50 protein-coding genes, 1 other RNA gene and 1 pseudogene are annotated in these 57,009 nt (G+C 62.5%); 37 read left to right on the top strand and 15 right to left on the bottom strand.

The window, feature by feature from the left end:
- Positions 1–494: 494 nt before the first annotated feature.
- From QTL95_RS22460 to QTL95_RS22445, 4 genes are all read right to left on the bottom strand, one after another.
- Positions 495–1,742 (bottom strand): lytic murein transglycosylase, encoded by a 1,248-nt coding sequence (locus QTL95_RS22460; RefSeq protein WP_289722111.1) that lies wholly within the window; start codon positions 1,740–1,742, stop codon positions 495–497.
- 82 nt (positions 1,743–1,824) lie between these two features.
- A complete protein-coding gene (locus tag QTL95_RS22455) occupies positions 1,825–2,622 on the bottom strand; it encodes a glycoside hydrolase family 25 protein (protein ID WP_037178883.1) in 798 nt (265 codons plus the stop codon).
- Between the two features lie 127 nt (positions 2,623–2,749).
- Positions 2,750–3,421 carry a class I SAM-dependent methyltransferase gene (locus QTL95_RS22450; protein WP_442981332.1) on the bottom strand — a complete coding sequence of 224 codons (672 nt, stop codon included), beginning with the start codon at positions 3,419–3,421 and terminating at the stop codon, positions 2,750–2,752.
- Entirely contained in the window at positions 3,418–4,662 is a 1,245-nt protein-coding gene (locus tag QTL95_RS22445) for a DUF3419 family protein (protein ID WP_289722110.1), read from the bottom strand. The genes QTL95_RS22450 and QTL95_RS22445 overlap by 4 nt, the downstream gene beginning before the upstream one ends.
- A gap of 161 nt (positions 4,663–4,823) precedes the next feature.
- Between QTL95_RS22445 and QTL95_RS22440 the strand changes: the two genes are divergently transcribed.
- The gene (locus QTL95_RS22440; RefSeq protein WP_289722109.1) at positions 4,824–6,206 is read left to right on the top strand and encodes a serine hydrolase domain-containing protein; all 1,383 of its coding nucleotides are present in this window, start codon (positions 4,824–4,826) and stop codon (positions 6,204–6,206) included.
- On the opposite strand, the gene QTL95_RS22435 is transcribed toward QTL95_RS22440, so the two are convergent.
- The 3 genes from QTL95_RS22435 to QTL95_RS22425 form a co-directional block, all read right to left on the bottom strand.
- Positions 6,200–7,135 (bottom strand): transglycosylase SLT domain-containing protein, encoded by a 936-nt coding sequence (locus QTL95_RS22435; RefSeq protein ID WP_289722108.1) that lies wholly within the window; start codon positions 7,133–7,135, stop codon positions 6,200–6,202. The genes QTL95_RS22440 and QTL95_RS22435 overlap by 7 nt on opposite strands.
- A 113-nt stretch (positions 7,136–7,248) precedes the next feature.
- Entirely contained in the window at positions 7,249–7,884 is a 636-nt protein-coding gene (locus QTL95_RS22430) for a LysE family translocator (RefSeq protein WP_289722107.1), read from the bottom strand.
- Positions 7,885–7,941: 57 nt separating this feature from the next.
- The gene (locus QTL95_RS22425) at positions 7,942–9,153 is read right to left on the bottom strand and encodes a pyrophosphate--fructose-6-phosphate 1-phosphotransferase (RefSeq protein WP_289722106.1); all 1,212 of its coding nucleotides are present in this window, start codon (positions 9,151–9,153) and stop codon (positions 7,942–7,944) included.
- 359 nt (positions 9,154–9,512) lie between these two features.
- On the opposite strand from QTL95_RS22425, the gene QTL95_RS22420 reads away from it, so the two are divergent.
- The 19 genes from QTL95_RS22420 to murB all read left to right on the top strand — a co-directional run bounded on the left by QTL95_RS22420 (position 9,513) and on the right by murB (position 29,790).
- On the top strand, positions 9,513–10,220 hold the full coding sequence (locus tag QTL95_RS22420) for a J domain-containing protein (RefSeq protein ID WP_289722105.1): 708 nt from the start codon (positions 9,513–9,515) through the stop codon (positions 10,218–10,220).
- Positions 10,217–10,981 carry an N-acetylmuramoyl-L-alanine amidase gene (locus tag QTL95_RS22415; protein WP_289722104.1) on the top strand — a complete coding sequence of 255 codons (765 nt, stop codon included), beginning with the start codon at positions 10,217–10,219 and terminating at the stop codon, positions 10,979–10,981. Before QTL95_RS22420 ends, QTL95_RS22415 begins: the two co-directional genes overlap by 4 nt.
- 261 nt (positions 10,982–11,242) lie before the next feature.
- On the top strand, positions 11,243–11,767 hold the full coding sequence (locus QTL95_RS22410) for a lytic transglycosylase domain-containing protein (RefSeq protein ID WP_289722103.1): 525 nt from the start codon (positions 11,243–11,245) through the stop codon (positions 11,765–11,767).
- Between the two features lie 157 nt (positions 11,768–11,924).
- The gene (locus tag QTL95_RS22405) at positions 11,925–13,112 is read left to right on the top strand and encodes an FAD-dependent oxidoreductase (RefSeq protein ID WP_289722102.1); all 1,188 of its coding nucleotides are present in this window, start codon (positions 11,925–11,927) and stop codon (positions 13,110–13,112) included.
- A 10-nt stretch (positions 13,113–13,122) separates the two neighbouring features.
- Complete coding sequence (locus QTL95_RS22400; protein ID WP_289722101.1) at positions 13,123–14,313, top strand: FAD-dependent oxidoreductase; 1,191 nt, start codon at positions 13,123–13,125, stop codon at positions 14,311–14,313.
- 54 nt (positions 14,314–14,367) lie between these two features.
- Positions 14,368–14,763, top strand: an RNA gene (rnpB, locus tag QTL95_RS22395) — RNase P RNA component class A.
- 489 nt (positions 14,764–15,252) lie between these two features.
- Complete coding sequence (locus tag QTL95_RS22390; protein ID WP_289722100.1) at positions 15,253–15,585, top strand: hypothetical protein; 333 nt, start codon at positions 15,253–15,255, stop codon at positions 15,583–15,585.
- 402 nt (positions 15,586–15,987) lie between these two features.
- Positions 15,988–16,419 carry a division/cell wall cluster transcriptional repressor MraZ gene (mraZ, locus tag QTL95_RS22385; protein ID WP_289722440.1) on the top strand — a complete coding sequence of 144 codons (432 nt, stop codon included), beginning with the start codon at positions 15,988–15,990 and terminating at the stop codon, positions 16,417–16,419.
- 17 nt (positions 16,420–16,436) lie between these two features.
- The gene (gene rsmH, locus QTL95_RS22380; protein WP_289722099.1) at positions 16,437–17,462 is read left to right on the top strand and encodes a 16S rRNA (cytosine(1402)-N(4))-methyltransferase RsmH; all 1,026 of its coding nucleotides are present in this window, start codon (positions 16,437–16,439) and stop codon (positions 17,460–17,462) included.
- A gap of 1 nt (position 17,463) precedes the next feature.
- Positions 17,464–17,868 carry a cell division protein FtsL gene (gene ftsL / locus QTL95_RS22375; protein WP_289722098.1) on the top strand — a complete coding sequence of 135 codons (405 nt, stop codon included), beginning with the start codon at positions 17,464–17,466 and terminating at the stop codon, positions 17,866–17,868.
- Positions 17,869–17,870: 2 nt separating this feature from the next.
- Positions 17,871–19,622, top strand: a complete 1,752-nt coding sequence (locus tag QTL95_RS22370) for a peptidoglycan D,D-transpeptidase FtsI family protein (RefSeq protein ID WP_289722097.1) — start codon at positions 17,871–17,873, stop codon at positions 19,620–19,622.
- Positions 19,623–19,687: 65 nt separating this feature from the next.
- Positions 19,688–21,148, top strand: coding sequence for a UDP-N-acetylmuramoyl-L-alanyl-D-glutamate--2,6-diaminopimelate ligase (locus QTL95_RS22365; RefSeq protein WP_289722096.1), 1,461 nt, complete (start codon positions 19,688–19,690; stop codon positions 21,146–21,148).
- Entirely contained in the window at positions 21,145–22,578 is a 1,434-nt protein-coding gene (locus QTL95_RS22360; protein WP_289722095.1) for a UDP-N-acetylmuramoylalanyl-D-glutamyl-2,6-diaminopimelate--D-alanyl-D-alanine ligase, read from the top strand. Before QTL95_RS22365 ends, QTL95_RS22360 begins: the two co-directional genes overlap by 4 nt.
- A gap of 22 nt (positions 22,579–22,600) precedes the next feature.
- A complete protein-coding gene (gene mraY / locus QTL95_RS22355; RefSeq protein ID WP_289722094.1) occupies positions 22,601–23,701 on the top strand; it encodes a phospho-N-acetylmuramoyl-pentapeptide-transferase in 1,101 nt (366 codons plus the stop codon).
- 6 nt (positions 23,702–23,707) lie between these two features.
- Positions 23,708–25,120, top strand: a complete 1,413-nt coding sequence (gene murD / locus QTL95_RS22350) for a UDP-N-acetylmuramoyl-L-alanine--D-glutamate ligase (RefSeq protein ID WP_289722093.1) — start codon at positions 23,708–23,710, stop codon at positions 25,118–25,120.
- 1 nt (position 25,121) lies between these two features.
- Positions 25,122–26,276: a putative lipid II flippase FtsW gene (gene ftsW, locus QTL95_RS22345; protein WP_289722092.1), complete on the top strand. Its 1,155-nt coding sequence runs from the start codon at positions 25,122–25,124 to the stop codon at positions 26,274–26,276.
- A gap of 6 nt (positions 26,277–26,282) precedes the next feature.
- Complete coding sequence (gene murG, locus QTL95_RS22340; RefSeq protein ID WP_289722091.1) at positions 26,283–27,407, top strand: undecaprenyldiphospho-muramoylpentapeptide beta-N-acetylglucosaminyltransferase; 1,125 nt, start codon at positions 26,283–26,285, stop codon at positions 27,405–27,407.
- Positions 27,404–28,819, top strand: a complete 1,416-nt coding sequence (gene murC / locus QTL95_RS22335) for a UDP-N-acetylmuramate--L-alanine ligase (protein ID WP_289722090.1) — start codon at positions 27,404–27,406, stop codon at positions 28,817–28,819. Before murG ends, murC begins: the two co-directional genes overlap by 4 nt.
- Complete coding sequence (gene murB, locus QTL95_RS22330) at positions 28,816–29,790, top strand: UDP-N-acetylmuramate dehydrogenase (RefSeq protein ID WP_289722089.1); 975 nt, start codon at positions 28,816–28,818, stop codon at positions 29,788–29,790. The genes murC and murB overlap by 4 nt, the downstream gene beginning before the upstream one ends.
- Before the next feature lie 2 nt (positions 29,791–29,792).
- On the opposite strand, the gene QTL95_RS22325 is transcribed toward murB, so the two are convergent.
- Positions 29,793–30,890 carry a metallophosphoesterase gene (locus QTL95_RS22325; protein ID WP_289722088.1) on the bottom strand — a complete coding sequence of 366 codons (1,098 nt, stop codon included), beginning with the start codon at positions 30,888–30,890 and terminating at the stop codon, positions 29,793–29,795.
- 121 nt (positions 30,891–31,011) lie between these two features.
- Complete coding sequence (locus QTL95_RS22320) at positions 31,012–32,316, bottom strand: MFS transporter (RefSeq protein WP_289722087.1); 1,305 nt, start codon at positions 32,314–32,316, stop codon at positions 31,012–31,014.
- Between the two features lie 505 nt (positions 32,317–32,821).
- Between QTL95_RS22320 and QTL95_RS22315 the strand changes: the two genes are divergently transcribed.
- The 12 genes from QTL95_RS22315 (at position 32,822) to QTL95_RS22260 (ending at position 46,843) form a co-directional block, all read left to right on the top strand.
- On the top strand, positions 32,822–33,748 hold the full coding sequence (locus tag QTL95_RS22315; RefSeq protein ID WP_289722086.1) for a D-alanine--D-alanine ligase: 927 nt from the start codon (positions 32,822–32,824) through the stop codon (positions 33,746–33,748).
- Positions 33,736–34,668 (top strand): cell division protein FtsQ/DivIB, encoded by a 933-nt coding sequence (locus QTL95_RS22310; RefSeq protein WP_289722085.1) that lies wholly within the window; start codon positions 33,736–33,738, stop codon positions 34,666–34,668. The genes QTL95_RS22315 and QTL95_RS22310 overlap by 13 nt, the downstream gene beginning before the upstream one ends.
- On the top strand, positions 34,665–35,996 hold the full coding sequence (gene ftsA, locus QTL95_RS22305; RefSeq protein WP_289722084.1) for a cell division protein FtsA: 1,332 nt from the start codon (positions 34,665–34,667) through the stop codon (positions 35,994–35,996). The genes QTL95_RS22310 and ftsA overlap by 4 nt, the downstream gene beginning before the upstream one ends.
- A gap of 57 nt (positions 35,997–36,053) precedes the next feature.
- A complete protein-coding gene (ftsZ, locus tag QTL95_RS22300; RefSeq protein WP_289722083.1) occupies positions 36,054–37,781 on the top strand; it encodes a cell division protein FtsZ in 1,728 nt (575 codons plus the stop codon).
- A 286-nt stretch (positions 37,782–38,067) separates the two neighbouring features.
- Complete coding sequence (gene lpxC / locus QTL95_RS22295; RefSeq protein WP_289722082.1) at positions 38,068–39,024, top strand: UDP-3-O-acyl-N-acetylglucosamine deacetylase; 957 nt, start codon at positions 38,068–38,070, stop codon at positions 39,022–39,024.
- Positions 39,025–39,298: 274 nt separating this feature from the next.
- Positions 39,299–40,168: an outer membrane protein assembly factor BamD gene (locus QTL95_RS22290; protein ID WP_289722081.1), complete on the top strand. Its 870-nt coding sequence runs from the start codon at positions 39,299–39,301 to the stop codon at positions 40,166–40,168.
- 5 nt (positions 40,169–40,173) lie between these two features.
- Positions 40,174–41,847, top strand: a complete 1,674-nt coding sequence (gene recN / locus QTL95_RS22285) for a DNA repair protein RecN (RefSeq protein ID WP_289722080.1) — start codon at positions 40,174–40,176, stop codon at positions 41,845–41,847.
- Positions 41,848–42,036: 189 nt separating this feature from the next.
- Positions 42,037–44,199: an NAD-dependent DNA ligase LigA gene (ligA, locus tag QTL95_RS22280; RefSeq protein ID WP_289722079.1), complete on the top strand. Its 2,163-nt coding sequence runs from the start codon at positions 42,037–42,039 to the stop codon at positions 44,197–44,199.
- 32 nt (positions 44,200–44,231) lie between these two features.
- Positions 44,232–44,612 (top strand): helix-turn-helix domain-containing protein, encoded by a 381-nt coding sequence (locus tag QTL95_RS22275; RefSeq protein ID WP_289722078.1) that lies wholly within the window; start codon positions 44,232–44,234, stop codon positions 44,610–44,612.
- Positions 44,613–44,704: 92 nt separating this feature from the next.
- Complete coding sequence (locus tag QTL95_RS22270) at positions 44,705–45,295, top strand: 3'-5' exonuclease (protein WP_289722077.1); 591 nt, start codon at positions 44,705–44,707, stop codon at positions 45,293–45,295.
- Between the two features lie 73 nt (positions 45,296–45,368).
- Entirely contained in the window at positions 45,369–45,863 is a 495-nt protein-coding gene (locus QTL95_RS22265) for a CreA family protein (protein WP_289722076.1), read from the top strand.
- Between the two features lie 110 nt (positions 45,864–45,973).
- A complete protein-coding gene (locus QTL95_RS22260; protein WP_289722075.1) occupies positions 45,974–46,843 on the top strand; it encodes an aldose 1-epimerase family protein in 870 nt (289 codons plus the stop codon).
- A gap of 77 nt (positions 46,844–46,920) precedes the next feature.
- Here QTL95_RS22260 and QTL95_RS22255 read toward each other — a convergent pair whose 3' ends face one another.
- Positions 46,921–47,391: a chemotaxis protein CheW gene (locus QTL95_RS22255; protein ID WP_289722074.1), complete on the bottom strand. Its 471-nt coding sequence runs from the start codon at positions 47,389–47,391 to the stop codon at positions 46,921–46,923.
- A 426-nt stretch (positions 47,392–47,817) separates the two neighbouring features.
- Here QTL95_RS22255 and QTL95_RS22250 point away from each other — a divergent pair, with 426 nt between their 5' ends.
- From QTL95_RS22250 to QTL95_RS22240, 3 genes and pseudogenes are all read left to right on the top strand, one after another.
- Positions 47,818–48,420 (top strand): SCO family protein, encoded by a 603-nt coding sequence (locus tag QTL95_RS22250; RefSeq protein WP_289722073.1) that lies wholly within the window; start codon positions 47,818–47,820, stop codon positions 48,418–48,420.
- A gap of 4 nt (positions 48,421–48,424) precedes the next feature.
- Positions 48,425–49,548: pseudogene (locus QTL95_RS22245) on the top strand (FAD-dependent oxidoreductase).
- A 16-nt stretch (positions 49,549–49,564) separates the two neighbouring features.
- On the top strand, positions 49,565–50,443 hold the full coding sequence (locus QTL95_RS22240) for a 50S ribosomal protein L11 methyltransferase (RefSeq protein WP_289722072.1): 879 nt from the start codon (positions 49,565–49,567) through the stop codon (positions 50,441–50,443).
- A 167-nt stretch (positions 50,444–50,610) separates the two neighbouring features.
- Here QTL95_RS22240 and QTL95_RS22235 read toward each other — a convergent pair whose 3' ends face one another.
- A complete protein-coding gene (locus tag QTL95_RS22235) occupies positions 50,611–50,784 on the bottom strand; it encodes a hypothetical protein (RefSeq protein WP_289722071.1) in 174 nt (57 codons plus the stop codon).
- Between the two features lie 277 nt (positions 50,785–51,061).
- Between QTL95_RS22235 and QTL95_RS22230 the strand changes: the two genes are divergently transcribed.
- Entirely contained in the window at positions 51,062–52,897 is a 1,836-nt protein-coding gene (locus QTL95_RS22230) for an aminopeptidase P family protein (RefSeq protein ID WP_289722070.1), read from the top strand.
- A 31-nt stretch (positions 52,898–52,928) separates the two neighbouring features.
- Here the strand turns inward: QTL95_RS22230 and QTL95_RS22225 are convergent, their stop codons facing one another.
- Together QTL95_RS22225 and QTL95_RS22220 are read right to left on the bottom strand one after the other, a co-directional pair.
- A complete protein-coding gene (locus QTL95_RS22225) occupies positions 52,929–53,237 on the bottom strand; it encodes an AzlD family protein (protein WP_289722069.1) in 309 nt (102 codons plus the stop codon).
- Positions 53,238–53,239: 2 nt separating this feature from the next.
- Positions 53,240–53,956 carry an AzlC family ABC transporter permease gene (locus QTL95_RS22220; protein ID WP_289722068.1) on the bottom strand — a complete coding sequence of 239 codons (717 nt, stop codon included), beginning with the start codon at positions 53,954–53,956 and terminating at the stop codon, positions 53,240–53,242.
- A gap of 131 nt (positions 53,957–54,087) precedes the next feature.
- Between QTL95_RS22220 and QTL95_RS22215 the strand changes: the two genes are divergently transcribed.
- Positions 54,088–54,336, top strand: a complete 249-nt coding sequence (locus QTL95_RS22215; protein ID WP_289722067.1) for a DUF2164 domain-containing protein — start codon at positions 54,088–54,090, stop codon at positions 54,334–54,336.
- On the opposite strand, the gene pncA is transcribed toward QTL95_RS22215, so the two are convergent.
- Positions 54,337–54,963, bottom strand: coding sequence for a bifunctional nicotinamidase/pyrazinamidase (pncA, locus tag QTL95_RS22210; RefSeq protein ID WP_289722066.1), 627 nt, complete (start codon positions 54,961–54,963; stop codon positions 54,337–54,339). It abuts the gene before it with no gap.
- Positions 54,964–55,172: 209 nt separating this feature from the next.
- Positions 55,173–56,453: a sugar MFS transporter gene (locus QTL95_RS22205; protein WP_442981331.1), complete on the bottom strand. Its 1,281-nt coding sequence runs from the start codon at positions 56,451–56,453 to the stop codon at positions 55,173–55,175.
- Positions 56,454–57,009: the final 556 nt, after the last annotated feature.

The following is a 57,009-nucleotide window of genomic DNA, read 5'->3' as shown; positions in this document are numbered from 1 at the left end:
ATCGGCTGATAAAGAGAAAGCGCATCTCTCCTCCAGAGATGCGCTTTTTCAATTCACCCGCTTCGTTCGTTACTCAGGACCTCTGGCCGGTCTTGAAAGACCCCCACTGCTCAGATGAAGAGCATTGTCAAAACGAACGCAAATGCCGCACTGACCAACAGGACATTCAAGGATTGCGTTAGTCCCATGTCTGTCTCCTTGCGTTAACAAGGCGATACTATGTCGGAAATGCGTCGGTTGGAAAGCGTATTTTTTGCTGCGCTGCGGCGGAAATGTCACATGAAGACGGGCTTTGGCAGCGTAAATCGCTGAAAACTAAGGCGAAGAGTGGCCTGAATCTTATTCACACTTTTTAACGCGCGGTTAAAGTGGGCGATCCGTATGTTAAGGCCCGCGGCGGCGCCTCGGTCCGCCGCAATCGCCTGAACCGCAAGGAAAATCCAAGGAAAAGCCGGGCGCGATGGCCCGGCTTGGATGATTCGCCGTCGAATGGCTCAGAGAGCGCCGAGGAGCTTCGGTGTCGCCCAGCCGTCGGCCGGCATGCCGAGGCGCTGCTGCTGCTTCTGGATGGCGACGCGGGTGCCGGAGCCGAGGATGCCATCGATGGCGCCGACGTCGTGGCCCATCGTGTCGAGCTTGGTCTGCAGTTCCTTCATCTGGTCATTGGTCAGGCCCTGCTCAGGCGTGCCCTTCAGGTAGGGCTCCGAGCCGGAGAGGCGGGTCGCGAAATAGGCGGCCGAGGTCGTGTAGATGAAGGACTTGTTCCACTCGAGGTAGATGCCGAAGTTCGGGTAGGCGATGAAGGCTGGTCCGAGGCGGCCCTGCGGCAGGACGAGATCGCCGCGCAGCGTGCCGAAGCTGGTGTCGCCGTTGCGCGGCTTGACGCCGAGCGCGAACCATTCGCCTGCGGTCATCGTGCCGCCGAGGCCCGACTTCTCGAAGGGCAGATCCTGCGGGATGGTGACTTCCTGCAGCCAGGGCTGGCCCTTCTGGAAGCCGAGGTGCTGGATGAACTTGGCGGCCGTCAGGATGGCGTCCGGGCCGCTCTGCTTGAGACGCACATGGCCATCGCCATCGCCATCCATGCCGTAGGCGACGATATCGCGCGGCAGCATCTGTACCTGGCCGATTTCGCCGGCCCAGGCGCCGGTGTTGGTCGCCGGGTCGAGGTCGCCATGCTGGACCATCTCGATAAGAGCGATCAGCTGCGGCCGGAAGAGCTCGGGACGGCGGCAGTCGTGGGCGAGCGTGACGAGGGCGTTGCGGGTGTTGAAATCACCCTGCACGGCGCCGAAATCAGTCTCCATGGCCCAGAAGGCGGTGATGACGCCCGAGGGCACGCCGAATTCCTGCTCTGCGCGGGAAAAGACATCGGCATACTGCTTCATCTTCTGACGGCCGATATCGAGACGGGCCTGGCTGACGGTGCGTTGCGAGAATTCGAGGAAGGTCTGCTTGAAGACGCCCTGCGCGCGGTCGCGGCTCAGCACTTTCGGGTCGATTTCGGCGCCTGCGAGCGCTTTGTCGGCTGCTTCCGCGGAGGCGCCGGCCGCGATGGCCTCGGCCTTCACGCCGGCCAGGAATTCGCCGAGGTCGCCGTCGCATGCGGGAGCAGCGGCTGCCGGGGCGGTTGCCGCCGGCGCTGCCGGTGCCGGGCTCTGTGTCTGGGCCGTCGCACCGCCGGCCAAGGCGGCGGCAAACAGGAGTGCAAGTGCAGAGCGGCTTGCGAGCGAGCGGTGCATGATCTTCTTCCTCGTGATCAATGAATAAGCCGTCGCTTTCACAGATGAATGTGACGGAAGCAAGAGCGATGACGAGACGTTACTAAGAATTCGTGTCCTTGGAAACAGAGGCGACCCAGTTGTTCCAGTTCTTTGCCGAACCAGCGAACACATTGATGTCAGTCGGCCCCTTGATGCCGGGAATGACGCCCGTCGAGGTGTACTGCCAGAAGGCCCAGCGGCGATCGGCATAGGTGACTTCGGGATGCTTGGCGACCGAGCGGACCCAGAAGTGATAATCCTGGAAGTAACCCACCAGGTTGTCGCGGTGGAAATCGACCGAGGTATAAATGATCGGGCGCTTGCCGTAATAGGCTTCGAGGCGGTCCATGAAGCGCTGCAGCTGGGCGCGCACGGTGGCCGGATCCGGACGCAGGCGGCAGGTCTTCGATTCGGAATTCCATTCGACGTCGAGCACCGGCGGCAGGCGCATGGATTCCTTCGGCACGTTGCTGATGAACCAATCGGCCTGTTCGTCCGGCGTCGAGCAGAAATAATAGAAATGGTACGGGGCATGCGGAATGCCGACGGCGCGGGCGCGCTGCCAGTATTCGTTGAAGCGCGGATCGACGCGGTCCTTGCCCTCGGTCGCCTTGATGAAGGCGAAGGCGACGCCGGAGCTCTTGACCGTCTGCCAGTCGATATCACCCTGCCATTTGGAGATGTCGATGCCGTGCACGGCGTTCTGCGCCGGGTGCTTCGCGCCGAAGTCCTGCGGATCGGTATCCTGGAAACGGGTCTTGGGTTTTACGGACGCGGTCTCGAGGAGGTCGTACCCGGAAGAGGTGCAACCAGCCAGCATGGCGACCAACGGCAGAACGCAAAACAGAAGCCGGCGCATATGTAGTCCGTGAAACGAATGATCTTGTTGCCCCACAGCCTGACCTTCGAAAAACACGTGTCCAGCAGAGGAATGCCCCTCTTTTATTCATATCAACGTAAAAAATCGGTTAGTTTCAAGCGAAATATCAGCGCTTGCTGATAATCGTGGCGCGCCATGCGTAGCCGCCGCCGATGGTCTCGAAGGTCAGTTTCGCGCCGTTTTCAATGACTTGGGCTTCGAGAACCTGCCTCAGATCGGCGCGGGGCGTGACATGAAAACGTGCGAGCCAGGCCTTCAGAAATCTTGCGAACCAGCGCGGCAGCTTCTCCTGCTGGCCGAAATCGACGATGTGGAGCTCGCCACCGGGATTGAGTGCCGCGATCGCCGAGGCCACGGCGCGCTGCCAGTCGGGAATCATCGAGAGCGCGTAGGAGATGAGGATGCGGTCGAAACCGGCGACGCCGAACTCGGCCGGCGAGAAGGCGGTCGCGTCGGCGACGCGGAAATCAGGCGTGACGCCGCTACCGGCAAAGGTCTTGCGGGCGGAGATCAGCATCTCCTGCGAGATGTCGAGGCCGAAGAGCCTTGCCTGCGGGTAGCGCCTGTGGGCGAGCGCCAGGTTGCGGCCGGTGCCGCAGCCGACTTCGAGCAGCGTGCCTCCTTGTGGCACGTCGAGGTTCCGGATCGTGTGATCGCGGCCGAGCAGGTAGTATTTGCGGGTGAGGTCGTAGATGTGCCGCTGGTAGCGGTACATGCCGTCCATCAGGCCGGCATGATCCTCGGTGCCGGCGGCAGCGCTCGTCTCGACCTTGCTCACGCGTTCTTCCCGTAAATGTGGAAGGCGCCGTAGATCGCCGAGCGGTCGAGTACGGTGAGTTCGCGCGAGCGGTCTTCCATGTAGGTCCACTGGTCGCGGATCGCGGGCGAGAGACGGCCCTCGATGATGCTCTTTTCGGCTGCGGTGCGGAAGATGACGCGGGCGCCGGGGCGGGCGGTGCGGCTGATTTCGGCCCACAGGTCGTTCAGCTGATCGTCCGTCATCCAGTCCTGGGCGTCGAGCAGCACGTAGCGGTCGCGCGAGGCGGCCGGTTCGCGGGCGAGCAGTTCGGTAAAGCTCGCGTGATGGACGCTGACGCGATCGACATTGCCGCGGATCGCTTCGTAGTGCTCGGGCTTGAGATAGGTGGGCAGCGGGCCTTCGCCTTCGGGGGCATAGCGACGGCCGAAGGCCTGCCATGCGAAGTAGTTTTCCCGCATCGGGAAATGGCAGGCGAGCTTTTCCAGGCGGTGGCGCAGGACCGGGGCGATCGAATGATCGGCGGCGAGGCTCGCCAGTTCGTCATATTGCTGCGGCGGAATGCCGAGGCCGAAGAGCGAGCTCTTGCGGCTGGTGATCCAGCGCACCAGCGGCTTTTCGAACAGCGGCGCGATGCGCTCGTCGAAGAACTGGCGCTGTTCGCGTAGCGAGCGCGTCTCGGTCATCTCGGTCAGATCGACACCGTGCAGGCGGCCGAGCAGGTGGGCGGCGCCGATGAAGCGGCCGAGCAGGCCGGTCTTGTAGATGTTGCGGTCGAAGACGGTGATGCGGCGGCGGCCGAAGCGGCGACCATTCCAGTAGTTGCGGGTCGCGGCATCCAGGCCATCGGACAGGAACTGGTCGAAGGCGCGGCTGTTGGACGTTTCGCGCGGCGTCGCCAGGAAGCGGACGAGATCGGCATGACCAGGGAGATCGCGGAAGGCTGCGAGCTTCAAGCGGTTGAGCGCGATGTGGTGCGGGTTGAGATCGACGACATCGATCGATGCCGGGCTCTGCGAGAGGTAGGCGAGCATGTTGCAGCCGCCGGAACCGATGGTGACGATCCGGTGATGCGGCTCGAGTTCCATTGCCTGCATGTCGAGATCGGGATCCTCCCAGATCTGCGGATAGACCAAGCCGGAAAACAGCAGTCCGAAGAGACGCTCGGAAAGCCCTTCTTTCGAGAAGGCCTTGTGGCGGAGAAGAGCTGCCTTGAGTTTCCGGTTCTTGCGGAAGCCGGCATCCGGTGCAAATTCCGTCATGTGTGTTTTTCACCCTTTTTCGGTTTCAGGGCGTTTAGCGCGCGGGCGCTACAGTTTGATGACGCAGCCTGTGGGTAGCGCTTCGTGCTACAGCGGACGTTTGGGCTATCGGGGCTATCGCGGCCCGCCGTTTTTTGCTTCTCTGTGCGGGGAGGTCGTCGATGCCGGGGTTGTTGCGTGTCCTGAAGATGTTTGCGCTGCTGCTGCTTGCCGGCATTGTCGGCGGCGGGGCCTGGCTCTATCACAGCCCGCCCGAGCTGCTGCGGATCGGCGACGGCTATGCCGCCAAGATCGTCTGCTCGAATGTCTTCATTGCCGGCCGCGACGAGACCGAAGTCCTTGAAAACGATGTGCAAGCGCCGGGAAATCCCCTGCTAAGGCTGATCCGGGTTAAGGTGGACAGGGAACGGAAACGGGTCACCGCGCGCATCCTCGGCCTGTTCGCGCCCGGCTATGCCATGTATCGCGGCGCCTTCGGCTGCACCGCGGTTCCAGGTGGCGATTTTGAGGAAGCCGAGCGCTTCGTTCCCGATGCTCCCGAGGTTGCCGTTGCGAGGAGCGATGCACCGTGGCCGGATGGCGAGCGGGTGGATTCCAGCGATGAGAAGGTCACTAAAATCCTCGATGATCCGGCGCTCACCGGCGGCCAGATGCGGGCCGTCGTGGTCGTTCATGACGGGCGAATCATCGCCGAGCGCTACAGCGAGGGTTTCGATGCCACGACGCCGCTGATCGGCTGGTCGATGACCAAGACCGTCAATGCGGCCCTTGTCGGGCGGCTGATGCAGGAGGGGCGGATCAGCCTCACGGACGATCACCTGCTGCCGCGGTGGGGCAATAGCGACTATGCGCAGATCAGGTTGAGCGACCTGATGGGCATGGAGAGCGGGCTTGAATTCAACGAGGATTACGGCGCCGTGGCCGATGTGACCCGCATGCTCTATCTCGATCCTGACATGACTGATTTGCCGGCCTCGCGTCCGCTTGCGCACAGGCCGGGAACGGTCTTCGACTATTCGAGCGGCTCATCGGTGCTGATCTCGCGCATATGGATGGACCGGGCGGGCGATGCCGCCACCGCGCTGGCCTATCCGGCAAAGGCGCTATTTCAGCCGCTCGGCATGGAGAGCGCCGTCTTCGAGGTCGATGCGCGCGGAACCTTCGCGGGCAGTTCCTATCTCTACGCCACTGGGCGCGACTGGGCGAGGTTCGGGCTGTTCCTGCTACAGGATGGTGTGTGGAATGGAGACAGGCTGCTTCCGGAGAGCTTTATGGCGGCCGTCAGGGCGCCGACGGAGGCGTCGGGCGGCAAATACACGAAGGGGCAGGCGTGGCTGGCGGCGCCGGGCGGCGATACGAGCGCGAAGGCGGGACTTCCCGCCGATACGTTCTGGATGGAGGGACATGACGGCCAGAGCGTGGCGATTGTGCCCTCCGCCGGGCTGGTCGTCGTCAGGCTGGGGCTGACGCCCAGCCGGTTGGGTTACCGGCCTCAGGAACTGGTGAAGGCGATCCTGACGGCTTTACTGGCCAAGTCTCAGTAATTGCCCTGGGCGATGTCGTCCAAACCCTTGCGCTTGGCATCGTAGTAATAGCCGCGCGCATAGAGGCGAACGGCGTCGTCTTCCTTGTTGTCGGAGACGACCCAGGCACCGCGGAGATATTTCGCGGCGTATTTGATGTTGGTTTCGGCGTCGAAGAGGCCGGCGGGCTCGCCCTCGTAGCCCATGGACTTGGCGGTGTTGTACTTGATCTGCATGAGACCGAAGTAGCCGCGCTTGTTGTAGGCCTTGGGATTATAGCGGCTTTCGCGGTGTACGACGCGGTGCAGCAGCGAGGCCGGAACCTTATACATCGCCGAATACTTGTCGATGATCTTGGTGATCGCGCTTTTTTCGACCGTCGGCGCGCCATCGTCGGTGTCGTCGTCGCTGAACATCGGCGGAGCGGTCGGTGGATCCATCGGGCCGGATGTGTCGAAGCCGTAGTCGCTCATCGAGCGCGGCGTCGTGTCGATTGCGGAGAGCGCCGCCACGGCGCCGTTCTGCGGCATGGTCGCGGCAAAGGCGAGCTGCGTGGCGTTGGCAGGCGTACCCGGACGCGGCGTTGGCACGACCGATTGGATCGCGGTCATCTCGGGCGTCAGCGGAATCTCGGTGCTGTAGCCCGTTGCGGTGGGCTGCACCTGCGCGGTCTGCTGCGCGGGATCGGTGGAGGGCATCGCAGCTGCGGCAAGCGAAGGATTGGCGTCGGTCGCCTGCGCGAACATTGCCGTCGGCTCTACGCCTTCCGCCGCCGGAACGGCCGCGAACATGGCGTCTTCGCCCGGCTTGGGAGTCGGAAGGACGGTCTGTTCCGCCATCAATTCCGCCTGGGATGTGTATTCGACGCTAGAGCATCCGGCCACGACACCGCACAGCATCGTGGACACGATGAGACTGCGTTTCAGCCCGGAAAAACCGATCGCTACCATTCTCTCACTTTCGTGAAATGCGCCGCCCGGCAGCATTCAAAAGTTACCAAGACCTTACGTCTTGATTTCCCCATTAACGTATTCGTTGCAGACGGGCAACCCGCCGAAAATATTTACGCGGCGATGCGCCGGTAGCCGGCCGTCACGGCGCCGGCCGCGATCAGCAGCGTGCCGCCCGTGCGGTTGACGGCGCGCTGGACGCTTGCCTTGCGGATCAGGCCACGCGCCGCGTGTGCGGCAAGGGCGTAGACCGAGGCGTTAATGGTCGCCAGAACAAGAAAAGTGGCTTCCATGATCAGCATCTGGCCCATGAAGGGAAGGGCTGGATTGAGGAACTGGGGAACGAAGGCGATAAAGAAGACGATGCTCTTGGGATTGAGCGCCGTTACCACATAGGCGTGCAGGAAGATCTTCAGCGATTTCTCTTCCGGCAGGTTGTCGTTGTCGGCCACCCGCTCGGAGATGATGGGCGCGCGCCAGAGCTTGATGCCGAGCCAGATCAGGTAGGCGCCGCCGATCCACTTCAATACGGTGAAGAGCGTGGCTGATGCAGCGAGGATGGCGCCCAGTCCGAAGAGGGACGCCGTCATCGCGGTGAAGTCGCCCAGCGCCACGCCGCTTACCGTCGCAAACGCCGTCTTGCGGCCATGGCCGAGCGCATAGGAGACGACGAGGAGAATCGTCGGCCCCGGGATCGCCAGCATGATGGCGGATGCGGCGGCGAAAGCGAGCCAGGCTTCGAGCGACATGGAATCTCCTCCTAATTCTTAAAAATTAGCAAAGACACCATATAAGCGTCCAGTCAATTACGCCGATTTGTATTTCTGCCCGATCGTGTTCATCACTTCGCCGAACCACGCGGTCGAGATGTCGAAGGCCTTGCCACCCTTGATGCGCGGGAACTCGATGGTGCGCAGCTTGCCGTTCTGGCCCTCGTCGTGACCGGTCACGCCCGAGGTTCCATTGAGCGCGCTTTCGACCGCAAGGTCGGTCATGCTCTGGATCAGGCGCAGGTCGTCGCTGTTGGCCGCGGCCGAGCGGGCAAAATAGCCGGACTTCTGGACGAGCGAGCGTTCGGCACCGATGAGGCCGGCGAACTGTTTCTGGAACCAGCCGCCGACATTGATCGTGTCGATCTTGACGTGGCCGAAGGCATCGCGCTTGACCGTTTCGCCTGATGCCTCGCGTTCAGCGACGATGGCGTCCAGGCAAGCGCCTTCCGAGACGAAGACTGTAGCGTGGCCGGTGCGGTCCATCACCTCCTTCAGGCGCGCCGCTTCCTGGTCGAGATCGAAGGCGAGCTCGGGCAGGTAGACCGCGTCGATGCTCTTCATCTGAGCATTGGTCATGAGGCCAGGCGTATAGTCGTAGCTTGCCGTGCGCTTCAGATAGGCGCGCGCGGTCGCAGCCGTCAGCCAGCCGCAGTGGCGGCCCATCACCTCGTGGATGATCAGCGTGCGGGGAGCAGCGGTCTGCTCGTTGCTGACATTGTCGAAGAAATGCGCGCCGACTTCGGCGGCCGTCCAGGCGCCGAGCGATTGGCGGATCGGCACGACGTCGTTGTCGACCGTCTTCGGCAGGCCTACGACCGTCAGGTTATAGCCGTTGGCCGAGAGGTAAGCCGCCAGATCGGCCGCGGTGGTGTTGGTGTCGTCGCCACCGATGGTGTGGAGTATGGTGACGCCGTCATTGGCGAGCCGTTCGGCCGCCACGCGCAGCGGGTTCTCGCCTTCCTTCACCAGGCCGCGCTTCACGCAATCGGCGGCGTTGGTCAGTTTGACGCGGCTGTTGCCGATCGGCGAGCCGCCAAAGCGGTGGAGCAGCGGCGCCTTCTCGCGCATCTCGGGGGTGATCCCGACGCTGTCGCCGAGGAGCACGCCCTGATAGCCGGAGCGGTATGCGATGAGCTCGATATCAGGCGCTACGTCGCTGTAGCGCTCGATGAGGCCGCCGACCGCGGACGAGAGACAGGGGGCCAGGCCTCCGGCCGTGAGCATTGCGACTTTCTGTTTGGCCATGATCCCTCCGTGGACAATCCGTGCTTCTCGCTGCGCTTAGGTAACGCATGGATGCGGCAGGGAAAGGGGAGTGTAAAGTGTAGTTTTGATGAAAAGCGCAGCGGCTTTCCAAGCCGAAGCGTGAACTGTATCGGAAGCGATGATATAATCGTTTCAAGCGCGGCTTAAGATTTACATGCCGCTGTGGAAATCGCATCGCCTCATATCGCTGCAAAGAGGCAAACGTCCGCGGAGCCGTATCGACGACGCAATCATTACAGAATCGTGAAAAGTGTTTTCACCCCTGCGGGAAATCGTCGCCTTGCAAAAGCAACTATTATTTGTTCAAGGTGTTTCCTCTTTTGAACTAGGGAATCCGCATGTCTTTCTGGGAAAAACTGTTGAATGCCATCGGCACCACGGCGGGCAATGCCCTGTCGGCGGTGGTGGAGGCCATTCGTACCGTTTTCGAGGGAGACCCGGAGACCCGGCGCAAGGTCGCTTTCTCGGTCGCGATCATCGCTTTGTCGGCAAAGATGGCGAAGGCCGATGGCGTCGTCAGCGAAAAGGAAGTGCAGGCCTTCCGCGAAATCTTCGAATTTCCGCCGGAGCAGGCGACAAACGTCGCCCGGCTCTATAATCTCGCCCGCCAGGATGTGGCCGGGTACGAGGCCTATGCCGAGCGGCTGTCGTCGCTGTGCACGACCTGTGCCGCGAACTGCCCGGTGCTGGAAGAGGTCCTCGATGGTCTGTTTCATATTGCCAAAGCCGATGGCCTGATCCACGAAAACGAAATGTCGTTCCTGCGGCGCATAGGCGAAATCTTCCAGATGAGCGACGAGCGATTCGATCGGATCGCGGCGCGCCACGTCTCCATGGGCCGCGATCCCTACAAGGTGCTCGGCGTATCGCCGGCCGACGATTTCCCGACGATCCGCCGCCGTTATCACGGGCTCGTCACCGAGCATCATCCGGACCGGCTTATCTCGCGCGGCGTGCCCGCCGAGTTTCACGCGATCGCAAACGAACGTATGGCTGCGTTGAACGCCGCCTATGAAGCGATTGAGAAGGAACGCTGTGCCGCATGACCTCGTTCGAGGCTGACTACAAGCGGGCAAGGGTGCAGGCCTCGCCGAACCATGGTGAGCGCGCGGACGTGCGCAAGCCGGATATGATCATTCTCCATTATACCGGAATGCCGACGGCCGAAGGCGCGCTCGACTGGCTATGTCGCGAGGAGAGCCAGGTCTCCAGCCACTACTTCGTTCATGAAAATGGTGACGTCGTGCAGCTCGTTCCGGAGGCGCGCCGGGCATGGCATGCGGGCAAGAGCAGCTGGCATGGAGAGGGGGATATCAACTCGCTTTCCATTGGTATCGAGATCGCCAATGCCGGTCATCCGGGCGGCTTGCCGGACTATCCTGCGGAGCAGATCGCGGCGGTTGTCGAATTGTGCCGCGATTGCGGCCATCGTTGGGCGATCCCGCCGGAGAGAGTCCTCGGGCACTCGGATATCGCCCCCGTCCGCAAGGTCGATCCGGGCGAAAAGTTTCCCTGGGATATGCTGCATCGGGCAGGCGTCGGGCACTGGGTGGAGCCGGCGCCGATCGCGGGCGGACGCTTCTTCCAGCGGGGAGATCGAGGGCAGCCCGTCGAGGCCCTGCAATCGATGTTGTCGCTCTATGGTTATTCGACTGAAATCACGAGCGAATTCTGCGACAGGACGGCCGGCGACGTCGAGGCGTTCCAGCGGCATTTCCGGCAGGCCCGCGTGGACGGGATCGCCGATTTTTCGACCATCGACACTTTGCATCGCCTGCTTGCATCTCTCCCGCGCTATTGCGCATAGGCTGCAGCTTTCTCAAGCGCTGATATGTCAGGAATTCACCGTCACGCTGCGGTGCCACATGTTTTCCCTATTATCTCCTCATTACGATGGTCTAACCCCGATCGCTGAACGGCGCCGGATGTCCTGTTTCGATTTTTATTCCGTCGTCAAACGAAAACAAAAAGAATAGCCGCGACCCGCACTCTGCGGGCGTCGGTATCGTATCGGTCCGTTTCTTCCATGCTGGGCCGATATTTCTTTGGGTCGGAGTAACTAGACTAAATGAGAAATATGATTGCTACTGTGGTGTGCGCGAGCGCACTGCTGACGGGATTTAATTGCGCCTTCGCAGGCGATTGGGGCAATAGGGCACAGACAATTCCTTTGAAGACTGTCGACCGCACCAGCGGTTACGCAATGCCTGATTTCTCAGCCACCACCTCCAACAAGTATTCCGCTATCATCGTCAAGTATGCCAAGCAGTACGACGTTCCTGTCGAGCTGGCGCAGGCGGTCGTGCGCGTCGAGAGCAACTTCAATCCGAACGCACGCGGCAGCGCCGGTGAAATCGGCCTTATGCAGATCAAGCCGGCAACGGCGAAGATGATGGGCTATGCCGGCTCCAAGAAGGGCCTGTTCGATCCGGAAACCAACATCAAGTACGGCATGAAGTACCTCGCGGCCGCACATGAACTTGGCGGCGGCGAAACCTGCAACACCATCCTCAAGTACAATGCCGGCCATGGCGCCAAGCGCATGAACCCGGTCTCCAAGGCCTATTGCGGCAAAGTGCTGGCAATGCTCTGACATGACGTTGCAGGCGGCGTGACGGTCGCTCGAATCTCTCCGGTTCGAACGACGGCTTCGCCTGGAAATGTGTTGCGCGAGAATCGCTTCGCGCCCGCACTTAACAATGTGATTCAACGCGATGGCTATGCTATCTGACCTCAAAGCGAGGTGGTTCATGGCAGTCGATTTCAAGGTGATCATAGTTGGGTGCGGAATGATGGGCGCGGCTGCGGCCCGCCATCTCTCCGGCATGATCGATGGGGTCTGCGTCATCGGCTCGAGCGAGCCGGTCGAACGCAAGACCCATCACGGGGTCTTTGCCAGCCACTACGACGAGGCGCGGATCACGCGAACGTTCGACGACAACATCGTCTGGGGAACGTTCGCCGCGCGCTCGCTCGACCGCTACGCCGAGATCGAGGCGAAGAGCGGAATCTCCTTCTATACCGAAGCCGGCTGCCTCTTCGCGGGGCCGACGGCGGTGCCCGGGCAGGGCTATCTCGGGCGTGCTCTTGAACTCAGTGCGCGCTTTAAGCTCGATGTCGAAACGCTCGACGCCTCGGCGCTACGGGACCGCTTTCCGCAGTTTTCGCTCAATCCGAAATTCTCCGGCTATTATGAGAAGCGACGTGCGGGCCATATCAATCCGCGCGCGCTTGTGCGGGCGCAGGCCAAGCTCGCGGCAGCGGGCGGCGCCACGCTTGTCGACGCCACCGTCACGTCCGTCCGCGACGAGGGCGACCACGTCGCGGTGAGTGCAGGCGGGCGGACCTACACGGCCGAGAAGGTTTTGGTTTCTGCCGGCGGATTCAGCAATTTCAACGCACTGCTACCGGCGCCCGTCGATATTCGCGTGGCGGCGCGCACCGTGGCCTTCTTCGAGCTCGGCGATCGCGAGATGGCGTTGTTCGGCGATATGCCGTCGACGATTGTCTTCGGCGATCGCGACGAGGATCACGTCTACATCCTGCCGCCGGTGCGTTACCCGGATGGCAAGATTTATCTGAAGCTTGGTGGCGATCTGGAAGCGCGCAGCTTCGCCACGCTCGACGACGCCGGTGCATGGTTCCGGTCCGACGGCGATATCGCGGAGCGCAATCAATTGGCGGCGGTGGCGGTGCAGGCGATGCCGGGGCTTTCGGGTTGCCCGGTGACGAGCGCGCCATGCGTGGCGACCTTTACGGCGACGTCCTATCCCTATGCCGGCTTCACCGATTCGCCGCGTATCGCGGTCCTCACCGGTGGCAATTTCGTCGCCGCCAAGTCGTCCGACGAACTCGGCCGCCTGGGCGCGGTGCTGATGACGCAGGGATGGCTTGGGGAAGAGGATTTCGGGCGTGAGCTGACGCCGGTGTTTCTGTAGGGGGCGGCGGATGAGCGGGCATTTCAGATATATCGTCGTCGGCAGGGGGATGATGGGGGCTGCGGCAACCAGGCACCTGGCGCTGGCAACCGATGGCGTCGCGGCAATCGGGCCGGATGAGCCCGCCGACCGGAAGAACCACGACGGCGTGTTCGCGAGCCATTACGACGAGGGCCGGATTACCCGGACGATCGATCCCGATCGCGACTGGGCGCTGCTCGCCAATCGCTCGATCGCACGTTACCGCGAAATCGAGCGCGACAGCGGCGTTTCCTTCTACACGCCGGCGGGTTGCCTGGTCGTCGGCCCGACGCGTAGCAGCGGCAACGGATATGTGGCGCGAACGGAGAGTGCTGCTCGGTCGCTCGGCGTCGAGACGTCGCTGCTCGACGACGCGGGACTGAAGGAGCGTTTCGGCTACTTCCGCTTTCCCGAGGGGAGCGAAGGCGTCCACGAGGCAACGGGTGCAGGCTATATCAGCCCGCGCAACCTGGTGCGGGCGCAGTCGGTGTCGGCCGCGAAGGCCGGTGCGGAGATGATCGACGACATCGCGGTTTCTATCCGCGAGGAGGGCGGGCTTGTCTCCGTCGAGACGGCGAGCGGAAGGAGCTATCGCGCCGAGAAGGTCCTTCTGGCCGCGGGCGGTTTTTCCATTGCGGAGAATCTGTTGCCGCAGCCTGTTGATCTGAAGGTTTATGCGCGCACCATCGCCTTCTTCGAGGTGAGCGAGGCGGCGGCCGAAGCCTTCGCCGGGATGCCGTCGCTGATCGCGCAGGGGGCGGATGGTGCCGACGGCATCTACATGCTGCCGCCGATCCGCTATCCCGACGGCAGGCTCTACATGAAGATCGGCGGCGATCCCGACGACGTCACCCTGCAGCGTGAACCGGAGCTGCGCTCGTGGTTCAGGCAGGACGGTCGCGAAAGCGTGCAGGCGCATCTGGCAAAGGTGATCTCTGGGCTGGTGCCGGAGCTCAAGCCGGTTTCGACGTCGACTGGTTCCTGCGTCGTGTCGTTTACGCCGAGCGGATATCCGATGATCGGCTACGGCGCCTCGACAAAGATCGGCGTGCTCACCGGGGGCTGCGGCACCGCGGCCAAGAGTTCGGACGAGATTGGCCGCCTCGGCGCGGAGCTGCTGCTCGAAGGCAAAATCAAGGAGCAGGGCTACACGACGGATTTCAAACCCTATTTCCGTTAGCCACACCCCATATTTCGGTGGCATTCCTCGGCGCTCTCGGTTAAGGGAGCCATGCCAGTTGGCCGGGCAGCCGCGCTTTACCAATGTCGAAAGACGGTAGGGTGAGGAAAGTCCGGGCTCCACGGAAACACGGTGCCGGATAACGTCCGGCGAGGGCGACCTCAGGGAAAGTGCCACAGAAAGCAAACCGCCTGCCTCGGCAGGTAAGGGTGAAAGGGTGGGGTAAGAGCCCACCGCATTTCCGGTAACGGCGATGGCAAGGTAAACCCCACCGGGAGCAAGACCGAATAGGGATGACGCGGACGGCGCAAGCCGTCCGGCTGGTTTCCAGGCCAGTCATCCGGGTGGGTTGCGAGAGGCAGCGTGCGAACGTTGTCCCAGAGGAATGGCTGCCACGTTCCGGTTTCGGCCGGAGCCATACAGAACCCGGCTTACAGGCCAACTGGCGATTGTCTTCCCTGAAGACATCAGGTGCCCTGATCGCGTCAATGCGCGGTCGGCGCCTGCTTCAGGCACTCGTCGCAGGTCGTGCTGCTGCGCGCCAGAATGGACCATCGCTTAAATATAGCGCCACACTGATCACAACGGATTTCCGTTGTCATGCCCTTTTTCGCGAGTGAAAGCGGGGCTTGAGTTGAGGATCTTCCATATAGAAGGCCCTTGAATGTGAAGTTTGTCATCGCATTACTCCACTTTTATTGTTTTAGAATGTAATAATATGTGTCCGGCAGCGGTTAAATCAATTCTCCCGGCCCGCATTATTTAGCTTGATCCCCGTTCATCCGAAGGTGGTGCGCCATCTTGTCCCGCGTTCATCGGTGCGCCGATCAATGCGCTTCATGGTTGCGGCTATGTCTATTGTCGACGTCGCGGGCTCTCTTCGATTGCAAATATCACCGGTTTCGCCTAGGCCTTGCGATAGTGGGTTGGGAGAGATCCGTGCGCAGTTTGATGGCGGTTTTGGGTTTGCTGATTTTGAGTGGCTGTTCCTCGTATGCTTCCGAATACGATGCCGTCGCCTATTACCTCCGTGGCGGAAGTGCCGCGCGCAGCGCGGTGGAGCAGAAGTGCATCGAGAGGCGCACGTCGGAGAAGGCGCGGCGGGAGATCGCGGCGGAACTGAATATCCCGGAAAAGCGGGTTCCCACGGTCGTCTGCGGCCGGATCATCAAGGGTATCGCTTCGGGACGAGTCACGCGCGAGGATTACGCCGCTCTCTATGGCGAAGACAAGGTTACGCCTAACATGCAGAGCGTCCTGCTAGGCAACTAGCGTCAATGCTCCCGCTTTCGGCTAGCGATCTGTTTTCGCAAACGTATTCTTCTGTTTCATCAGCCAACCTCGCCGCATTCGATCGGTCAGAGGAGGCGATTTTGCGTGCTCTCGAATGCGTGATCATAACCCTTTGTTAAACTTAACAGCTTATGAATATTCGATACTGCGCTCATCGTGAGACGGGCGTTTCCCATTGACGCCCATACGGTCCCATGTTATCCCATTCTTGCACTGCGCCAGGGCAATCAGCTGCCCATTCTTCGCAAAGCCAAGATGTCTTCCGATCCGGAAGCGTCGGGTGGGTTCATGCCCGTCCGGCTGGCGACGCCGTGCCTGAGCTTCAGGGTCAAGGGTGCGAGTTTTTCGCCCGGGCTCTTTCGGGAACGGATGTTTCGTGTCATGAGCCGCTTCCTTTCAAGTGCGACCAACAGGATCGATTCCAAGGGCAGGGTCTCCGTGCCCGCGGCGTTTCGTTCCGTGCTGGCGCAACGCAATATCCAGGAGCTTTATTGCTTCCAGGATTTTGTGTTTCCGGCGATCAGCATCGGCGGTTCGGACCTTCTCGAAAGGTTCGAGCGGCAGATCGCTGCGGAGGATCCGTTTTCGCCGGAAGCGAACGCGATGTCGCTTCTCATCCATGGGGGCGGGGTCTTCATGAAGCTCGACGCCGAGGGGCGGCTGATGGTCACGGATTTCATTCGCGACTTCACCGGAATCTCGGACGAAGTGACCTTCGTCGGTCGGGCGGATCATTTTCAGCTGTGGCAGCCGAATGCATTTCAGGCGGCGCAGATGCAGGCACGAGGGGAGCGCGCGGGCAAGCGTTCCTGAACAAGCGAGGGAACGGAATGGCGGCGAATCCTGGCGAAGGTTCAACTGAAGCCGGTGGCGGACCGGTTCGCCACATTCCGGTTCTTCTCAAGGAAGTGCTCGTGGCGCTGGAGCCCGGCGCTGGCAAGGTCGTCCTCGACGGCACCTTCGGGGCGGGCGGATATACTTCCGCCATTCTGGCTGCCGGTGCCGATGTCATCGCGCTCGACCGCGATCCGACGGCGATCGCTGCCGGCCAGGCGCTCGTTGCGGCGAACGGCGGCCGCCTCAAGCTCATTCACTCACAGTTTTCGCATCTCGCGGATCACGCGCCAGAAAGTGGCCTCGATGGTGTCGTTCTGGATATCGGCGTCTCGTCCATGCAGATCGACGAAGCCGATCGCGGCTTCTCCTTCCAGAAGAACGGTCCGCTCGACATGCGCATGTCGGCGGCGGGCGTCTCGGCTGCCGATGTCGTCAACCGCGCCAAGGTCGCCGATCTGATCCGCATCTTCCATTATCTCGGCGAGGAGAGCCAGTCGCCGCGCATCGCGCACGCGATCGAGAAGCGGCGCGCCGAAAAGCCGTTCGAGACGACGCGCGATCTGGCCGGTCTTATCGAGGTCGTCACCCCGCGCAAGATGAAGGACAAGATCCACCCGGCGACGCGGGTCTTCCAGGCGCTGCGCATCTTCGTCAACGATGAGCTCGGCGAGCTGGCGCAGGCGCTGTTTGCCGCCGAGCGCGCGCTGAAGCCGGGCGGACGCCTCGTGGTCGTCACCTTCCATTCGCTGGAAGACCGCATCGTCAAGACGTTCTTCTCGGACCGTGCCGGCAAGGCCGTCGGTTCGCGCCACATGCCCGTCGCCCATGAGCGGGCGGCGACCTTCGACAGGATAGGCAAGCCGATGGTCTCGGCGAGCGACGCGGAAGCAGAACTCAATCCGCGGGCGCGTTCGGCCAAGCTGCGCGCCGGTCTCAGGACTTCCGCGCCAGCCGAAGCCGCCGACATGTCGATCTTTGGATTGCCCAATCTTGCCAGCCTCGGAAAGCTCGGAGCCTGATATGCTGAGAACCTTCGATCTCATTCTTGTCGGCGTGATGGTGGCGGCCGCCGCCGTAACCTACACGATCAAGCACCAGTCCGAGCTGAAGCTCGAGGAAGTTCATCGCCTCGAAGCCGAGATCAAGCTGGAGAAGGACACGATCGATCTCCTGAATGCCGATTGGGCGCTGCAGTCGCAGCCCAACCGGCTGGAGCGCCTCGTCAACAACTTCAACGGCGAACTGCAGCTGCAGGCGACCCCCTCGACATCGCTGGTGCATGCGCGGGAACTGCCGATGCTGAAGTCGCAGGTTCCGGTGCCCGACATCGCCGAAGCGAAGCCGGGCAGCAAGCCCAAGGCGAAGCCGGTTCCGGCAGTTCCTGCCGAAGTCGAAGACGACATGGCAACCGGATCCGTGGAGTAGAGATGTCCTTCCTTTCCCGCATCATGGTGCTGAAGAGCCAGGCGCATTTTTCCGCCGGCGCCTATAACCGCTTCGGCGCCCCTGAAGGCAGCGTGCCGATCGAGGGATCGCGCAAGAAGCGGTCCAGCCAGGCGAAGAGCCGCGTCGGCCTGCTGATCTGCGGCTTTGTCGCGGTCTACTGCGTCATCGGCGCGCGCCTCGTGGAATATGCGGTGAAGGATCCCGAAACCGTCTCGAGCATCCTGCCGCCCGATCGCCTGCTGGCATCGCGCCCCGACATCATCGACCGCAACGGCGAGGTGCTTGCGACCGACATCCGAACCGTTTCGCTGTTCGCCGAGCCGAACAAGGTGGTGGATGCCGACGATGCCGTCGAGAAGCTTTTCACTGTCTTGCCCGACCTCGACATGAAGGGCACATACAAGAAGCTCGCCAACCGCAATTCGCATTTCGCCTGGCTGCGCCGGCAGTTGACGCCGAAGCAGCAGAGCCAAATCCTGGCGCTCGGCATTCCCGGCATCGGCTTCCGGCCGGAGAAGCGCCGCTTCTATCCCGGTGGCGCGACCGCCGCCCATATTCTCGGTTATGTCAACATCGACAACCGCGGCGTCGCCGGCATGGAGAAGTATATCGACGACCAGGGGCTCGCCGATCTCGCCTCCGTCGGCATGACCAGCGACCAGCCCCTGGAGCCGGTGAAGCTCTCGATCGATATCCGCGTGCAGAATATCGTGCGCGATGTCGTTGCCAATGCGGTGACGAACTACGAGGCCAAGGGCGCGGGCGCCGTCATTCTCGATATTCATACCGGCGAAGTGCTGGCCATGGCCTCGGCTCCCGATTTCGACCCGAATAACCCGCTGGAGGGGGCCAAGGAAGGCTGGCTGAACCGCATGTCGAACGGCACGTTCGAGATGGGCTCCACCTTCAAGACCTTTTCGCTCGCCATGGCGCTCGACACCGGCAAGGTCAACCTCAACTCCAGCTTCGACGCGACGCAGCCGCTGCGCATCGGTGGCTTCACCATCCACGACTTCCACGGCCAGCGCCGCTGGCTGACGCTGCCTGAAGTCTTCCAGTATTCGTCCAACGTCGGCACGGCCCGCATCATCGACATCGTCGGCATCGATGCGCAGAAGGACTACCTGACGAAGCTCGGCCTGCTCACCAAGATGAAGACCGAGCTGCCCGAGGTGAAGATGCCGAGCCAGCCGAAGGTCTGGAAGAAGATCAACTCGGTGACGATTTCCTTCGGTCACGGTGTATCGACCACGCCGCTGCAGACGGCGGTTGCCGGCGCGGCTCTGGTCAACGGTGGCAAGATGATCGAGCCGACCTTCCTGCCGCGGAGCCGCGAACAGGCGGACGAGGTCGCCGAGGTCGTCGTCAAGAAGAGCACCAGCGACGACGTGCGCTATCTCTTCAAGCTCAACGGCATCAAGGGTTCAGGCCGCAACGCCGATGTTCCCGGTTTCAACGTCGGTGGCAAGACGGGTACGGCCGACAAGGTCGTCAACGGCCGATATGCCACCAACCTCAATTTCAACGCCTTTCTGGCGGCATTTCCGATCGACGATCCACAATACGTCGTGCTGACCTTCTGCGACGAGCCGCATAACGGCGAGAAGGGCCAGAATATCGCGGCATATACCGCCGCGCCCATGGTAAAGAACATTATCGCCCGTGCAGCGCCAATCCTCGGTGTGGAACCGAAGTTCGGTGACGACGGATCGGCCATGTTGGTGTCTTATTGAGTCTGAATGAATACCGCAGTCGATTCGCCACGGGGGCGCGACGGCTGGAGAGAGAAGTACACTCGATGAAGTTGCGAGACATCGCCGGACATGCGTTTCCGGAGCTGAAGGAACAATTGGACGGGCCGGTTGGAGCGCTGGAGATAACAGGGCTTTCATCCGACAGCAGGAAGATCGCGCCCGGCATGGCCTTCGTGGCGGTGGCCGGCACCAAGGCCGACGGCGCCGGCTTCATTACCGACGCCGCCGCGCATGGGGCGGCCGTTGCCGTCGCCTCGCACCCGCTCGAAGCCTCCATTCCCGTTCTCGTCGTTAACGAGCCGCGCCGTTTCCTGTCCATCGCAGCCGCCAATTTCTTCGGCGAGCAGCCGGAGACGATGGTGGCCGTCACCGGAACCGCGGGCAAGACTTCGGTCGCATCGTTCACGCGGCAGATCTGGGCGCATGCCGGCCATGCGGCCGCGATGATCGGCACCACGGGCGTGGTCTCGCCGACGCGCAACGAATACGGGTCGCTGACAACGCCGGATCCGGTCTCGCTGCATCAGTTGCTGGCCGAGCTCTCGGACGAGGGCGTCACGCATGCGTCGATGGAAGCGTCGAGCCACGGCCTCGACCAATCCCGCCTCGACGGCGTGAAGCTTTCGGCGGCTGCCTTCACCAATCTTGGCCGCGACCACATGGATTATCATCCGACCATCGAGGATTACATGGCCGCCAAGATGCGGCTCTTCGATACGCTGCTGCCGAAGGGCGCGCCGGCCGTGATCTTCGCCGATGACGAATGGTCCTCTCAGGCGATCAAGGCGGCGATCGATGCCGGCCATGACGTGCGCACCGTCGGCCGCAAGGGCGATTATCTGACGCTGAAGCGCGTCGAGCATTTTCGCCACAAGCAGGTTGCCGAGATCCATGCCGAAGGGCAGATCTTCGAGGTCCATATTCCGCTTGCCGGCGACTTCCAGATCGCCAACGCGCTCGTCGCGGCGGGCCTTGCCATGTCGACCGGCGTTCCCGCCAAGGTGGCGATGGCGGCGCTCGAAAAGCTGCAGGGTGCTTCCGGTCGTCTCGAATTGGTCGGCCATACCAAGGACGGCGCGCTCGCTTATGTCGATTACGCCCACAAGCCGGAGGCGCTCGCCAACGTGCTGGCCTCCGTTCGTCCGTTTACCACCGGCCGCGTCATCGTCGTCTTCGGATGCGGCGGCGACCGCGACAAGGGCAAGCGCCCGATCATGGGAGAGATCGCCTGCCGGCTCGCCGATGTGGTTGTCGTCACCGACGACAACCCGCGCTCGGAGGAGCCCGCGACCATTCGCGCCGAGATCATGACAGCGGCGACCTGCGCATCCGAAATCGGCGACCGCGCGACGGCGATCCGTGAGGCGGTGGCGATGCTTTCCTCCGGCGATACGCTGATCGTCGCCGGCAAAGGGCACGAGGAAGGGCAGACGATCGCCGGTGTTACACTGCCGTTTTCGGATCATGCCGAACTGCGAAAGGCTTTGGAGGAGCTGAAATCGTGAGCTTGCTTTGGACGACGAGGGATATGATTGCCGCCATGGCAGGGCGGCCTCTCGGAACGCTGCCCGAGGGCATCACCGGCATTTCGATCGACAGCCGGTCCATTCAGCCCGGCGAAGCCTTTTTCGCGATCAAGGGCGACCGGGTCGACGGTCATGACTATGCGTCGATGGCGATGGCCAATGGCGCGGCCCTGCTCGTCGTCAGCGAGGCGCGCCTGCCTGCCATGGGCCGCCTGACCGTGCCGATGATCGTCGTCGAGGACGTGCTGGCGGCGCTGGTCAAGCTCGGCATGGCGGCGCGTGCGCGCTCGCGGGCGCAGATCATCGCGGTGACAGGCTCGGTCGGCAAGACCACGACCAAGGAGATGCTCCGACAGGTGCTGGCGCCATCGGGCAAGGTGCACGCCTCCGTCGCGTCCTTCAACAATCACTGGGGCGTGCCGCTGACGCTCGCCCGCATGCCGCTCGACACCTATTTCGGCGTCTTCGAAGTCGGCATGAACCACCCCGACGAGATCCGTCCACTGGTGAAGATGATCCAGCCGCACGTCGCCGTGATCACCACCATCGCGCCCGCGCATCTCGGCAATTTCAAGAGCATCAAGGAAATCGCCACCGCCAAGGCCGAGATCTTCGAAGGACTGGTTCCAGGCGGCGACGTCGTGCTCAACCGCGACAACGACCAGTACAATTACCTGGAGCGCACCGCGCAGGCGCTCGGGATCGAGCACATCCATTCGTTCGGCCAGCATGCCAAGGCGGAATTCCGCCTGGCCGAGTTCAACGGCTCCGACCAGAGTTCGACGCTGTGGATCACCATCGACGGCGAGACCAAGGAAGTGGCCATCGGCGCGCCCGGTCGGCACATCGCCGAGAACGCGCTGGCAGCACTCGGCGTCGTCAAGATCGTCGGCGCCGATCTCGATCAGGCGGTCGCCGCGCTCGCGAGGCTGCAGCCGGAAAAGGGCAGGGGCAAGCGGCACAAGCTTTCGACCGGCCACGGCGTCTTCACCGTTATCGACGAAAGCTACAACGCCAATCCGACCTCCATGCGGGCGGCGATCGCCGTGCTTGCGAGTTCCGCGCCGACAGGCGCCGGCCGCCGCATCGCGGTGCTCGGTGACATGCTGGAGATGGGCGATTACTCCGAGAAGGTCCATGCCGATCTCGCCGGTCCGCTGCTCGCGGCCGGGATCGAGCATGTCTGGCTCGTCGGGCCGGAGATGATCGCGCTCAAGGATTCGCTGCCCGACAGCGTGCGGGTCACGCACCGGGCCACCACCACTGAACTCATCGAATATGTACTGAACTCGGTCGCGGCCGGCGACGTGCTGATGGTAAAATCGTCACTGGGCATCGGTTTCGGCAAGATCGTCGCCGCGCTCCTTGACAAATTCCCGCCAGTTGCCGACACGCAACGCGAATTTTGACCGGGTAAACAAGGGGCCCTGAATGCTGATTTGGCTAGTCGAACTGTCGGAACACCTGAAGTTTCTAAACTTGTTCAGGTACATCACGTTCCGCACGGGCGCCTCCCTGTTCACCTCCGCGCTGATCGTCTTCCTGTTCGGACCGATGATCATCAACTCGCTGCGCATCCGCCAGGGCAAGGGCCAGCCGATCCGCGCCGACGGACCGCAGACGCACTTCAAGAAGGCCGGCACGCCGACCATGGGCGGTCTGATGATTCTTGCCGGCATCGTCGGCTCATCGCTGCTTTGGGCGGATCTCTCGAACGTCTACGTCGTCGCGACGCTGCTCGTCACGCTCGGCTTCGGCGCCATCGGCTTCTATGACGACTATCTCAAGGTCAGCAAGCAGAGCCACAAGGGCTTCTCCGGCAAGGCGCGCCTCGGCATCGAGTTCGTGATCGCCGGCATCGCCGTCTATTTCATGATGCGCACCTCGCTCGCCTCGGGGCCCGCCGGCTCGACCTTCGGCTCGTCGGTTGCCTTTCCTTTCTTCAAGGACTTCATGCTGAACCTCGGCATCATGTTCGTGGTGTTCGGCGGCTTCGTCATCGTCAGCGCCGGCAATGCCGTCAACCTGACTGATGGCCTCGATGGTCTCGCCATCGTGCCTGTCATGATCGCCGCCGCTTCGTTCGGCGTGATTGCCTATCTTGCCGGTAACGCCGTCTTCGCGAACTATCTGCAGATCAATTTCGTGCCCGGCACCGGCGAGCTGTCCGTCGTCCTCGGCGCGGTCATCGGCGCCGGCCTCGGCTTCCTCTGGTTCAATGCCCCGCCCGCCGCCATCTTCATGGGCGACACTGGTTCGCTGGCGCTCGGCGGCACGATCGGCACGGTTGCCGTCGCCACCAAGCACGAGATCGTCATGGCGATCATCGGCGGCCTGTTCGTCATGGAAACGCTGTCGGTCATCATCCAGGTCGGTTTCTTCAAGTTGACCGGACGCCGCGTGTTCCTGATGGCGCCGATCCACCATCATTTCGAGAAGAAGGGCTGGACGGAAAGCCAGGTCGTGATCCGCTTCTGGATCATCGCCGTCGGCCTCGCCATGCTCGGCCTCTCGACACTCAAGCTGCGGTAACAGACCATGATCCCCGTCACCACGCTCGCTGGAAAGAAGGTCGCGCTGTTCGGGCTCGGCGGTTCCGGTTTTGCCACCGCCCGGGCGCTCGTTCTCGGCGGCGCCGAGGTGACGGCATGGGACGACAATCCCGACAGCGTGACCAAGGCCGCGGCCGAGGGGATCCACACAGCTGATCTCAGACTGATCGACTGGCACGCCCAGTCGATCTTCGTGCTTTCGCCGGGCGTGCCGCTGACGCATCCGAAGCCGCACTGGACGGTGGACCTGGCGCGCGCCGCCGGCGTCGATATCGTCGGCGACGTCGAGCTGTTCGTGCGCGAGCGTCGTGCACATGCGCCCGACAGCCCGTTCATCGCCATCACCGGCACCAACGGCAAATCGACCACCACGGCTCTCATCGCCCATATCCTGAAGTCAAGCGGGCGTGACACGCAGCTCGGCGGCAATATCGGCACGGCGGTTCTGACGCTCGAGCCGCCGAAGGCGGGGCGCTTCCATGTCGTGGAATGCTCGTCCTACCAGATCGACCTTGCGCCGACGCTCAACCCCTCCGCCGGCATCCTGCTCAACCTGACGCCCGATCATCTCGACCGGCACGGCACGATGCAGCATTACGCCGACGTCAAGGAACGGCTTGTGGCGGGCAGCGGTGTCGCGGTCGTCGGCGTCGATGATAGCCATTGCGAGATGATCGCCGATCGCATCGAGCGCGCCGGCGGCAAGGTCGTCAGGATTTCGCGGCGCCATGCGCTGGTCGACGGTATCTACGCGGAAGGCACCAAGCTCATCCAGGCGCAATCGGGTGCTGCTATCCCGATCGCCGATCTCGACGGCATCCAGACGCTACGCGGCAGCCACAACGCCCAGAATGCGGCGGCGGCCGTCGCCGCCTGCCTCGCCGTCGGGGTTTCCGCGGACGAGATCAGGGCAGGGCTTGCGTCCTTCCCGGGGCTGAAGCACCGCATGCAGCCCGTCGGACGGCGCGGCGGCACGGTTTTCGTCAACGATTCCAAGGCGACCAACGCGGATGCGGCGGCCCCGGCGCTGTCGAGCTACGACCATATCTACTGGATCGCCGGCGGTTTGCCCAAGGCAGGCGGCATCACGAGCCTGTCGCCGTTCTTTCCGCGCATCGCCAAGGCTTATTTGATCGGCGAGGCGGCGGCGGAGTTCGCGGCTACGCTCGGCGAGGCCGTACCCTACGAGATTTCAGGCACGCTGGAGCGTGCCGTGGCGCATGCCGCCGAAGATGCGGACAAGGATGAAAGCGGCGCTGCGGCGGTTCTGCTGTCACCGGCTTGCGCAAGCTTCGACCAGTATAAGAACTTCGAAGTCAGGGGCGATGCATTTGTAAGCCATGTGGCAGCGCTCGACGGAATCACCATGCTGATCGGTTCGGCAACAGGAGATAAATGACATGGTAAGTCGCGCGGAACGTGGCGCTCTGGCCGATTGGTTCTGGACCATCGACCGCTTTTTCCTGGCAATGTTCGTCTTCCTGATGGGCATCGGCTTCATGCTGTCCTTCGCCGCGTCGCCGGCGGTGGCCGAGCGCATCGGGCTGGAGCCGTTCCACTTCGTCAAGCGCCACGCGGCCTTCATGATCCCGTCGCTTTGCGTGATGATCGGCCTGTCGTTCCTGACGCCGCGGCAGGTGCGGCGTACCGCGATCATCCTGCTCATCGTCGCTCTCAGCATGATGCTGCTGGCGCTGTTCTTCGGCGTCGAGGTCAAGGGGTCCCGTCGCTGGGTGACGCTCGCCGGTATCTCGATCCAGCCATCCGAATTCATGAAGCCCGCCTTCGTTGTGGTCTGCGCCTGGCTGTTCGCCGAGCATGCGCGCCAGCCGGAGATTCCGGGCAATCTCTTCGCCATCATCCTCTTCGGCATCGTGGCGGCGCTTCTCGTCGCACAGCCTGACCTCGGGCAGACGATCCTGACCACCGCGGTCTGGGGCGGCATGTTCTTCATGGCCGGCATGCCGTGGTTGTGGATCATCGTGCTCGGCGCCGGCGGCGTCGGCGGTTTGGTCAGCGCCTACTACGTCTTCCCGCACGTGGCGCTGCGTATCGACAAGTTCATGACGGGCGAGGGCGACACGTTCCAGATCGATACGGCGCGCGAGGCCATCATCCGCGGCGACTGGTTCGGCCAAGGGCCGGGCGAGGGGATCGTCAAGCGCATCATCCCGGACGCGCATACCGACTTCATCTTCTCGGTCGCGGCCGAGGAATTCGGCATCATCTTCTGCATCGCGCTGGTGCTGCTGTTCTCCGTGCTGGTGCTGCGCGGCCTGTCGCACGCCTACAAGGAGCGCAACGACTTCAATCGCTTCGCCGTCGCCGGCCTCGTGCTGCAGATCGGCATCCAGTCCATCATCAACGTGGGCGTCAATCTTGAGCTGCTGCCGGCGAAGGGCATGACCCTGCCGCTGATTTCCTACGGCGGTTCGTCGATGGTCGCCATCTGCGTCACGGCCGGGTTCATTCTCGCGCTGACGCGTCACAGGCCGGAAAAGCGTGCGCAGGAACGGAGCCTGTTCCGCGTCGCGCATGGCATGCCGGCGGAGTAAGAGTATATGAGCAAAGGCATCGTTCTGCTTGCCGCCGGGGGAACCGGCGGTCACGTGTTTCCGGCGGAGGCTCTGGCCTACAAGCTGAAGGAACGCGGCTATTCTGTGCATCTCGTCACGGACAGCCGCGCGGAACGCTATGCCGGCAAGTTCCCGGCCGACGAAGTCCATGTCGTGCCGTCGGCCACGATCGCCTCCAAGAACCCGGTCGCGGTCATGCGGTCTCTGTGGACGCTGTGGAGCGGGATGCGGGCGGCCAAGGCCTTGATTACACGGCTGAAGCCCTTGGTCGTCGTCGGTTTCGGCGGCTATCCCACGGTGCCGCCGCTGCTCGCTGCCACCCGTCTCGGCGTGCCGGCGATGCTCCATGAGCAGAACGCGGTGATGGGCCGCGCCAACAAGGCGCTGGCATCGCGCGTGCAGGCAATCGCCGGCGGCTTCCTTCCTGAAGGCGGCGGTCAGTTCGCCGAAAAGACGGTGGCGACCGGCAATCCTGTTCGCCCCGCGATCATCGAGGCCGCGCAAACGCCTTACACGCCGTCTCATTCGGGCGAGCCTTTCAATCTCGTCGTCTTCGGTGGCAGCCAGGGCGCGCAATATTTCTCCAAGGCCATGCCGACGGCGATCAGTCTGCTCGACGACGATCTGCGCGCGCGGCTCCGGATCACCCAGCAGGTGCGGCCCGAGGACATGGAGATGGTCGGCGGCTGTGTGGCGCAATTGAAGATGGGCGCGGATATCGCGCCGTTCTTCACCGACATGGCCGAGCGACTGGCCAAGGCGCATCTCGTCATCTGCCGCTCCGGCGCCTCGACGGTTTCGGAGATCTCTGTGATCGGTCGTCCGGCCATCCTCGTGCCCTATCCGCATGCGCTCGACCACGACCAGGCGGCGAACGCGGCGGCCCTCGCCGCGACCGGCGGCGCCAAGGTGATCGTGCAGGCGGAGCTCTCGTCGGAGAAGATCGCTTCCATCCTGACACATGTGATGAACGACCCGGAAAAGCTTGCGCGCATGGCCGCCGCCGCAAAGCAGGCCGGGAAACCTGACGCCGCGAACTTGCTTGCTGACATGGTAGAGGCTATTGCGGCTCGACAGACAATTGCAGAGTTCAAGGGGAAACGCGCATGAAAATGCCGAAGGCCATCGGCCTCGTCCATTTCATCGGCATCGGCGGCATCGGCATGAGTGGCATCGCCGAGGTGCTGCACAATCTCGGCCATCGCGTCCAGGGATCGGACCAGGCCGAGAGCGCCAACGTGCAGCGCCTGCGCGACAAGGGCATCGAGGTGTTCGTTGGCCACAAGGCCGAGAACCTTGGCGACGCCGAAGTCGTGGTCGTTTCCACCGCGATCAAGAAGGACAATCCCGAGCTCGTTGCCGCGCGCGAGAAGCTTCTGCCGGTCGTGCGCCGCGCCGAAATGCTGGCCGAGCTGATGCGCTTCCGCAATGCCATCGCCATCGGCGGCACGCACGGCAAGACGACCACCACGTCTATGGTCGCGACGCTGCTCGAAGCCGGCGGGCTCGACCCGACCGTCATCAACGGCGGCATCATCAATGCCTACGGCACCAATGCCCGCATGGGCGAGGGCGAGTGGATGGTGGTCGAGGCCGACGAATCCGATGGTACCTTCCTGAAGCTTCCGGCAGACGTTGCCGTCGTCACCAATATCGATCCCGAGCATCTCGACCATTACGGCAATTTCGACGCCGTGCGCGCCGCGTTCCGCCAGTTCGTCGAGAACGTGCCTTTCTACGGCTTCGGCGTCATGTGCCTCGATCACCCGGAAGTGCAGGCGCTGGTCGGCCGCATCGAGGACCGCAAGGTCATCACCTATGGCGAAAACCCGCAGGCCGACGTGCGCTTCATGAATGTGCGGATCGACGGCCCGCGCTCGATCTTCGACGTCGAGATCCGCCGGCGCCGGACCGGCCAGGTCATCAAGCTCGACAATCTCGTTCTGCCGATGCCCGGTCGCCACAATGTTTCGAATGCGACCGCCGCGATCGCAGTCGCCAATCGCCTGGGCATGTCGAGCGAGGACATCGCCAAGGGGCTTGCCTCCTTCGGCGGCGTGAAGCGTCGCTTCACGCTGACGGGCGAATGGAACGGTGTTCAGATCTTCGATGATTACGGCCATCACCCCGTAGAGATCAAGGCCGTGCTGAAGGCCGCGCGCGAGGCCTGCAAGGGCCGTGTCATCGCCGTGCACCAGCCGCACCGTTATTCGCGCCTTGCCAGCCTGTTCGAGGAGTTCGCGGCCTGCTTCAACGATGCGGACAGCATTTTCCTTGCACCGGTCTACGCCGCGGGGGAAGATCCCATCCAGGGGGCGAATGCCGAAGCGCTGGTTTCGCGCATCAAATCGGGCGGACATCGCGATGCGCGCTTCCTCGCTTCACCCGAGCTTCTGCCTGAAATGGTCGCGGAGATTGCAAAGCCAGGCGATTTTGTGGTTCTGTTGGGGGCTGGGAGTATTACGTACTGGGCGGCGGCGCTGCCCAAGCAACTTGAAGGGCTTTCGGGAATATCTGCATGAAACAGGTAAATGGGGAAAAGCTTCTTGCGTCGCTCGGCGACGGCGTGAAGGATGTTCGCGGGCGTATCTCGGTCGATGCGCCGATGGATCGCGTCACGTGGTTCCACGCCGGTGGCCTGGCGGAACTGATGTTCCAGCCGCATGACGAGGACGACCTCATCACCTTCCTGAAACTTCTTCCCGAGGAAGTGCCGCTCACCGTCGTCGGCGTCGGCTCGAATATCCTGGTCCGCGACGGCGGCATTCCGGGTGTTGTTCTGCGCCTTTCGGCCAAGGGCTTCGGCTCGGTCGAGCTCGCTGGAGAAAACCGCATTCGTGCCGGCGCGATCTGCCCTGACAAGCATGTCGCGGCGATGGCGATGGACAACGGCATCGGCGGCTTCCATTTCTATTACGGCATCCCGGGCAGCATCGGCGGCGCGGCGCGCATGAATGCCGGCGCCAACGGCGGCGAGACGCGCGAGCGCCTGATCGAGGTGACCGCGATCGATCGCAAGGGCAACAGGCACGTGCTGTCGAACGAGCAGATGGGCTATTCCTATCGCCATTCGTCGGTTCCGGCCGACCTGATCTTCACCTCGGTGCTGTTCGAAGGCTATGCCGAGGATCGCGCCAAGATCCGCGCCGACATGGACGCCGTGCGCAACCACCGCGAAACCGTGCAGCCGATCCGCGAGAAGACCGGCGGCTCCACCTTCAAGAACCCGGAGGGCCACTCGGCCTGGAAGCTGATCGACGAAGCGGGTTGCCGTGGTCTCGTCATCGGCGGCGCTCAGATGTCGTCGCTTCACTGCAACTTCATGATCAACATGGGGCAGGCGACGGGCTACGATCTCGAATATCTCGGCGAGCAGGTTCGCCGCGAAGTCTTCGAGAATTCGGGCATCAAGCTCGAATGGGAAATCAAGCGTCTCGGCGTGTTCATGCCCGGCCGCGAGGTTCGCCCGTTCCAGGGCGTCACGACCGAGTAATCTCAGCTCAGCTTCTTGGTGAAGGCGGTGGTGAATGTCACGCCGCCCTTGTCATCGCTGGCGTCGCCGATCGCGACATCCATTTCCGCGTTCGTTACCCGCACCAGGCAGAAGCCGCCCATGAAGGCGGCTCTGGCCTTGAAGACGTCTATCCCGCCAACATTGTAGGCCATGGGGGTGTCGTGCTCGTGGCCGTGGAAAATGCCGATTACATTGTAGCCGCTGAGGGTTGCAATGAGTTCCTGACGTTCTGATTCACCCCACCAGTGCGGCGCGCCACTGCCTTCCACGGTGAAGGTGCTCTTTTCCGGATCCCAGCGCTCGAGCGAAAACTTGTCCCAGCCATAGTGCTGGAAGATCACCACCGGCCGGCCATCTGCGGCATAGGTGGCGAGGTCGCGTTTCATCCACTCCAGGCTGTTGGCCGTTCCCTTGGTGCTGTCGCCGCCGTAGCGCTGCGCCTGGATCAGATGCAGCCCGCCCCAGTTCCAGGAGTAATTGTCGGAGGCTTCGTCGTAATTGTCGACCGGCACCAGCGGCTTGAAGAAGACGCTCGGCTTGTGGTTCATCTGGACGTAGTCGCGCAGCTCGTCGCGATACCAGTCGACCTGCGGCGGGCGGCCGTCCTGGTCCAGATCATGATTGCCGAGGCCGACATAGACGGGGAAGTGGACGTGGTCGGCGCCAGGGCCCTGCTGGTAGCGGTGCGAGAACTGCAGGAGCTGCGAGCCCTCGGCGAACTCCGCCATCTGGCCGCCGCCGTCGTCGGTGACGTCGCCGCAGACGATGATGCCCTGCGGCTTGGCGATCGGCTGGCCCGCGAGGCCAAAGCCCGTCGGTTTACCCGCGATCTCAGTCGGCCAGGTCTGGTGATGGATGTTGTTCAGCGCCAGAATGTGGCGGAGCAGGTTCTGATCCGTCTTGCCTTCGTCCTGGCAGTTTGGGCTCAACCCGTCGCCGAAGCGGCAGGCGTGGACGTCGTTGATGACGAGGAAGGTAACGTCGACGGGCGTGGCGGCGGCAGCGCGCGGCATGGATGGGAGCGTCATCGAGAGGCCGGCGCCCAGCCCGTGGCCGATCAGCGATCGTCTTGTCAGCATGCCCATCCCCGTCTTCCCTGCCGCATCTGGCTAGAGACTAGGGTGAAGGCGTTAACAGACAACAACGAAAAAGGCCGCGGCGGTTTCCCGTCGCGGCCTTGCATGTTCGATGATGGTCCGATCAGACTTCGTCGCGGCGGGATGCCAGGATGCAGATCAGCGTGATCACGGCGGAGAGGCCGAGATAGTAGCCGACGTAGAGCATGCCGTAGTTGGCCTGCAGCCAGGTGGCGATGTAGGGCGCCAGCGAGGCGCCGAATATGCCGGCGAGGTTGAAGGTGATCGATGAGCCGGTGTAGCGCACGGCCGTTGGGAAGGGGGCTGCCAACGCCGTGCCGATGAGGCCGTAGGTCATGCCCATCAGCGCCATGGCGACGATCGCGAAGACCAGGATGCTGCCTTCGCCGCCGGACATCAGGCCGGGCAGGAGGAAGGAGAACAGGCCGATCAGGACAGTGGTCAGGATCAGCATTTCGCGACGGCCGTAACGCTCGGCGAGCTTGCCGATGATCGGGATGAAGATGCCGAAGGAGATCGAGCCGACGATCTGGATCTCGAGCGCGTCGAGGAACGGGATCTTCAGGACCTTGACGTTGTAGGAGAGCAGGTAGGCCGAGCCGATGTAGAACAGCACGAAGGTGGCGAGCGCCACGAAGGTGCCGAGGAACAGGCTGCGCTTGTGCTTGCGGAAGAGTTCGGCAACCGGAACGGCGACGCGCTCGTGCTTGTCGATGGCCTTCTGAAACGCTGGCGTTTCGGTGATCGACAGACGAACCCACAGGCCGATGACGATCAGCACGATCGAGGCGATGAAGGGAACGCGCCAGCCCCAGGCCAGCAGCTGTTCCTGCGGCATGAACTGCAACAGCACCCAGAAGATGCCGGACGACAGGAAAAGGCCGACCGGCGCGCCGAGCTGCGGGAACATGCCGTACCAGCTGCGCTTGCCCTCGGGCGCGTTTTCGGTCGCCAGCAGCACCGCGCCGCCCCATTCGCCGCCGAGGCCGAAGCCCTGGCCGAAACGGCAAAGCGCCAGGAGCAGCGGTGCGAGAACGCCGATCGATTCGTAGGAGGGCAGCAGGCCGATGATGACCGTCGAGATGCCCATGGTCAGCAGTGCCGCGACCAGCGTCGTCTTGCGGCCGATCCTGTCGCCGAAGTGGCCGAAGACCACGGCGCCGAGCGGACGGGCGAAGAAGGCGATCGAGAAGGTGGCGAAGGAGGCGAGCAGCGCGGTGGTCGGATCGCTGTTCGGGAAGAACAGGGTCGGGAAGACCAGCACGGCGGCCGTTGCGTAAACGTAAAAATCGAAGAATTCGATCGTGGTGCCGACGAGGCTCGCGATCAGAACGCGTGCCGGCGAGTTGAGCGGTGCACTGTTCGATGAAGCGGGCGTCGGCGATACTCTTGATATCGCGTCAGACATTGTCATTCCATTCGGGATTTCGTTGATTGCCCTTGGGAGGCAAGGGGCTCTTAGCGCAATTTTAATTCGGAGCAAATCCAAAACGCGCAATAAATCGACAAAAAGTAGCGCGCTTTCTTTTCTGTCCGGAAACGGGCCGGGACGACTCCCGAAACGTATCGTTGGTAGCTCATGGGGCGTGCGAGGCGTTCGCGACCTCTCGCGTCATTTGCGTTTCGGCAAATCCGCGGCGGAACGAGGGGGCGTTTACCCGTATTGGCTAAACTTTTTGTTTCGCTTTGACATAGGCCCTGTAACGCTTGGTTCTGCGGTGCTTTCGCGGCTCACGGAGCCCGGAAGGCCGTGCCGCTGCTGGTCAGCCGCGTGTCGGAAGTTAACGAAAGTAAACGCTTCGTTAACCATAATGACGCTCTAATGAACCTGTCCGAAGCAGATCAGATTCGGGTCGGATGCAAGCTTCGGGCAAGCGCCGGAACGCACAGTAGAAGTTATTTTGGGGGTATCCATGAGTCGCAAGCATGTCGCTGTCCTGATGGGCGGTTTTTCCTCGGAGAGGCCCGTAAGCCTTTCGTCGGGGACGGCTTGCGCTGCTGCTCTCGAGGCTGAAGGTTTCCAGGTCACGACCATCGACGTCGATCGCGATGTCTCCGCGCGGCTTTCGGCGCTGCGCCCCGATGTGGTGTTCAACGCGCTGCATGGGCCGTTCGGCGAGGATGGCCTGATCCAGGGCGTCCTCGAATATCTCGAAATTCCCTACACCCATTCCGGCGTGCTCGCTTCGGCGCTCGCCATGGACAAGAGCAAGGCCAAGGGCGTGGCTGCCGCCGCCGGCATTCCAGTGGCGCAGTCCGAGGTCATCAATCGATTCGCCTTCCCGTCCGAGCATCCGATGAAGCCGCCCTATGTGGTGAAGCCGGTCCGCGAGGGCTCGAGCTTCGGCGTCGTCATCGTTCAGGAAGATCAGTCCAGGCCGCCGCAGATCATCGGTTCGCCCGAATGGCGCTACGGCGAGGAGGTTCTGGTCGAGCGCTACGTGCATGGCCGCGAGTTGACCTGTGGCGTCATGGGCGACCAGGTACTTGGCGTGACCGAGATCGTACCGCAGGGCCACAGCTTCTACGACTACGATTCCAAGTATGTCGCGGGTGGCTCAAAACACGTCATTCCGGCAAAAATTTCACCGAATATTTACCAAAAAATACAATCATTGGCGTTAAGGGCGCATCAAGCAATTGGTTGCCGTGGCGTTAGTCGCTCCGACTTTCGCTATGACGATCGCTTCTCCGAAGATGGTGAAATCATCTGGCTGGAAATCAATACCCAGCCTGGCATGACTCCAACCTCGCTGGTGCCCGAAATGGCCGGACATGCCGGTTATTCGTTTGGTGAATTCCTTCGGTGGATGGTGGAGGACGCTTCTTGTTCTCGGTAACGGTCAAAAAGATAGGGCGCCCCAGCCATCGTTCCGAGCCTTCGTATGCCGAGGCCGACGGTCGCATGGTTCTGCCGCGGCCCCTGCGTCGCGTCGTGCGCTTCCTGGTGAGTCTCGGCAGTGGTCGCATCCATATTCCGGCTCACGTCGGCACCGTTTCGGCGCTGGCTTTCTTCGCTGCGACCGGTCTCTACGGCATGTCGCTCGGTGGTCACACGGAAGCCGTCGCTCAGGCGACGACAACGGCTGCCGGCTTTGCCATCGATGACGTGAAGGTTTCCGGCAATGCCGAGACGTCCGAAATCGAAATCCTGCAGTTGATCGGCCTCGACGGCACGACCTCGCTGGTCGCGCTCGATGTCGATGCCGCCCGTCAGAAGATTGCCAAGCTGCCCTGGGTCGAGAATGTCGAGGTCCGCAAAATCTATCCGAAGACCATCGAGGTAAAGCTCAAGGAGCGCGAGGCCTACGCGATCTGGCAGCACGGGCAGGAGCTTTCGCTGGTCGAGAAGGGCGGGGCGATCATCGCGCCGCTGCGCGACAACAAGTTTTCTCATCTGCCGCTGGTCGTTGGTCGAGGCGCCGAAACGGCTGCCACCGCGCTAGAATCCGAATTCGCCAACTGGGCCGATATCAAGGCGGGCGTGAAGGCCTATGTCTGGGTCTCCGGTCGGCGCTGGGATCTGCACATGGACAATGGCGTGGTCGTAAAGCTGCCGGAAGACGATGTCGATCTGGCGCTGGCGCGGCTTTCGAAATTCATGAAGGAGCAGGATTTGCTGGATCGCGATATCGCGGCGGTCGATCTGCGTCTCTCCGATCGTACGGCAATCCAGCTGACGCCCGAGGCCATGGAGCGCCGGCAGTTGGTGCTCGATCAGCGTACCAAGGACCTGAAGAAGGCGGGGCAAAATATATGAGCTTGTTCGGTTCGTCCCATTTCGGCCTGCCGCGCCTGAAGCCGCTTTCATCGAAGCGGTCCCACGTCGTTTCCGTTCTCGATATCGGATCGACCAAGGTCGTCTGCATGATCGGCCGGTTGACGCCGCGCGAGGAAAGCCAAGTGCTTCCCGGTCGCACGCACAATATCGAGATTATCGGTATCGGCCATCAGCGGTCGCGCGGCATCAAGACCGGGGTCATCGCCGACCTCGATGCGCTGGAAAGCGTCATTCGTCTGGCGGTTGACGCCGCCGAGCGCATGGCGGGCCTCACGGTCGAAAGCCTGATCGTCAATCTGACTGCCGGCCGCCTGGCGAGCGATATCTACACCGCGACCATCGATCTCGGCGGTCAGGAAGTCGAACTCAACGATCTGAAGAAGGTCCTGTCGGCTGCCTGCCAGCAGTCGCTGCGCCAGGATCGCTTCGTACTGCATTCTCTGGCCACCGGCTTCTCGCTCGACGGCGAGCGCGGCATTCGCGATCCGTTGTCCATGTACGGTGACGTTCTCGGCGTCGACATGCATGTCGTGACCGCCGAGCGTACCGCGCTGAAGAATCTCGAGCTCAGCGTCAACCGCGCGCATCTCTCCGTAGAAGGCATCGTCGCGACGCCGTACGCATCCGGCCTTGCTGCTCTGGTCGACGACGAAGTCGAACTCGGCTGTGCCGCCATCGACATGGGCGGTGGCGCCACGACAATCTCCGTCTTCGCCGAAGGCAAGCTGGTTCACACCGATGCCGTCAGCCTCGGTGGTCACCATGTGACGACCGACCTCGCGCGTGGTCTGTCCACCCGCATCGAGGACGCCGAGCGCCTCAAGGTGGTTCACGCTTCGGCCATGGCGAACTCGTCCGACGAGCGTGAAATGATCTCGATCCCGCCGATCGGCGAGGACGACCGCGATCTGCCGACGCAGGTGCCGCGTGCGCTGGTCTCGCGCATCGTCAGCGCCCGCATCGAGGAGACGATGGAACTCATTCGCGACCGCATTCAGCGCTCGGGCTTCAGCCCGATCGTCGGCAAGCGCGTCGTGCTGACAGGCGGCGCAAGCCAGCTGACCGGCCTTGCCGATGTTGCCCGCAAGATCCTTGCCCGCAACGTTCGCATTGGCCGCCCGATGGGCGTCTCGGGTCTGCCGACGGCGGCCAAGGGCCCGGCCTTTTCAACGGCTGTCGGCCTGATGATCTACCCGCAAGTCGCGGACCAGGAAACACATGCGTCACAGAGCGGCCTGCTCATGTCGCTTGGCGGAAATAGCAGCCGCTTCGCCCGGATGGGCCAGTGGCTGAAGGAAAGCTTCTAGAAATTAAGTGAATTGGCCGGCGTGGCGATGCGGCCATAAAGAGAAGGAACAGGTACCATGACGATCAAGCTGCATAAGCCAGATATCACTGAGCTGAAGCCGCGCATCACCGTATTCGGTGTTGGCGGTGGCGGTGGCAACGCTGTCAACAACATGATCTCCGCAGGCCTCCAGGGCGTCGACTTCGTCGTCGCCAACACGGATGCCCAGGCACTGACGATGACCAAGGCAGAGCGGATCATCCAGCTCGGCGCCAGCGTCACCGAAGGTCTCGGTGCGGGTTCGCAGCCGGAAGTCGGCCGTGCAGCTGCCGAAGAATGCATCGACGAGATCGTTGATCACCTGAACGGCACCCACATGTGCTTCGTCACCGCCGGCATGGGCGGCGGTACCGGCACCGGTGCTGCTCCCGTGGTCGCACAGGCCGCCCGCAACAAGGGCATCCTGACGGTCGGCGTCGTGACCAAGCCGTTCCACTTCGAAGGCGGCCGCCGTATGCGTCTGGCCGAATCGGGCATTCAGGAACTGCAGAAGTCGGTCGATACCCTGATCGTCATCCCGAACCAGAATCTCTTCCGTATCGCAAACGACAAGACGACCTTCGCTGATGCCTTCGCGATGGCCGACCAGGTTCTCTACTCGGGCGTTGCCTGCATCACCGACCTGATGGTGAAGGAAGGTCTCATCAACCTCGACTTCGCCGACGTCCGTTCGGTCATGCGCGAAATGGGCCGCGCGATGATGGGTACCGGCGAGGCTTCCGGCCAGGGCCGCGCAATGCAGGCTGCGGAAGCCGCTATCGCCAACCCGCTGCTCGACGAAACCTCGATGAAGGGCGCGCAGGGCCTGCTGATCTCCATCACCGGCGGTCGCGACCTTACCCTGTTCGAAGTCGACGAAGCCGCCACCCGTATTCGCGAAGAAGTCGATCCGGATGCGAACATCATCCTCGGCGCGACCTTCGACGAATCGCTTGAAGGCATCATCCGCGTCTCGGTCGTCGCCACCGGCATCGACCGCGCGATGAACGAAGCTGCCGGCAAGAACTTCCAGCCGGTCCAGAAGCCGATTATCCGTCCTTCCGCGGCCGTTGCTCCGGCTCCGGCCGCAGTCCAGCCTGCACCCGTCATGCAGCAGGCACCGAAGGCCGATCCGATCGCCCAGACCATCCGTATGGCCGAGGCCGAAATGGAACGCGAACTGGATATCGTCGCTCCGCGCGCGCCTGCTCCGGTTCAGCAGCAGCCTGTCCAGCAGGAAGCTTTCCGTCCGCAGAGCAAGATCTTCGCTGCTCCCGAAGCCGCTCCGGTCATCCGTCCGGCTCCGGTCCAGCAGGCCCCGGTTCATGCACCCGTCATGAGCCAGCCTGCTCCGCAGCCTGTCATGCAGCAGCCCGTGATGCAGCAGCCGGCACCGGTGATGCAGCAGCCGATGTCCGCCCGCATGCCGAAGGTCGAGGATTTCCCGCCGGTCGTTCAGGCGGAAATCGATCACCGCTCGCAGCCGGCACCGGTCTCGCAGGCTCACGAAGAGCGCGGCCCGATGGGTCTTCTGAAGCGGATCACCAACTCGCTGGCCCGCCGCGAAGAGGAAGTCGTTCCCGAGATGACGTCGGCTCCGGCCGCCGCATCGCAGCAGCGCCGCCCGCTTTCTCCGGAAGCGAGCCTCTATGCTCCGCGCCGCGGAAACCTCGACGACCAGGGCCGCAGCGTGCCGCAGGCCCGCATGATGCAGGAAGACGACCAGCTCGAAATTCCCGCATTCCTGCGCCGCCAGTCGAACTAAGACCGGCAGAGAATCGCCACGAACAGGCCCGGGAGGAAACTCCCGGGCATTCGTGTTTCAACAGATAAAATTTGAGCTGAATTCATCAGTCATTTCAAACGCATGGTTTCGTAACAAAGCGAAAGAAACAGTGATTTGGATTGGACAGCGGGCGCACGTATGTATGGGTTCAAAGAACCGTCCCGACGGCCCTTGTGGCAAGACGTGGCCGGAGCGTAATGAACCTGGCAGATGACTTTCGGCATTTTTCGCCTCCGTCGACTCCAGGATAATAAAGGCAGAATTTATGGTTATTGGCATGTTGGGTTTTCAGACGACGGTATCGCGCCCGGTCTCGCTTTCGGGGATCGGCGTTCATTCCGGTGCTGACGTTTCGATCACCTTCAACCCCGCTGAAGCCGACACTGGTGTCGTATTCAATCGCATGCACGAGAATGGCGAAGTCTCCGAGTATCGTGCGGTTTCCTCGCAGGTCGGCAACACCGATCTGTGCACCGTCCTCGGTTTCTCGCCGGCGCGCTCCGTCGCGACGATCGAGCATGTGATGGCGGCCGTTTACGCGCTTGGCCTGGACAATGTCCTCATCGAAGTTGACGGCGCCGAGATGCCGATCATGGATGGCAGCTCGATGCCTTTCATCGAGGCGATCGAGCAGGTCGGTCTCGTATCGCTGGGTGTAAAGCGCCGCTACATCCGTATCACCAAGCCGGTTCGTATCGAGCATGGCGGTTCGTGGAGCGAGTTTCGTCCGTATGACGGCACGCGCTTCGAAGTCGAGATCGATTTCGAGTGCCCGCTGATCGGACGTCAGAAGTGGGAAGGGGACCTGACGGCCGCGACCTTCAAGGCGGAACTTTCGCGTGCGCGTACCTTCGGCTTCATGCGTGATGTCGAGCGTCTGTGGGCTTCAGGCCACGCGCTTGGTTCCTCGCTCGAGAATTCCGTCGTCATCTCCGACGACAACACGGTCATCAATGTCGAGGGCCTGCGTTACGCCAAGGACGAGTTTGTCCGTCACAAGACGCTCGATGCCGTTGGCGACCTTGCGCTTGCGGGCGCTCCGTTTATCGGCTGCTACCGGTCTTATCGCGGCGGCCACAAGATGAATGCCAATGCCCTTAAGGCGTTGCTCAGCGATCCCACGGCCTATGAAGTCGTCGAGACGTCCGCGCCGCGCCAACGTGTTGCTCCCCGCGATTTCATCCGGGTCAACGCACCGGAATTTGCTCCCTGGTCGGCATGACCTCCATCGCATCACTTAGGCCAGGCCGCCTCCTTCGGGGGGCGGTTTCTTTATGAGGGTATCGCTGCCGGTGATTCCCAATCCGTGTTTACGTGCAGGTGCTTAGCGGCAACATTTGAGTTCTTTGCGGGAGAAAAGCCGGTGAATATCGGCCGCATCGCCACAAAAATGCGTTAATGCGTCATCATTGCGTTGCTCTGGTCGCCGATTTGTGGCTAGAAACGCCAGCAAGGCGTGGCTGGCGTTGAGGGGACGGCGGCAATTGGGATTTCCGATGGGTTATGCAGGGTCTGAAAGTATGATGAAGACAACGCGCGCTTTGTTCGCATCGTTGCTGGTACTGAGCGCAGGTGCCATGATTTCCGGATGCCAGTCGGACCCAGATATCGATATTACCAAGCTCGGCCTGGACAATGATCCGCCGGATGTTCTCTACGCCCAGGGTCTTGCCAACATGAAGGCAGGCAACATGGCGGAAGCCTCCCGCAAGTTCGATGCCATCGACCGAGAGAACCCGTTCTCCGAATGGGCCCGCAAGGCGCTCGTCATGAGCACCTTCGTCAAGTACCGCCAAAACCGTCTTGACGATGCGCTGGCTTCCGGAAACCGCTACATGGCGCAATATCCGAAGTCGAAGGATGCACCTTACGTGCAGTACCTTGTCGGCCTCAGCTATTCCAAGCAGATCGTCGACGTGACGCAGGACCAGCGTGCCGCGCAGAAGACCGTCGAGGCGATGCAGGCCGTCATCGATAATTATCCCGATTCCGAATATGTCGACGACGCGCAGGCGAAGATCCGCTACGCGCGTGACCAGCTGGCCGGCAAGGAAATGCAGATTGGCCGCTACTATATGGAGCGCAAGGAATACCTTGCCGCCATCTCGCGTTTCCGCACTGTCGTCGAGAAGTATCCGAACACGAACCAGATCGAGGAAGCGCTGGCGCGTCTCACCGAAGCCTATTTCGCGATGGGCCTCGTCGAGGAGGCGCAGACGGCCGCCGCGGTTCTCGGCCACAACTATCCTGATAGCCAGTGGTATGCCGATTCCTTCAAGCTGCTGAAGAGCGGCGGTACAGAGCCGCGTGAAAACACGGGCTCGTGGATCTCGGCTGCCGGCAAGAAACTCCTGCTCGGTTCCTGAGGCTCATGCTGATCCAGCTTTCGATCCGCGATATCGTCCTGATCGAGCGGCTGGATCTTGCCTTCGAGGCAGGGCTGTCGGTTCTGACCGGTGAGACCGGCGCGGGCAAATCCATCCTTCTCGACAGTCTGTCGCTCGCCCTTGGCGGGCGCGGCGACGGCGGCCTTGTGCGCCACGGCGAGGACAAGGGGCAGGTCACCGCAGTCTTCGACGTTGGTCCCGACCATCGTATCCGCACGCTTCTGCGCGACAACGGCATTGATGACGAAGGCGATCTGATCTTCCGCCGCGTGCAGAATGCCGACGGACGCACCAAGGCCTATGTCAATGATCAGCCGCTCAGCGTGCAGCTGATGCGCCAGGCCGGCCAGATGCTGGTGGAAATCCATGGACAGCACGACGACCGGGCGCTGGTCGATACCCATGCCCACCGCATTCTGCTCGACGCCTTCGCAGGCATAGGTGACGAGGTCGCTGGTGTCTCGCAGCTCTACCGCGACTGGCGCGAGACGGAGCGAACGCTGAAGACGCATCGCGCGAAAGTCGAGAACGCGGCGCGCGAGGCCGATTACATCCGTTCCTCGGTCGAGGAGCTGGAAAAGCTCTCGCCGCAGGATGGCGAGGAGGACGAGCTCGCCGAACGCCGTCAGAAGATGATGAAGGCGGAGCGGATAGCCGGCGACATCGCCGAGGCTTCCGAATTCCTGAACGGCAATGCCTCTCCCGTGCCGCATATCGCCTCTCTCGTGCGCCGCCTCGAGCGCAAGAGCCACGAGGCGCCGGGTCTTCTCGAAGACACCGTGACGCTGCTCGACGCCGCACTGGACCAGCTGTCCAACGCCCAGATGGAAGTCGAGGCCGCGCTGCGCAAGACGGAATATGATCCGAAGGAACTCGAGCGCGTCGAGGAGCGGCTGTTTGCGCTGCGCGGCGCCTCGCGCAAATATTCGGTGCCTGTCACCGAGCTGCCGGCGCTTGCCGTCAGAATGATCAACGATCTTGCCGATCTCGATGCCGGCGAGGAGAAGCTTGCGAGGCTGGAAGCCGAGGTCGGCGTGACCAAGGCCGCCTATGACGCCGCCGCCCGCTCGCTGTCGGAGAAGCGCCACCATGCGGGCGAGGCGCTTGCAGCCGCCGTCATGGCCGAGCTGCCGGCGCTGAAGCTGGAGCGGGCGCGCTTCATGGTCGAGATCACCACAGATCCGGAAGCGGCGGCCGCCGAAGGCATCGACGTCGTCGAATTTCATGTGCAGACCAATCCGGGCACGCGCCCCGGCTCGATCATGAAGGTGGCGTCGGGCGGTGAACTCTCGCGCTTCCTGCTGGCGCTCAAGGTGGCGCTCGCCGACCGCGGCTCGGCGCCGACGCTGGTCTTCGACGAAATCGACACGGGCGTCGGTGGCGCGGTGGCCGATGCGATCGGCCAGCGGTTGAAGCGGCTGTCCGCCAAGGTGCAGGTGCTCTCGGTGACGCATGCACCGCAGGTGGCTGCACGTGCCGCGACGCATCTTCTGATCTCCAAGGGGCCGGCTGGCGAAGGCTCGGAGAAGATCGCGACCCGCGTTGCGACGATGGAGCCGAAGGATCGTACCGAGGAAATCGCCCGCATGCTGGCCGGCGCTTCGGTGACGGAAGAGGCGAGGGCGGCAGCCGCGCGGCTGCTGGCGGCTGGCGAGTAGGCGCGTCTGCCTTGTCCACAAGGATGGGCGATCGTCGCGCAACCTTGCAGCTTTGCTCGCGTCAACAGTGCCGATCCGTCCAGGCGATCATTGGACCGATCCGTAACCAGTTGCTGACAACCGGAAAGCGGCGCTTTTTCCCCGACAAGAATTGCTCTAGAAAACGACTCCTCAAAGGGAGTCCCTGCCATGTCCGTCGCCAACCAAACGCCCGTCGAAACCCTGAGCGAAGAACAGGCCGCGGCCGAGCTTGCCTTCCTGGCAGCGGAGATCGCCAGCAATGACGAGCTTTACCACGGCAAGGACCAGCCGGCGATTTCGGATGCCGAGTACGATGCGCTGAAGCGGCGCAATGATGCGATCGAGCAGCGCTTTCCCGAACTCATCCGCGACGACAGCCCGTCGCGCCGAGTCGGCGCCGCACCGCTTCCGACGTTCGCGCCGATCACCCATTCGCGGCCGATGCTGTCGCTCGACAATACGTTCTCCGACGAGGACGTGCAGGACTTCATCGGCTCGGTCTACCGCTTCCTCGGGCAGCTGCCCGACGGCTCCATCGCTTTCACCGCCGAGCCGAAGATCGACGGCCTGTCGATGTCGATCCGCTACGAGAACCGCAAGCTGGTGAGCGCCGCCACGCGCGGCGACGGCACGACGGGCGAGAACGTCACGGCGAACGTGAAGACGATCAAGGAGATTCCGAACACGCTGCCTTCGGACGCGCCCGATATCGTCGAAGTGCGCGGCGAGGTCTACATGGCCAAGAGCGACTTCCTTGCGCTCAACGCGCAGATGGAGGCCGAGGGCAAGCAGACCTATGTCAACCCGCGCAACACGGCGGCGGGATCGCTGCGCCAGCTCGACGCCAAGGTGACGGAGAGCCGCAAGCTGCGCTTCTTCGCCTATGCCTGGGGCGAGATTTCAGAGATGCCGTCGGACACGCAGATGGGCATGGTCGAGACCTTCGGTAAATGGGGCTTCCCGATCAATCCGCTGATGAAGCGGCTGTCCGATATCGAGGCCATTCTCGGCCACTACCGCGAGATCGGGCTGAAGCGCCCTGATCTCGACTACGATATCGACGGCGTCGTCTACAAGGTCGACCGTCTCGACCTGCAGCAGCGCCTCGGCTTCCGCTCGCGCAGCCCGCGCTGGGCGACCGCGCACAAGTTCCCGGCCGAGCAGGCGTTCACGACGGTCGAGAACATCGACATCCAGGTCGGCCGCACCGGCGCGCTGACACCGGTGGCGCGGCTCACGCCCGTCACCGTCGGCGGCGTCGTCGTCACCAATGCGACACTGCACAACGAGGACTACATCAAGGGCATCGGCAATTCTGGCGAGCGCATCCGCGAGGACGAGCACGATATCCGCATCGGCGACACCGTCATCGTGCAGCGGGCAGGGGATGTCATCCCGCAGGTGCTTGACGTGGTGATGGAGAAGCGGCCCGCAGGGGCTGAGGCCTATGTGTTTCCAAGGACGTGTCCAGTTTGCGGGTCGCATGCGGTGCGGGAGCGCAACGAGAAGACCGGCAAGCTCGACAGCGTCACCCGCTGCACCGGCGGCTTCGTCTGTCGCGCCCAGGCGACCGAGCATCTGAAGCATTTCGTCTCGCGCAACGCCTTCGATATCGAGGGTTTCGGCACCAAGCAGGTCGATTTCTTCTTCGAGAGCGAGGACGACGCGCTGAAGATCCGCACGGCGCCGGATATCTTCACGCTGAAGAAGCGGCAGGCGGCCTCGACGCTCACCAAGCTCGAGAATATCGACGGCTTTGGCAAGGTGAGCGTCAAGAAACTGTTCGACGCCATCGACGAGCGCCGCTCGATCGCGCTCAACCGCTTCATCTATGCGCTCGGCATCCGCCATGTCGGCGAGACCACCGCCAAGCTGCTGGCGCGCCATTACGGCACTTACGAGTCTTTCGAGACCGCGATGAAAGAGGCTTCGTCACTTAGCGGTGACACCTGGCAGGACCTGAACAATGTCGAGGGCATCGGCGAGATCGTCGCCCGCGCCATTGTCGAGTTCTACAAGGAGCCGCGCAATCTCGACGTCGTCGGCCGCTTGCTGCAGGAGGTGACACCCGAGGCAGCGGAACAGATCGCCGCTTCCGACAGCCCGGTCGCCGGCAAGACCGTTGTGTTCACCGGCAGCCTGGAAAAATTCACCCGCGACGAGGCCAAGGCGCGCGCTGAAAGCCTCGGCGCCAAGGTCGCGGGCTCGGTGTCGAAGAAGACCGACATCCTGGTGGCAGGCCCCGGCGCCGGATCGAAGCTCGACAAGGCGAAGGAACTCGGCGTCCAGACGATGGACGAGGATGAGTGGCTGGCGTTGATTGGGGGGTGAGGTTAGAATCGATCTGATCCGGAGACGATACGATGAACGCTATCAGACCCATCAGAAACGAGGCGGACCTCGCCTGGGCGACGGCCGAGATCGAACCTTATTTCGACAATCCGCCCGCCACAGGAACGCCGGAGGCGGATCGCTTCGACATTCTGGCCGACCTCATCGGGGCCTATGAGAACCGGAATTTTCCAGTGCTGGATCTTGCGCCGATCGACTTTCTCCAGGCGTTCATGGAGATGACGGGGCGGGATCAGGCTGATCTTGCGGATGTTCTCGGCTCTCGTTCCCGGGCGTCGGAGATTCTCAATCGCAAGCGTGCGCTGACTGTCGAGATGATCTTCAAGCTCAATCAGTCTTGGGGCGTGCCGTCTGAAAATCTCGCTCGGCCGTATGCTCTCGCGGTCGCCTGACCGGGACGTTGTGGGCGAATAGCCGCTGTCATTTGCCTCGTCGGCCGGCTGCCGGTATGTCTGGGAGATACCAAAGAATCGGATCCACCCCCTTGAAAACCATCGCCATCGATTTCGAAACCGCCAACGAGCAGCGCGGCAGCGCCTGTTCGGTCGGGCTTGCGTGGATCGAGGAGGGCGTGGTGACCAGGGTGGAGGAGCGTTTGATACGGCCTCGGGAGATGCGATTCTCCGGCATGAACATCGCCATTCACGGCATCCGGCCTGAACATGTCGAGGATGCGCCGGAATTTCCTGAAGTGATGGACGAGTTCGTCGATGATTTCAGGGGCGCGACGATGATCGCGCATAACGCTTCCTTCGATTTCAGCGTCTGGCGCGCATGCCTGGATGGCTACCGGCAGGCCTATCCCGAGCTCACCTATCTCTGCAGCCTGAAGATGTCGCAGCGGATCTGGCCGCATTTCCTGTCGCACCGGCTGAATATCCTGGCCGAGCATCTCGGACTTCGCTTCGCGCACCACAATGCCGCCGAGGATGCCGCCGTTTGTGCGCAGGCGGCGATTGCCATGGCCCGGCATGTGGGCGCTGCGGCGGTGCATGCGATCCCCGGGTTCATCGGCATGAAGCCCGGGCGGCTGACGTCGCGCGGCTACGAGCCCTGCACCTGCCGGAAAGCGTGAGGGTACTGCCGTCTCTTTCTTGCAAAGACAGGGGGCGTGCCTACCTTAGACGGTGACCATCAAGGGAGCCGCCATGTCCATGAAACGCAGTCTCGTTCTTTCCGGTATCCTGCTCGCCGGCCTTTGCGCCGGTACGGCGTCCGCCGATGTCGTCGGCAAGGTCGGGGTCGACTGGATCGGCAATGATATCATCGTCGATGCTGTGGCCGATCCGGAAGTGAAGGGCGTCACGTGCCACGTCACCTATTTCGACCGCAGCGTCATCGACCGCGTGAAGAACGGCAACTGGTTCGAGGATCCGTCGAACAGCGCCATCTCCTGCCACCAGACCGGGCCGATCGAGATCGGCGATATCGATGTGTCCAAGGGCGGCGAGGAAGTGTTCAAGTCCGGCCTGTCGCTGATCTGGAAGAAGCTGGTGGTGACCCGCATCTACGACAAGCAGAACGATACGCTGATCTATCTGGCGCATTCGCGCGAGGTGGTCGACGGATCGGCGAAGATGGCGCTTTCGACCGTCTCGCTGTACGGACAGCCGGTCACCTGGAAGAACGGCAAGCCGCAGTAACCTTGCGTCAAGCAACTCTTGGTGAAGGAACGATCCCGCGCATCCGGCGGATGGCAATTGCCTGACGGCGCGGCTATGGTCCGACCGGATCAAATGGAGAAGGACAGCCGATGCCAAGCGCAACCCGGATCGCAAGCGACTATCTGACCGTCGACGTTTCGCCGCTCGGCGCCGAAATGCAGACGCTTTCGACGCGCGACGGCCGGTCGCTGCTGTGGAGCGGCGATGCCGCCTATTGGAGCGGGCGTTCGCCGATCCTGTTTCCGATCGTCGGCAAGGCGCCCGACGATGCCGTCGTCATCGAGGGCCAGAGCTACGCGATGAACCAACACGGCTTCGCGCGCCGGGCGGAATTTTCGCTCGCCGAAGCGAGCCCGACCATGTGCCGCTACGAGCTGTCGGCGTCGACCGCGACGAAGGCCGTTTATCCGTTCGAGTTCCTGCTGGCGGTCGAGCATTCCGTCGAGGGACGCAAGCTGACGGTCGCGGCCGAGGTCAGCAATCGCGACACACGGCTGATGCCGTTCGGGCTCGGCTTCCATTCCGCCTTCGTCTGGCCGTTGCCGGGCGCCGAGGGCAAGGATCACGTGATTGCGCTCGACAACAGCGGCGAGCCCGGTCTCGTTCGCCTTGAGGGCGGGTTGATTTCCTTTGCGGAGCGTCCGTCGCCGTTCAAGGGCGGCCGGCTGGTTCTCGAACACGGAATGTTCGAGGAGGATGCGATGATCTTTCCGGAAGGCGCGGGCGAGGGGCTGCGCTACAGCGCCGAGGGCGCTCCGACCCTGCATTTCACCTTCGAGAACCTTCCCAACCTGGCGCTCTGGCAGAAGCCCGGGGCGCCGTTCATCTGCGTCGAGCCCTGGCACGGGACGGCGGCCGAGAACGGCGGTTCGACGGAGCTTTCGAAGCGGCCCTACACCACGATGCTGGAGCCGGGTGATGTCGCCCGTTTCGCCTTCACGGTCGAGGTTGACGGCTAACAGCGCTGAACGCGAGAACAGAACAGCCCGCGACGCATCCCGCCGCGGGCTGTTTTCGTTATCGAGGCGCTTCGAAATCAGGCGGCTTCGCGGGCCAGTTCGTCGGCGATGACGGTGTCGAGGTTGAGGAAGCAGACCATGGTCTTTTCCAGCGCGACGATGCCGCGGCAGAAGGCGCGCTGTTCTTCCGGAATGATCTCCGGCGCCGGCTGCAGGTCTTCGCTCTTGATGGTCATCATGTCCGAGACCTGCTCGACCAGAAGACCGACCAGCTTGCCGGCGATGTCGGTGACGATGATCGCCGAGCGCTCGGACGGCTCGGTCATCTTCATCCCCAGGCGGCAGGCCATGTCGATGACGGGAATGACGGCGCCGCGCAGGTTGATGAGGCCGAGCACGTAGGGCGGGGTATGCGGCATCGGGGTCACCGGCGCCCAGCCGCGGATTTCGCGGATCGCCATGATGTCGATGCAGAATTCCTGCTCGCCAAGATGGAAGGAGACGATCTCCAGATGGGAGCCGGTCTGGTTGACGATGGTGCTGCTCATGATCAGTTCTTCCCAGTTGTCTCGGGCCGCGTCGGCCATGGTGTGCGCGGCAACGCCGCCGGTGGATTGACCGCGTCACCGGTGATGAGGCCGGGCAGGCGGGATGGTTTTGGTGAGAGACTGCGGGTGCTTCCCGCGGCGTTGGACGGGCATTCATGCCCTCGCCGGAATGAGCGGTGGATGAGGCGCCATGCGTCATCCCGTTCAGTTGCGACAATTGTTCGCCTGTTAAGATTACGATTACTTTAACATATTGGCCCGAGGTAACACATATTCTTTGAAACCAAGGTGTTCCGGCTTCGTCGCATGCTTGCATTCGCAAAGCTTGCCGTCGTCGGGCGAAAACGCTTTGTTGAATTGCGTGGTGGGGGCGCCGGCTGTATCAGGCGGGCGAGAGGCGCGGCGGCGCTGCGAGGAATGGAATCGATGAAGTCTGTGCGGATAGCGGTCTGGATTGTAGTGCTGGTTATGGCGGGTGTTCTCGGCTGGGCGACGCTCAATGTCACAAAGACCAAGGAAGCCATGTCGGACGGGCCGTTCGGGGTGCCGTTCACGCTTACGGCGCAGAACGGCCATCCGATCACCGAGCAGGCGTTCCGCGGCAAGCCGTCGGCTCTCTTCTTCGGCTTCACCCATTGCCCCGAGGTTTGCCCGACGACGCTCTTCGAACTCGATGGCTGGCTGAAGCAGGTCGATCCCAAGGGCGACAAGCTGCAGGCCTATTTCGTCAGCGTCGATCCGGAGCGCGATACACCCGAGGTGATGAACCAGTACGTCTCGAACGTCTCCAAGCGCATCACCGGCATTTCCGGCGCGCCCGACAAGGTGGCCGAGGTGATCAAGGGTTATCGTGTCTACGCCAAGAAGGTGCCCGTCGACGAGAACAATCCCAATGGCGACTACACGATGGACCACACGGCTTCTGTTTTTCTGCTCGATTCGCAGGGGCGGTTCGCCGGTACGATCGCCTATGGCGAAAATCCCGATACGGCGGTAAAAAAGCTGGAGAACCTCGTCAGCAAGGGATGACACCATGGCGGCCGGGCATCGCAGCATTCTGGTGGCCGGTGCGGGTGCCGCCGGCCTGACCGTTGCCCTGGAGCTCGCGCGGCGCGGCTTTCGCCCTCGCGTGGTCGACAGCGACGCCGGCACGGTTCCGGTGGCGGAAAGTCGGGCGCTCGGCATCAACGCCCGAACGCTGACATTGCTGGCTCCGTCCAGCGTGACGGACGCGATCCTTCAGGAAGCCCAGCGGCTGGTGCAGTTCCGCGTCGTCTCCGGCGGCAAGGTGCTCGCCACGCTGGATACGACACGCGTTCCCGGCCCCTACGGCGCCCTGCACGCCCTCTCGCAAGGGCATACCGAGCGCTTGCTGCTCGGCAAGCTTTCCGATTACGAAGTGGTGCCGGAGTGGCAGACCACGGTGGTCGCCGTCGACAATCCAGCTGAGCCACGTGTCACCTTGCGTAAGGCCGACGGTTCGGTTGAGAGTGCTGCCTTCGACATCGTTATCGCGGCGGATGGTGCGCACTCGGCCGTGCGCAAGGCCGTCGGTCTCGGCTTTCCCGGAGATGCCTTGGAGAGCCGTTTCTATCTGGCGGACTTTCGCTACGCGGCGCCTGTCGATACGCATTTCGTCGAGATGCAGCTCGTCAATCCCGGCATGATCGGCCGGCTGCCTGTCGATCGCGATATGCTTCGCTTCATCTCGACGCTACCCGACTTCGAAAGCCGGATCGTCCATCCGGCGCCTGTCGCCGAGCGGGTCTGGGCGTCCGATTTCCGCATCCACTTCCGCCACGCCGAGACGCTGTCGAAAGGCAACGTGTTTCTCGTGGGCGATGCCGGCATATCCATTCGCCGGCCGGCGCTCGGGGCATGAATCTGGGCATCGAGGATGCCTGCTGGCTGGCATGGCTGATTTCCGAGGGGCGGGAAAGCGACTATTCGCGGCTGCGGATGCCGGCGGTGCATATGGTGCTGAGGCAGACGCGGCAGCTGACGTCGCTGTTCACGATGAGCAACCCGCTGGCGATCGCGGTTCGTAATTTCGCGATGCCGATGCTTTTCAGACTGCCTCAATTCTCACAGAAATTGCTGCGCGGCGTTTCCGGTTGTGATACGCCACCACCGCCATGGATCGATGGCGCCGTTTGAACTGGAAAGACCGACCTTGAGTGAAATACGCCTTTATGTGACGACCACCGAAGTGCTGGCCGGGGAAGTCCTCGATCTTCTGTCGGAAGTGTTCGGCGAAGAAGATTTCGCGATCGCCACCACCGAGATCGACGAGAAGAAGGATATCTGGGAAGCCTCGGTTTACATGATGCGCGAGGACGAAGCGGGTGTTCGCGTTCGCGTCCAGGAGGCGCTGTCCCAGGCGTTTCCGCAGATGACGGTCGAGCGCGAGGTCATCCCCGAGGTCGACTGGGTGGCGAAGTCGCTCGAAGGGCTGAAGCCGGTGCGGGCAGGGCGGTTCCTGGTGCATGGGTCCCATGATCGCGACAAGGTGCGTTCGGGCGACATCGCCATCGAGATCGATGCCGGACAGGCTTTCGGCACCGGGCATCACGGCACCACGGCGGGCTGCCTTGAAGTGATCGACCATGTGGTGCGGTCGCGGCGGGTGCGCAATGCGCTCGATCTCGGCACTGGCAGCGGCGTGCTGGCGATTGCCGTGCGCAAGCTGAAGAACGTCCCGGTTCTCGCCACCGACATCGATCCGATCGCGACGCGGGTGGCCGCCGAGAACGTCCGGCGCAACGGCATTGCCAGTGGTATCTCCACCGAGACGGCGCCGGGTTTTCACTCCACGGCCTTCTCGTCGCACGGTCCCTTCGATCTGATCATCGCCAACATCCTGGCGCGGCCGTTGATCAAGATGGCGCCGCAGCTCGTCAATCACCTGGCGCCGGGTGGGTCGGTCGTCCTGTCGGGCATCCTGGCCGAGCAGCGGTGGAAGGTGCTTTCCGCCTATAACGGCGCGCATCTGCGCCATGTCCGCACCATCTGGCGCAACGGCTGGGTGACGATCCATCTCGACCGTCCGTAAGGGCGGGAGAGCGTTCACAAAAGAAAAGGCGGCGCCAGTGGCACCGCCTTTGATCCGGTTTCCCGGTCTTTGTCCGCGAGCTTGATGAGGAGGAGAGCTCGAGCGGACTTCTACTTATTCTGATCGCCAATCCGGGAGGGAGGAGGAGAAACGGATCGACGAGTTGCTCAGAATGCGTAGCTGTTTGCGCCGTTGTAGCGCGTGGCCTTGTGGCTGGAGCCCAGCATCGCGAGGGCACCCTCGTTCTGCGGGCGGCGCGAGCCGATGATGTGACGGACAGTCTGGCGCTCGCCAGCCTGTACCGGGCTGCTGTAAGCGGAGCGCGACAGAGAGGCAGTCATTTCTAAATTCCTTGTGTTTCCGGTTCATCTCGAACCATTGCGATGAGGCCTATATAACCATTCGAAAAATTTCAGGCAGGGGCTTTCCTTCATGGGAGCTATGCACGCAAAGCATAAAGCGTGCCAGTTTGGAAAACGGCGCCTCATTTCTGCCGAAATAATGGACGGTTCAATGGTCCGTCGGGAGGAACCGGTTTTTCTCCCATTTGCCTTGGATTTCGATAACATAGCCGCTCTCCCGTCTTGCGGGATTCGTCCAAACAGCAGGTTTTCCAGTATGTTCCAGTCCTTTGAAGTCACCTCCACGCCACAATTCGGCCGCGATCGGGTTTCGGCGTTGCGCGCGAATTTCGATGCGCTCGGGATCGACGGTTTTCTTGTGCCGCGCGCCGACGAGTTCAACGGCGAATACGTGCCGGCCTGCGCGGAGCGGCTTTCCTGGCTGACGGGCTTCACCGGATCGGCCGGCGTGGCGATGGTGCTGCGCTCGCAGGCGATCGTCTTCGTCGACGGACGCTACGTGACGCAGCTTGCCGAGCAGGTTGATGGAACGGTCTTTACCGGAGGCGATCTCGTCGGCGAGCCGCCGCATCTGTGGATCAGCAACAACGGCGTCAAGGGGATGCGGCTCGGCATCGATCCCTGGCTGCATTCGGGCGCCGAGGTCAGGCGTCTGGAGAAGGCTTTGGCCGGGATCGGCGGTTCGCTGGTGCTTCTGCCGCACAATCCACTCGACCGGCTGTGGGCCGACCGGCCGCAGGAGCCGCTGGGGCAGGTGGTGCTGCAGAATATCGTGCAGGCCGGCGTGCTCGCAACCGACAAGCTGGCGACGATCGCAGCCGATCTCGTGAAGAAGAACCTGAAGGCGGTGCTGATCGCCGATCCGTCCTCGGTTGCCTGGATCTTCAACATCCGAGGCGCCGACGTGCCGCATACGCCGCATCCTCTGGCGCGCGCCATCGTTCATGCCGACGGCAAGGCCGAGCTGTTTCTCGACAAGCGCAAGACCGGCATCGAGGTCGAGGCCTATCTGGCGCAGATGTGCACGCAGCTGCCGCCGTCGACGCTGGAAGGTAGCCTTGCCGCCGTTTCCCGTGATGGCGGCCGGGTGCTTGTCGATCCCGACCTGACCTCCTACGGGCTGGCCGAAATCATCCGCAAGGCGGGCGGCGAGGTCGTCGAGGGCAACGATCCGGCCAAACTGCCGCGGGCGGTGAAGAACACCGTCGAGATCAACGGTTCGGCGGCGGCGCATCTGCAGGATGGCGCGGCGATGGTGGAATTCCTCTGCTGGCTGGCGCAGACCAAGGCCGGAACCGTCACCGAGATCGAGGTCGCGGAGAAGCTCGAGGCGGTGAGGGCACGCGTCGGCCAGAGCATGCAGAACCCGCTTAAGGACATTTCCTTCGACACGATTTCCGGCGCCGGCGAACATGCGGCGATCATGCATTATCGCGTGACCACGGAGAGCAACCGCAAGCTGGAAGCAGGCGAACTGTTCCTGATCGATTCCGGTGCGCAGTACATCAACGGCACGACGGATATCACCCGCACGGTCGGTGTCGGCGAGGTTTCCGAGGAGCAGAAGCGTTTCTTCACACTGGTGCTGAAGGGCATGATCCAGATCAGCACCGCCCGCTTCCCGAAAGGCACGCGCGGCTGCGATCTCGATCCCTTGGCGCGCATCGCGCTGTGGCGGGCGGGCGTCGATTTCGGCCATGGAACGGGCCACGGCGTCGGCTCCTATCTCTCGGTACACGAGGGGCCGCAGCGGATTTCGCGGATGTCGACGCAGGAGCTTCTGCCCGGCATGATCCTCTCCAACGAACCGGGCTATTATCGGCCGGGCGCCTTCGGCATCCGCATCGAGAACCTGATCTACATCAGGGAGCCGGAGGCGATCGAAGGGGGCGACATGGCGATGCTCGGTTTCGAGACGCTGACCTTCTGCCCGATCGATCGCGACCTCGTCATTGCCGAGCTTCTGACGCATGACGAGCTGCACTGGTTCAACGATTATCACGAGCGCACCCGCGAGGCGCTGATGCCGCTCATCCACGATCATGACGTCAAGGCATGGCTGGAGAACGCGACGCTGCCACTGGAGTATTGATAGGCCTTGTCGATGAAGCCTTGCCGTGGCGTCACATGCCCAGCGTGTGACGCCATGTCATGACGACGACCCAGGCGGCGACCAGCATCCAGCTGTGCGAGAAGCGGAGGCCGACGGCCAGTGCCACGACAAGCGCCAACTTCGAATCCCAACCACCGGTGAAGAAGGATGGCGCGACCAGCGTGGTCAGCACCGCGGCCGGCACGGCGGCAAGCGCCGCTTCCATTCTTGGCGGAATGCGCTTCATCGTGGTGATGAGGATATAGCCGCCGATGCGGGTGCCGTAGGTCGCGACCGCGGCGCCGAGAATGAGGAGGAGCATGTGGAGATCGGTTTCCATCATCACACCTCGTGCAGATCGGATTCGAGTTCCTGCTCGCGCGGCGGCGGCGGGAAGAGGGCGGCGAGGACGATGCCCGCGGCGGCGCCGAGGCTGACGTGCCAGGGCGAGCCGACGTAGTGATAGGCGATCACCGAGGCAACGGCGCTGACGCCTGCCACCGGCAGGAAGTTGTCGCGATGGCGGAAATCGAGGACGATGCCGAGGAAATAGGCGGGCAGCAGGATATCGAGGCCGATCGCCTTGGGATCGCCGATGAAGCTGCCGAGCAGGCCGCCGATCAGGCTGACGATGACCCAGGGCACGTAGATGATGATGCCGAAGCCGAGATACCAGGCGAAGGTGACCTGCCTGCCGGACTCCTGACGCTTCACCGTCTCGGCGAATTGCGGATCCACCAGCAGGAAGAAGGTGAAGAATTTCTGCAGGCCGGTGAAGTGCTTGATATAGGGGGCAATGGCCGCCGAATAGAGCACATGGCGGAAGTTGACGGCGAGGATCGAGGCGATGATCACCCACGCCTGCACGTCGTGGCCGAACAGTTCGAGACCGACCATCTGGCTGGCGCCGGCATAGACCGTGGCGCTCATGAAGGTCAGCTGGAAGAGCGACATGCCGTTATCGGCGGCAAGCGCGCCGAACAGCGCGCCGAAAGGGGCCGAGGCGAGCGCCACGGCAGAACCGCCGCGCAATCCCTCGAAAAAATCCGCGCGACTCATCGGCGACGATCCTTCTGGAAATTTGAACTCCCTCTAAGGTTATGAACCCGGTGCTGCAAACGAATTTCCTTGATTGACCGATCGATTTCACTGAACGGTCCATCCTAAACGCACTCGGAGGTGAGGGGACGATGAAGACGATCGAATTTGCGAAGGACGACAAGGCGGCATTGCTGGAGCGAATCCGCCATTATTTCGACAGCGAGCTCGACCAGCCGATCGGAATACTGAAGGCTGAGATGGTCATGGAGTTCTTGAGCAAGGAGATCGGTGCCGCCTATTACAAGCAGGGGCTCGAGGATGCGCAGGTGGCGCTGTCGAAACGGATCGACGATTTTTCTGACGACGTCTACCAGATGCAGCGCGACGCGACCGATTGATCAGCCGGCCAGCGCCTCGGTGCTGGTGATGATCTCGATGCCTTCGACCCGCATCTCGGCGATCGCGGCCTCGACACCATCAGGCGTGATGCCGCGGCTGGCGTCCTCGATGAAACGGACCTTGACCGATGGCATCATCTCGACGGCATCGAGCGCCGTGAAGCGTACGCAGTAGTCCGTCGCCAGGCCGCAGATATCCAGTTCGGTGATCTCGCGCTCCTTCAGAAACTCGGCAAGACCGGTGTGGGCATCCTGGGCGTTGTCACGGAAGGCTGAGTAGCTGTCGATATTGCGGTTCTCGCCCTTCTGCAGGATGAGGTCGATCTCCGCCGTTCTGAGCTCGGGGTGCAGTTCGGCGTCGCGGGTGCCCTGTACGCAGTGGTCTGGCCACAGCATCTGCGGCTTGCCGCCGAGGGTGCCGATTTCGAAGGGGTTTTTGCCCGGATGGGAGGAGGCGAAGCTGCCATGGTCGGCGGGGTGCCAATCCTGCGAGGCGACGATCAGGTCGTATTTGCCGCTGCCGATCAGCTGGTTGGCGAGCGTGACGATCTCGTCGCCCTCGGGCACGGCGAGATTGCCGCCGGGGCAGAAACCGTTCTGAATATCGACCAGCAGCAAGGCTTTCATCGGCACGTCTCCCTGGAATTATTGCGGTGCAAGATGCCAAGAGAGACGCGCCGATGCAATCTGGAATACGCTTCGCCATATAACGACGAAGCGTATTGTCAACAGCTTAGAGCAATTCCGCTTTTCTTCGAATCGCGGAACAGCTCTATCCTTTTGTTTTCACGCAATTCCGGACGGAAAACCGCTTTCGCACTTTTCCTGGAATTGCTTTAGGCCGGGCGGTGGCCCTTCAGCCCGTAGAAGGCGATGTAGGCGTAGCACAGCACCGGCATCAGGAAGGCGAGGTGGATGCCGATGGTATCGGCAAGGCCGCCCTGAACGAGGGGAAGCAACGCGCCGCCGACGATCGCCAGGCACAGGATGCCAGAGCCCTGGCTGGTGTGTTTGCCGAGGCCGTAGAGACCGAGGCTGAAGATCGTGGGGAACATGATCGAATTGAACAGGCCGATCGCCAGCACCGACCACATTGCGACATGGCCGCTCGAGAAGACGGTAACGAGAAGCAGGATGATGGCAATGGCGGCATTGAAGGCGAGAGCCTTGCCGTCATCGACATAGCGCATCGCCACCGCACCGATGAAGCGGCCGACCATGGCGCCGCCCCAGAAGTAGGAGACGTAGTGCGCCGCATCGGCTTCGGAGATGCCGGCGATATCGGGCTGGCTCAGGAAGTTGACGAGGAAGCTGCCGATGCTCACTTCAGCGCCGACATAGACGAAGATGCCGATCGCGCCGAGGACGAGGTGGCGATACTGCCAGGCCGAGCCGCCATCGGTGATCGGAGCGATATCGTCCGAGCCTTCGACCTGCGGCAGCTTGAGCGCTGCGAACACGGCGGCGAGCACCAGGAAGGCGATGGCGAGCAGCATATAGGGGAACTTCACCGCGCCGGCTTCCGCCATTCTGACGGCATCGAGCTGCTCGGGCGTGGCGCCGGCAACCGCCGCAGTCGTCGCCGACAGGATCAGGAAGGCGCCGAATGCCGGTGCCAGCGTCGTGCCGAGGGCATTGAATGCCTGCGTCATGGTGAGGCGGCTCGCTGCCGTATCCGGCGGGCCGAGGACGGTCACGTAGGGGTTGGCGGCGACCTGGAGGATGGTAACGCCGGTGGCGAGCACGAAGAGCGCGCCCAGGAACAGCGCATAGACACGGTAGCTGGCGGCCGGGATGAACAGCGCGCAGCCAATTGCCGCGACCAGCAGGCCGACAACGATGCCCCATTTATAGGTGATGCGCTTGACCAGCGCGCCGGCGGGCAGCGAGACGATGAAATAGGCGCCGAAGAAGCACAGCTGGATCAGCATGGACTGCGTGTAGTTCAGCTGGAAGACGTTCTTCAGGTGCGGGATCAGGATGTCGTTCAGGCAGGTGATGAAACCCCACATGAAGAACAGCGATGTCAGCGCCACCAGGGCAAATCGATAATTCGCTGCGGGAGCGGATGAAGCCGGGCGGGTCGTCGCGGCATTGTTGGTGATGATACCAGCCACTTTTTTATACCTCTTGTTCTTGTTGACGCCGGATATTTTCCGTTGAAAGCCGTCTGTCGGACGGGCCGGCGGTGGCTCGGCGGGGCGCTCCGGGAGAAAGCGTGCTGCAAGCCACACGGGTTCATATATGCCGCGAAAGAAAATTTCGATAGGATGCGAAGCGTTTTTTTGTGCTTTGCAAGGTGAAATGTTGCGATTGCGAAGGGGATTGGGGGTGTTGGGCGGGTGGGATGAAGACCCCTCCCAACGCACCTGGGGCGAGCCGCGTGTCTCGCCCCGTCCTCGCGGACCCCCACAAGGGGGAGGGCTTAACCTGTGGCGCTGCCGAGCGAGGACTGAGATGCCGCCACGAGTCTTCTCCGCCACCTGTGGGGGAGATGCCCGGCAGGGCAGAGGGGGGTGTTCCACGGCAAAACCTCTCGATCATTCACTTCCCACACCGCATCCCCACAAACACACCAAAACCCCACGCGGCTCTCACCCGTGGTTCCGCCATGCACTGCGCTTCACTTCACTCGGACGGGGTGCTGGAAACCACCTCGATTGAGTAAGTTAG

This window comes from Rhizobium sp. S152 (genome assembly GCF_030380735.1).
Classification (GTDB): Bacteria; Pseudomonadota; Alphaproteobacteria; order Rhizobiales; family Rhizobiaceae; genus Rhizobium.
This window is presented reverse-complemented; position numbering and strand designations above follow the sequence as displayed.

What these genes read in the sequence shown, in the direction of transcription:
- QTL95_RS22460 (WP_289722111.1), bottom strand. Translation starts at nt 1,742, where the DNA reads ATGCACCGCTCGCTCGCAAGCCGCTCTGCACTTGCACTCCTGTTTGCC.
- QTL95_RS22455 (WP_037178883.1), bottom strand. Translation starts at nt 2,622, where the DNA reads ATGCGCCGGCTTCTGTTTTGCGTTCTGCCGTTGGTCGCCATGCTGGCT.
- QTL95_RS22445 (WP_289722110.1), bottom strand. Translation starts at nt 4,662, where the DNA reads ATGACGGAATTTGCACCGGATGCCGGCTTCCGCAAGAACCGGAAACTC.
- QTL95_RS22440 (WP_289722109.1), top strand. Translation starts at nt 4,824, where the DNA reads ATGCCGGGGTTGTTGCGTGTCCTGAAGATGTTTGCGCTGCTGCTGCTT.
- QTL95_RS22435 (WP_289722108.1), bottom strand. Translation starts at nt 7,135, where the DNA reads ATGGTAGCGATCGGTTTTTCCGGGCTGAAACGCAGTCTCATCGTGTCC.
- QTL95_RS22430 (WP_289722107.1), bottom strand. Translation starts at nt 7,884, where the DNA reads ATGTCGCTCGAAGCCTGGCTCGCTTTCGCCGCCGCATCCGCCATCATG.
- QTL95_RS22425 (WP_289722106.1), bottom strand. Translation starts at nt 9,153, where the DNA reads ATGGCCAAACAGAAAGTCGCAATGCTCACGGCCGGAGGCCTGGCCCCC.
- QTL95_RS22420 (WP_289722105.1), top strand. Translation starts at nt 9,513, where the DNA reads ATGTCTTTCTGGGAAAAACTGTTGAATGCCATCGGCACCACGGCGGGC.
- QTL95_RS22415 (WP_289722104.1), top strand. Translation starts at nt 10,217, where the DNA reads ATGACCTCGTTCGAGGCTGACTACAAGCGGGCAAGGGTGCAGGCCTCG.
- QTL95_RS22410 (WP_289722103.1), top strand. Translation starts at nt 11,243, where the DNA reads ATGAGAAATATGATTGCTACTGTGGTGTGCGCGAGCGCACTGCTGACG.
- QTL95_RS22405 (WP_289722102.1), top strand. Translation starts at nt 11,925, where the DNA reads ATGGCAGTCGATTTCAAGGTGATCATAGTTGGGTGCGGAATGATGGGC.
- QTL95_RS22400 (WP_289722101.1), top strand. Translation starts at nt 13,123, where the DNA reads ATGAGCGGGCATTTCAGATATATCGTCGTCGGCAGGGGGATGATGGGG.
- mraZ (WP_289722440.1), top strand. Translation starts at nt 15,988, where the DNA reads ATGAGCCGCTTCCTTTCAAGTGCGACCAACAGGATCGATTCCAAGGGC.
- rsmH (WP_289722099.1), top strand. Translation starts at nt 16,437, where the DNA reads ATGGCGGCGAATCCTGGCGAAGGTTCAACTGAAGCCGGTGGCGGACCG.
- ftsL (WP_289722098.1), top strand. Translation starts at nt 17,464, where the DNA reads ATGCTGAGAACCTTCGATCTCATTCTTGTCGGCGTGATGGTGGCGGCC.
- QTL95_RS22370 (WP_289722097.1), top strand. Translation starts at nt 17,871, where the DNA reads ATGTCCTTCCTTTCCCGCATCATGGTGCTGAAGAGCCAGGCGCATTTT.
- QTL95_RS22365 (WP_289722096.1), top strand. Translation starts at nt 19,688, where the DNA reads ATGAAGTTGCGAGACATCGCCGGACATGCGTTTCCGGAGCTGAAGGAA.
- mraY (WP_289722094.1), top strand. Translation starts at nt 22,601, where the DNA reads ATGCTGATTTGGCTAGTCGAACTGTCGGAACACCTGAAGTTTCTAAAC.
- murD (WP_289722093.1), top strand. Translation starts at nt 23,708, where the DNA reads ATGATCCCCGTCACCACGCTCGCTGGAAAGAAGGTCGCGCTGTTCGGG.
- ftsW (WP_289722092.1), top strand. Translation starts at nt 25,122, where the DNA reads ATGGTAAGTCGCGCGGAACGTGGCGCTCTGGCCGATTGGTTCTGGACC.
- murG (WP_289722091.1), top strand. Translation starts at nt 26,283, where the DNA reads ATGAGCAAAGGCATCGTTCTGCTTGCCGCCGGGGGAACCGGCGGTCAC.
- murC (WP_289722090.1), top strand. Translation starts at nt 27,404, where the DNA reads ATGAAAATGCCGAAGGCCATCGGCCTCGTCCATTTCATCGGCATCGGC.
- murB (WP_289722089.1), top strand. Translation starts at nt 28,816, where the DNA reads ATGAAACAGGTAAATGGGGAAAAGCTTCTTGCGTCGCTCGGCGACGGC.
- QTL95_RS22325 (WP_289722088.1), bottom strand. Translation starts at nt 30,890, where the DNA reads ATGCTGACAAGACGATCGCTGATCGGCCACGGGCTGGGCGCCGGCCTC.
- QTL95_RS22320 (WP_289722087.1), bottom strand. Translation starts at nt 32,316, where the DNA reads ATGTCTGACGCGATATCAAGAGTATCGCCGACGCCCGCTTCATCGAAC.
- QTL95_RS22315 (WP_289722086.1), top strand. Translation starts at nt 32,822, where the DNA reads ATGAGTCGCAAGCATGTCGCTGTCCTGATGGGCGGTTTTTCCTCGGAG.
- ftsA (WP_289722084.1), top strand. Translation starts at nt 34,665, where the DNA reads ATGAGCTTGTTCGGTTCGTCCCATTTCGGCCTGCCGCGCCTGAAGCCG.
- ftsZ (WP_289722083.1), top strand. Translation starts at nt 36,054, where the DNA reads ATGACGATCAAGCTGCATAAGCCAGATATCACTGAGCTGAAGCCGCGC.
- lpxC (WP_289722082.1), top strand. Translation starts at nt 38,068, where the DNA reads ATGGTTATTGGCATGTTGGGTTTTCAGACGACGGTATCGCGCCCGGTC.
- QTL95_RS22290 (WP_289722081.1), top strand. Translation starts at nt 39,299, where the DNA reads ATGGGTTATGCAGGGTCTGAAAGTATGATGAAGACAACGCGCGCTTTG.
- recN (WP_289722080.1), top strand. Translation starts at nt 40,174, where the DNA reads ATGCTGATCCAGCTTTCGATCCGCGATATCGTCCTGATCGAGCGGCTG.
- ligA (WP_289722079.1), top strand. Translation starts at nt 42,037, where the DNA reads ATGTCCGTCGCCAACCAAACGCCCGTCGAAACCCTGAGCGAAGAACAG.
- QTL95_RS22275 (WP_289722078.1), top strand. Translation starts at nt 44,232, where the DNA reads ATGAACGCTATCAGACCCATCAGAAACGAGGCGGACCTCGCCTGGGCG.
- QTL95_RS22265 (WP_289722076.1), top strand. Translation starts at nt 45,369, where the DNA reads ATGTCCATGAAACGCAGTCTCGTTCTTTCCGGTATCCTGCTCGCCGGC.
- QTL95_RS22260 (WP_289722075.1), top strand. Translation starts at nt 45,974, where the DNA reads ATGCCAAGCGCAACCCGGATCGCAAGCGACTATCTGACCGTCGACGTT.
- QTL95_RS22255 (WP_289722074.1), bottom strand. Translation starts at nt 47,391, where the DNA reads ATGAGCAGCACCATCGTCAACCAGACCGGCTCCCATCTGGAGATCGTC.
- QTL95_RS22250 (WP_289722073.1), top strand. Translation starts at nt 47,818, where the DNA reads ATGAAGTCTGTGCGGATAGCGGTCTGGATTGTAGTGCTGGTTATGGCG.
- QTL95_RS22235 (WP_289722071.1), bottom strand. Translation starts at nt 50,784, where the DNA reads ATGACTGCCTCTCTGTCGCGCTCCGCTTACAGCAGCCCGGTACAGGCT.
- QTL95_RS22230 (WP_289722070.1), top strand. Translation starts at nt 51,062, where the DNA reads ATGTTCCAGTCCTTTGAAGTCACCTCCACGCCACAATTCGGCCGCGAT.
- QTL95_RS22225 (WP_289722069.1), bottom strand. Translation starts at nt 53,237, where the DNA reads ATGGAAACCGATCTCCACATGCTCCTCCTCATTCTCGGCGCCGCGGTC.
- QTL95_RS22220 (WP_289722068.1), bottom strand. Translation starts at nt 53,956, where the DNA reads ATGAGTCGCGCGGATTTTTTCGAGGGATTGCGCGGCGGTTCTGCCGTG.
- QTL95_RS22215 (WP_289722067.1), top strand. Translation starts at nt 54,088, where the DNA reads ATGAAGACGATCGAATTTGCGAAGGACGACAAGGCGGCATTGCTGGAG.
- pncA (WP_289722066.1), bottom strand. Translation starts at nt 54,963, where the DNA reads ATGAAAGCCTTGCTGCTGGTCGATATTCAGAACGGTTTCTGCCCCGGC.